This is a genomic window from Pigmentiphaga litoralis (genome assembly GCF_048632615.1).
Lineage (GTDB): Bacteria > Pseudomonadota > Gammaproteobacteria > Burkholderiales > Burkholderiaceae_B > Pigmentiphaga > Pigmentiphaga litoralis_B.
The window spans coordinates 3,734,176-3,791,145 of the sequence record NZ_CP184479.1; the positions used below are offsets into that span (position 1 = coordinate 3,734,176).

The following is a 56,970-nucleotide window of genomic DNA, read 5'->3' on the forward strand; positions in this document are numbered from 1 at the left end:
ACCACTTGGCCATGATCGATCCGCCGCGCGACACGATGCCCGTCATGCGCGACGCCGTCATCGGCACAAAGGGCAGGCGCACCCCGGCGTGAATCGTGAAGTAGTCCACGCCTTGCTCGGCCTGCTCGATCAGCGTGTCGCGAAAAATCTCCCAGGTCAGTGCCTCGGCTTTGCCATCGACTTTCTCCAGCGCCTGGTACAGGGGCACGGTGCCGATCGGCACCGGCGAGTTGCGCAGGATCCATTCGCGGGTTTCATGGATGTGCTTGCCGGTGGACAGGTCCATGACCGTGTCGCCGCCCCAGCGGATCGCCCACGTCATCTTCTCGACCTCTTCGGAGATGGACGAGGTGACCGCCGAGTTGCCGATGTTGGCGTTGATCTTGACCAGGAAGTTGCGGCCGATCGCCATCGGCTCGATCTCGGGGTGGTTGATGTTGGCGGGCAGGATCGCGCGGCCGCGGGCAATCTCGTCCCGCACGAATTCCGGCGTGATCACCGCCGGAATCGATGCGCCGAACGACTGCCCCGGGTGCTGCCTTCCCAGCAGCGCCACCATCCGTTCACCTTGCGGACCCGAGGTGGCCAGTGACGCGAGGTACTGCTCGCGCCGCAGGTTCTCGCGTATGGCGACGAACTCCATTTCGGGTGTGATCATGCCGCGCCGTGCGTAGTGCATCTGCGTGACGTTGGCGCCAGCCCGCGCGCGGCGGGGCGCGCGGGTCAGGTTGAAGCGCAAGTCGGCCAGCGACGCATCCGCCAGCCGAGCCTGGCCGTAATCGCTGGTCGGACCGTCCAGGGTCTCGGTATCGCCACGCTCTTCGATCCATGCCGCGCGCATGGCGGGCAGGCCGGACCGGATGTCGATGCGCGCGTCAGGATCGGTGTAGGGCCCGCTGCAGTCGTAGACCGTCAGCGGCGGATTGGTTTCCCCGCCGAACGACGTGTCCGTGAGCGACTGCGTGATCTCGCGAAAGGGTACGCGCAGGTCGGGCCGCGAGCCTTGTTCGTAGATCTTGCGGGAGCGGGGCAGCGGCTGGATGGCCAGGTGATCGACCTGGGCGGTCGATGCCAGAAATCGCGGCGTGTCGCGTGTGGTGGGTGTGTTCATGGAAGCTCCAGAAAAAGTTTTCGGAGCCGAACCAAGGAAGGAATTTTCCGGGAGGATATGGCCGATCGTGGCGCCGGGATCACCGGTGGAATCGGACATGGAAGGCAGCGTGGGCCGACACTCGAGCCCAGGGCGGGCCCGCCGGAAAACGCTCCCTGCATCGGCATTATCCGTACAGGTGCTAAGGGACTTTCTCACCCCGGCGGATGTGGCCTGTGGCCGCGTCCGCGCGTGGACCCCTGCGTCTCGAGGCGCCAGTATAGGCCGGAAGGCAGGCTCCCGGTCAACCGGCCGTCTGCGATAATGCCGGCTGCTTTGTTCCGCTACGAGGTCGCCCATGTCCCGTCTTTTGGCCTGCGTGCCGCACGCGCCCCGCATTGCTGTGCTTGCGGCCGCCATGCTGTCCCTGTGTGCGGCAGGGTCCGCCCTGGCCGATGGGCCCGCTGACCGCATCAAGCCGGTGGCCGCGGCATCGCGCGCAAAGAAGCCCGCCAAGGACACCGAGGCCACGTCGGCCCCCGCGCCTGCGCCCACCGGCCGCTTCGTGGTGCGGACCACGGCCGGCGTGGGTGACATGCCGGTCTATGCATGGCCCGCGCAGGCCGTTGACGCCCTCAACCATACCGGCATTCCCTCGACGGCCACCCGGGCCGTGATCGTGGTACACGGCATCCGCCGCAACGCCGCCGAAGAACTGGCCGACGTGCAGCGCGCACTGGGCAAGGACCGCGACAACGTGATCCTGATCGCGCCCCGTTTTTCTGAATCGGCCGACCTGTCTTCCGGAGGGGCAAGCGACCGGGTATTGACCTGGCGCAAAGGCAACTGGTCCGATGGCGAAGCCGCCGCCGGGCCCGCCGCGATCAGTTCGTTCGACGTGCTGGATGAGATGTTGATGGCCCTGTCCGACCGGAACCAGTTCCCGGCCTTGCGGCAGATCGTGGTAGCGGGCTTTTCGGCGGGCGGGCAACTGGTGCAACGCTACGCCGCCGTGGGGTCGGTGTTTGCCGCGGTCGAACGCACGGGGGTGACGCTGCGCTGGGTCGTGGGCGACCCCGGGTCGCTGCTGTATTTCGACGATATTCGGCCCACCGCACGCGGCGGCTTCGCCCCCTTCCGCGCGTCGGTGTGCCCCGGCTTTAACCAGTGGAAGTACGGCTTCGAACTGGCGCCAGCCTACGCGGCCAACCGCAACGTGCAATGGCTGGCGTCGGACTATGCGCAGCGCGACGTGGTGTACCTGCTGGGCGGCAACGACACCAACGCACTGCATCCTGCCCTGGACAAGAGCTGCGAAGGCGAAGCGCAGGGCGTGCACCGCTACGCGCGGCTGCGCAACTTTATCGGCTACATGAAGGCCCGCGAGCCGCAACGCCTGGCGCACCGCTGGGGCGTGGCCCCCGGCGCCGGCCACAGCGCCGGTCAGGTCTACAACTCGGCCTGCGGCAAGGCCGCGCTGTTCGATGCGCCCGGTTGCACATTGAATGCCGCGAGTGGCGCGTTGCCGGCAATGATTCCTTAGGCTGTCCGGGCGGAAAGGGAAACTAAAAGGGCTGCACGTGCAGCCCTTTTTCCATGCAGACAGCGTGTTTATTTGGCCGTGTTCGCGTTCGGGAAGAACAGCTGCTGGCCATTGATCTTGTACGCCGCAACCGTCTCTTGCCCTGCCGGCGAAATGACCCAGTCGACAAACTTTTGAGCTTCGGCCACCTTGGTCTGCGGGTGCTTGGCCGGGTTGACGACTATGGTGCCGTATTGATTGAACAGGCGCGTGTCGCCTTCGACCAGCACGGTCAGGTCGCCGCGGTTCTTGAAGCTGAGCCACGTGCCGCGGTCGGCCAGGACGTAGCCGCCGCTGGACGAAGCCATGTTCAGGGCAGGGCCCATGCCGCAGCCGCAGGCCTTGTAGCCGGTGCCTTTGTTGTCGATGCCGGCCTGCTTCCAGTAGCGCTGCTCGGCGGCATCGGTGCCGCTTTTGTCGCCGCGCGACACGAAGTCGGCATTGGCCGCGGCGACGTTCTTCAAAGCGGCGACGATGTCCTTGCCTTTGACCTTGGCGGGGTCGGATGCGGGGCCGACCAGCACAAAGTCGTTGTACATGACCGGGTAGCGTTTGACGCCATAGCCTTCGGCAACGAACTTTTCTTCGGCGGCCTGATCGTGCACGAAGAGCACGTCGGCGTCGCCGCGGCGGCCCATGTCCAGCGCCTGGCCGGTGCCTACCGCAACCACCTTGATGTCGATGCCCGACGCCTGCTTGAAGGCGGGCAGCAGGTGGCTGAACAGACCGGACTGTTCGGTGGACGTGGTGGATGCCATGACGATGGTGGACTGCGCCTGCGCGGCGGTCGTTGCGATCAACAACAGTGCGGGCAGGGCCCACGTGATGGCGCGCGAGACGGATGGGGCGACCTTCATATTCTTTCTCCTTTGACGAACAGATGCGCTTCTTCGGGCAAGGTCCCGTTGAAGAACTGATCCACGGGCAGGTCCGCCAGCAGGCGGCCATGCTCGAGGTAGATGACACGGCTGGCCAGGCGTTTGACCTGGCCAAGGTTGTGGCTGCTGAACACCATGGTCAGCGCGCGGCCATCGGCCGGACAGGAGAACTCCTGCATCAGCGCTTCGACTTCGCGTTTGGCATGGGGGTCGAGGTTGGCGGTGGGTTCGTCCAGCAGGAGCACGTCGGGGCGCATGGCCCAGGTCTGCGCAAGGGCCACGCGTTGCTGTTGTCCGCCCGACAGGGCGCGCGCGGACCGCAATGCAAGGTCTTCCATTTCGACACGCTGCAGCGCGCGCTGCGCCAGCGGCCGTGCATCACGCCAGCGTGTGCCGCGCAGCCACAGGCCAAGGGCGACGTTGTTCAGCACAGTGGTGCGCAGCAGGTAAGGGCGTTGGAAGACGAGGGCCTGGCGGTCGCGCGCGATACGTTCGACCGTGCCGCCGCTGGCGGGCAACAAGCCGTGCAGCAGGCGCAGCAGCGTGCTCTTGCCGCTGCCGTTGGCGCCGACCAGCGCGACGCGTTCGCCGGCGTCGATGCGCAGGCTGATGGCGGTCAGGGCGGCCACCGATCCGTAGCGGACGTTGACGTTATCGAGGCGAAACAGGCTCATGATGTGATCGCGCCCTGTGAGGGGCGGGGGCCTCCGGAGCCAGGAGATCCACGATCGGCGCCACCGCCCGCACCACTCCCAAGGCCGCCGCCGTAGCCCCCTGCGATGCGCCATCGCGCCGTTCCCGCCACCGCCTGAGCACCGACACCAGCGTGTTCAGCAGCAGCACCACCGCAAGCAGGATCAACCCCAGCGCAAGCGCGAGCGGCAGATCACCCTTGCTGGTTTCCAGCGCAATTGCGGTGGTCATCACCCGCGTATACCCTTCGATGTTGCCGCCCACGATCATGACGGCGCCGACTTCGGACACCGCGCGGCCGAACGCCGTGATCACGATGGTGAGCAACGCGAATCGTTCGTCCCAGGCCAGCAGCAGGCTGCGCAGGAAGGTGCCCGCCCCCAGGGCCTGCAACTGTTCGCCATGGCTGCGTTCGGCATCTTCGACACCTTGCCGCGCCAGGGCCATGACCACCGGCAGCACCAGTACTGTCTGCGCCAGCACCATGGCCTTGAATGAGAACAGCCATCCCAGAAAACCCAGCGGGCCGGATCGCGACAGCAGCAGATACAGCAGCAGTCCGACAACAACGGACGGCAGCGCAAGCGAGGTATTGAGAAGGGTGAGAACGATCCCGCGGCCGCGAAAGCGTGCGACGCCCAACCAGGCGCCCAGCGCCAGGCCGATGACACAGGCGATCGCACAGGCGGATCCACTGACAGCCAGCGATCGCAATACGATCGCGATCAGGACGGGATCGAACGCGAGAATCAGGTGGAGCGCTGTGAGCGCACTGTCGGAAATGCTATGCATGCTGGTAAGAAAACTGCAGGCGCAAGGGTAGCCCGCGCCTGCGCGAAAGACGATATGAAGCCGTGTGCATAGGCCGCAGGCGGCGAGGACGGACCGCACAGGTTGCGTGGGGACCGCGGGCATTGCAAAGGCATCGCAGGCGTCACCGGACGTTCGGCCTGACAGCGGCCGGGCCCGGCCTCTGAAAGTCCGCTTTGAGGCATACTGCCGGCGTGCATCAAGTCGAACTTTCCTACTCATTTGGCGTATCCCGCGCGTCGGCCGCCATCCGCAATCCGCTGATGGATCTGCTCCAGGCCATCCGGGCCCACGGGTCCATTTCGGCCGCGGCCAAAGGCATGGGCCTGTCGTACCGGCACGTCTGGGGCGAACTCAAGAAGTGGGAACAGACGCTGGGCCACACCCTGGTGGTGTGGGAGAAGGGTCACCCGGCGCGCCTGAGCGAGTTTGGCGACAAACTGCTGTGGGCCGAACGCCAGGCGCAGGCCCGGCTGGCGCCGCAGATCGATGCCTTGCAGGCCGAACTGGAGCGCACCTTTGCCGTGGCGTTTGACGACGCCGCGCACGTGGTCAGCTTTACCGCCAGCCACGACGACGCGCTGAACCGCCTGCGTGACCATGCCGTGGTCAGCGACAAGCTGCATCTGGACATCCGGTTTACGGGAAGCGTGGACGCCATCGGCGCCCTGAACGAAGGCCGCTGCGAAATGGCGGGCTTTCATACCACCCTGGCGCCTGCCACCGGATCCTTGTCCGAGCGCACCTACAAGCCGCTGCTGCAGCCTGGTCAGCACAAGCTGATCGGCTTTGCGCGGCGCACGCAGGGGCTTATGGTGGCGCGGGGCAATCCGCGTCAGCTCTTGACCCTGCATGACCTGACCCGGCCCGGCGTGCGTTTCGTGAACCGGCCGAAGGGGACGGGTACCCGGCTGCTGCTGGATGAGCTGCTGGCGGATGAAGGCATCGGGCCCGGGGATATCGTGGGCTACGAGCAGACGGAGCCGTCGCACGCGGCAGTGGCCCACGCCGTGGCGTCAGGTGCCGCGGACGCCGCGTTGGGCATCCAGCTGGCCGCGCACGCGCAGGGCCTGGATTTTGTGCCTTTACGCCAGGAAAACTACTTCCTGGTCTGCCTCAAGTCCACCCTGGACCTGCCGGCCACCCAGGCGCTGCTGGGCGTGCTGCGCAGCGAGGCGTGGCAGCAACAACTGGCGCGAATGCCCGGCTACGAGCCGTCCCATACCGGCGAAGTGCTGGCGATGAACCGGGTGCTGTCGTGGTGGGACTTCCCCAATAAAAAAGCGCCCCGACCGCAGGCGCTTTCCGACGAGGCATGAAGGCGCGGCGCAAGCCGGCCTTCCTTTCCGCATCTACTTCTTGGACGGTTCCGCCGAATTGCGGGTCGACGGTTCCTTGACGGTAGCCGGCTGGCTCGACTGCGCGGCCGGGGCGGTGTCGCCACCCGACGTCTTGCTGCCTGCGTCCGTCTCGCGCGTGTTGTGCGGGCTGGCGGCGGGCGTGGCCGGCGAATGCGCACCGGCGGCTTCCAGGGGACGCTGATCCAGGTCGGTATTTACGTATTTGAATTCACCCGGATCCGAGCAGGGCGGCGTGGCCACCACCGGGCCGACCGGCTTGCCGGCGGCCTGGGCGCTGGCCCGGTAGGCTGCTGCCACCTTGTCTTGCGATTGGCACAGCTGATAGCCGTCGACCTTGGCCTGCCAGGCTTGTCGGGCGGCGGTTTCGGCGCTCTTGGCCTTGACCTCGGGCGTGGGGGCCGGCAGCTTGGCCATGACAGGCGTGGCCGCCACGAGCAGCGCAACGAATAGCGATTTTTTCATAGTCGTGGATCTCGTTCAGGCACGGGCCGGACGGGTCGGGGTCTTGGCCACCGACGGGTCAGGCGTGCGTTGCGCAGGAATCTTCCCTGCCTTGATGTCGTCGTACCAGAGTTCGTGGTGTTCGCGGGCCCAGGTCTCGTCCACATAGCCGGTCTTCATGGCGCGGTACGCGCCGTTCATGCCGAAGGTGCCAAGGTAGATGTGGCCCATGATCATGCACATCATCAGGATGGTCGCCACGGCATGGACCAGGTGGGCGATCTGCATGTTCCCGCGGGTGTATTCGCCCACTGGCAGCAGGTGGTCAAGGAACAGGCCCGACAGCGACACGAACACGCCAAGGAACAGCACGCCGCCCCAGAACACCAGCTTTTCACCGGCGTTGAAACGGCCGGCGGGAACGTGCTGGCCCGTGAACAGGCCGCCGCCCTTGCGGATCCAGATCCAGTCGGACTTGTCCGGGAAATTGTCGCGCACGAACGCAAAGAACATCACGATCAGCGATACGACGAAGGCCGGGCCGACGAAGTTGTGGATGGTCTTGAGCACCCACGTGATGGGGCCGAAGATCTGGCCGCCCATGATGGGCAGGGCAAAGAACTTGCCGAAGGCCATCACGATGCCGGAAATCGCCAGAATGCAGAAGGCGATCGCGTTGACCCAGTGACATGCGCGTTCGAAATAGGTGAAACGTTCGATCAGGCGGCCCGTGGGCTTGCCGTGGACCTTGATGGGACCCTTGGCGAAGTAGAACAGCAGGATCGCCACCAGCACGATCAGCATCAGCGCGCCGCCGTACGGAATCAGCCAGTTGTTGCGGGTCTGACGCCATGCTTCGCCCGCGGTCGTGAACATGGACCCCGGATACTGCGTGAACTTCTGGATCAGGATGCCGGCTTCGGGCGCCTGGCTGTGCGGCAGGCTGGAATATCCCGGCTTGCCGGAATTGACTTCGCGCCAGATGGGCGCGTTGTTACCTGGCTGGACGCGGCCGCGCTGCGCATTGTTCTGTTCGGTGTAGCCGGGATCCGCACTGGCATCGGGCTTCACTTCAAAGATGTTGGTGCTCTGGATGCCGCCCAGGCTGCCCGCGCCGGTGGTCGGGGCGCCGGTCGGCGATGCCGTGGTGGGCATATTCGCGGCGGGCGCCGCCGTGGGATTGGCCGTGGAGCCGGGCTGCGCGTCGCGGGCAGTAGGGGCCTGCAGCGGCGCCGAGGTAGGCGCCGGGGTGCTTGCAGGCGCGATCGCGGCCGGAGCCGTGGCAGGGGCCGCGGACGGATCCGCGGTCTGCGCGCCCGCGGGCGACAGCAGCGCCGCGCCCAGGAGCAGTGTTGCGAAGGATGACCGTATCATGCCGCTCTCCGGTCAGTGGGCCGTCTTGTTGTACTCGTTCTGACCTTGCTGGGCCCGAACCTTCAATTCCTGCTCCCAGCTGTTGCGGTCACCCGGCGTCCAGCCCGGCTGCACGAACTTGCTGCCGGTGCCCTTGTAGGCCTGCTGGTAGTTCGCGTTGGAATGCAGTTCCTGTTTGTGTTCGGTGCAGCCGGCCAGCGCAAGCGCGGCCAGCGACACGATCATGGCGTGCTTGATCATGGCTTGGTTCCCGGTGCGGCAGCGGCGGGCGCGGCGGCGCCGGCCTGTTGCTGCGGTTGCGACGGCTGGCCGGCCTGGCGCGAGCCGTAGGCGGTGCCCCAGCCCCAGACTTCGGCGCCCTTGCCACGCGCGACCACGCGGGTACGGAAGATGTCGGCCACGACGTCGCCGTCACCGGCCAGCAGCGCCTTGGTCGAGCACATTTCGGCGCAGGCGGGCAGCTTGCCTTCGGCCAGACGGTTGCGGCCGTACTTTTCGAATTCGGCTTCGCTGCCGTGCGCTTCCGGGCCACCGGCGCAGAAGGTGCACTTGTCCATCTTGCCGCGGACACCGAAGGTGCCTTGCGACGGGAACTGCGGCGCGCCGAACGGACAGGCGTACGAACAGTAGCCGCAGCCGATGCAGACGTCCTTGTCGTGCAGCACGACGCCTTCGTCGGTGCGGTAGAAGCAGTTGACGGGGCAGACGGCCATGCAGGGCGCGTCGCTGCAGTGCATACAGGCCACCGAGATGGACTTTTCACCCGGGATGCCGTCGTTCAGGGTAACGACCCGGCGGCGGTTCACGCCCCAGGGGACTTCGTGTTCGTTCTTGCATGCCGTGACACAGGCGTTGCACTCGATGCAACGCTCCGCGTCACAGACAAATTTCATTCTGGCCATGATGCCGTTCCTTAAGCTTTTTCGATGTTGCAGATCGTGGTCTTGGTTTCCTGCATCATCGTCACGCTGTCATAGCCGTACGTTGTGCCCGTGTTCACTGCCTCGCCGCGCACGATAGGCGCCGCGCCCTTCGGGTAATGGTCCAGCATGTCCTTGCCTTGCCAGTGACCCGAGAAATGGAAAGGCATGAACGCCGTATCCGGACCGACCCGCTCCGTCACCATCGCCTGCACATTCATGCGCGCGCCCGTTGGTGTGGTCACCCACACCCGCGAACCATTGCGGATGTCGCGCGCCGCCGCGGCCTTCGGGTTGATCTCGACGAACATTTCCTGCTGGAGTTCGGCCAGCCAGGGGTTCGAGCGCGTCTCTTCGCCGCCACCTTCGTATTCGACCAGCCGGCCGGACGTCAGGATGATCGGGAATTTCTCGTACAGCTTGTCGTCGATGTTCTTCTGCTGCACCGACTTGTACAGCGTGGGCAGGCGCCAGAAGGTCTTGAAGTCGTCGTGCGACGGGTACTTCGCGACCAGGTCGGGGCGGATGCCGTACAGCGGTTCGCGGTGCTGCGGGATGGGGTCCGGGAAGTTCCAGACCACGGCGCGCGCCTTGGCGTTGCCAAACGGGTGCACGTTATGGTTCTTGACCGCCACGCGGATGATGCCGCCCGACAGGTCGGTCTTCCAGTTCTTGCCTTCGGCCTGCACCTTTTCTTCGGCCGTCAGTTCATCCCACCAGCCCAGCTTTTTCATGAGCAGGTGATCGAATTCCGGATAGCCGGTGGTGATGTCCGAATCCTTCGAATGCGACCCGTCTTCGGCCAGCAGGCTGACGCCGTTGCGTTCGACGCCGAAGTTGGCGCGGAACGTGCCGCCCCCGTCCATGACGGTCTTGGAGTTGTCGTACAGGTTGGGCGTGCCCGGATGCTTGAATTCCGGGGTGCCCAGGCACGGCCAGGGCAGGCCGTAATAGTCGCCGGTCAGGTCGTAACCGGTTTCCTTGTCGATGCCGCCCTTGGACTTCAGGGTTGTGACGTCGAACAGGTGCTGGTTGCGCATGTGCGCCTTCAGGCGTTCCGGGCTCTGGCCCGTATAGCCGATCGACCAGCACGAGCGGTTGATCTCGCGCAGGATGTCTTCGATCACGGGCTCGTCCATGCCCTTGACCTTCTGCATCTTGTACGGCTTGACCAGTTCATTGGCAAAGCCCAGCTTTTGCGCGAGCTGGTACATGATCATGTGGTCGGTACGGCTTTCCCACAGCGGCTCGATGACCTTCTCGCGCCATTGCAGCGAGCGGTTTGATGCCGTGCACGACCCGCTGGTCTCGAACTGGGTCGCGGCCGGCAGCAGGTACACGGCGCGGTTCGGATTCAGGTCTTCGGCCTTGCCCGGCATGGCGGCCATGGCGGCGGTAGCCGACGGGTACGGGTCGATGACGACCAGCATGTCCAGCTTGTCCATCGCGCGCTTCATTTCCAGACCGCGGGTCTGCGAGTTGGGCGCGTGACCCCAGAAGATGACCGAACGCAGGTTCGAATCCTGGTCGATGAGCGCGTTGTCTTCCAGCACGCCGTCGATCCAGCGCGACACGGTCATGCCGGACTTGGTCATCATCGCGGGCGACGAATAGCGGCCCTTGATCCATTCGTAGTCGACATCCCAGACCTTGGCAAAGTGCTTCCACGAGCCTTCGGCCAGGCCGTAGTAGCCGGGCAGCGAGTCGGGATTCGGGCCGACGTCGGTCGCGCCCTGCACGTTGTCGTGGCCGCGGAAAATGTTGGTGCCACCACCGGACTTGCCGATGTTGCCCAGCACCAGCTGCAAGATACAGGACGCGCGGACCATGGCGTTGCCGATGGTGTGCTGGGTCTGGCCCATGCACCATACCAGCGTGCCTGGACGGTTTTCGTACAGGGTGCGTGCCAGGCGGGCGATGGTTTCTTCGTTGACGCCGCAGGCTTCCTCGACCTTCTCGGGCGTCCACTTGGCCAGCACGTCGGCCTTGACCTGGTCCATGCCATACACGCGCGCCTTCAGGTAGGCCTCGTCTTCCCAGCCGTTCTTGAAGATGTGATACAGCACGCCGAACAGGAAGGCGATGTCGGAGCCCGACCGGATGCGGATGTGTTCGTCGGCCTTGGCCGCCGTGCGCGTAAAGCGGGGATCTACCACGATCACCTTGCAGCCCGCTTCCTTGGCATGCAGCAGGTGCAGCATGGACACCGGGTGGGCTTCGGCGGCGTTCGATCCGATATACAGGGCCGATTTGGCCTTCTGCATGTCGTTGAACGAATTGGTCATGGCACCGTAGCCCCACGTGTTGGCCACGCCGGCCACGGTGGTGGAGTGGCAGATACGCGCCTGGTGGTCGCAGTTGTTGCTGCCCCAGAAGCTCATCCACTTGCGCAGCAGATAGGACTGTTCGTTGCTGTGCTTGGACGAGCCGACGACGTATACCGAGTCGGGACCGCTTTCCTTGCGCAGCTGCAGCAGGCGGGCCGAAATTTCTTCAAGCGCCGTATCCCAGCTGATGCGCTCGTACTTGCCGTTGACGAGCTTCATGGGGTAACGCAGGCGGTGTTCGCCGTGGCCGTGTTCACGCAGCGACGCGCCCTTGGCGCAATGCGCACCCATGTTGATAGGCGAATCGAACACGGCTTCCTGCCGGACCCAGACGCCGTTTTCAACGACGGCGTCGACCGAACAGCCGACCGAACAGTGCGAACAGACCGTGCGCTTGACGGTGACCGGCGTATTGCCGATGCCGACCTTGGCGCCATCTGCCGCGGTAGCCTTGCGCACCAGGGTCAGCTGGGCGGCTGCGAGGCCCGCGCCGACACCGACACCCGACCGGCGCAGGAAGGTGCGGCGGTCCATGGTGGGCAGTGCCTGGGAGACGCCCCGGCGCAGGCTTTGTACGAATGAGGATGCGGCGGCGCCGTGATCGGCACCACCGGTTTTCTTGGTCAGCAACATGCCGCGCTCCGGATTAAACGAGGGTGGTCTTGTAGTAGCGCTTCACGTGTTCACTGACGTGATAGCCACCGCCGGCGCTTGGGCGCGGGCGGGGTGGCGGCCGTTGCGGTGGCAACAGGCTTGACCTGCGGCATGACGACGGCGCCCGCCGCCACGGCGCCCGTGGAAGCCGCCGCGATGAAGAAACCCCGGCGGGACAGACGAGATGGGTTTTGTTCGCTCAAGGCGGTCTCCTGGAAATCTGACAGATATGAAGCAATTTGCATACTGTACCCGTGACGCACGCTCAGCGGCAAATCGCCCATGTAGCGATTTCCCCTGGCGTAGCGATGGTGCGACGCGAAAAATGTCGCATGCTTTCGATTATCGAAAGCGTGCTGTGAAACTTACGCGAGGATGTCGAAACCTTGCGATTCGACACTCATGAAGGCGTGCGTGAATGCCGCCAATGCCGCGTAGAAGCTGGCGCGAGGGTGGTTGGACAAGGCCGCGCACAGCGGATCGATCCACGGCTGCAGGTGGTCGCCAAAGAACTGGCGCTGGTGCGTCAGATTGGCCACGGCCACGTCGTCGCCCGCAATCAGGTAACGCATCACCTCGCATTCGTAAGCGATGTGATCTTCGGTGTCGGGCATCTGTTCGTCCCGGCCCAGGCCGAGTTCGGCCAGATCGTGGCGCAGCTTGATAAGTGGCTTTTCGTTCAGGAAGCCGCTCAGGTAGTGCGAGCCATACAGGTAGACCTCGGGCTTGCCGATGCCGCCGAACAGCGTGTCGTATTCGGCATGGATCTGCGCATCGGTCAGCGCGCGCGCCGATGCCACCAGGGCCTGCCAGGAGCTTTCCAGGTAGGCGCCCGCAGTGGGAGCATCGGTGGGCGCTTCGCGCAGTTGCGCGAGCAGGTCGGTGGCGGGCGGGGCATAGTACAGCTGCGCAAGCAGGCCATACACGTCGGCACGGGCGGTTTCTTCGTCCATCTGGGACGACGAAATGGCGTCCAGGGATACGGAAGCGCTGCTCATAGTTCGGTGATCTTCGATTCGTTCTGGGCGGTGTACAGGTCGACGACACGGCAATCGCCGCACATCTTCAGGCGTTCCAGCGCGGCGCCCTGGAACATGGCATGGCCACTGAGCTTGCCCAGCATGGCTTCGATCGCCTTGACCGTGCCGAAAGGCTTGCTGCAGCGAATGCACTGGTAGGGCTGCACTTCATTCAGCACCCGCGACGCCTTGCGTTCCGGCGTCAGCAGCAGCCGCGGCACCAGCGTGATGGCATCTTCGGGGCAGGTGGTCGCGCACAGGCCGCATTGCACGCAGTTCTTTTCAATGAAGCGCAGTTGCGGGCGTTCGGCGTTGTCGCCCAGCGCGCTGGACGGACAGGCGTTCACGCAGCTCAGACACAGCGTGCAGGCGTCCTTGTTCACGTGGAGTGTGCCGAACGGCGAGCCCGCGCCGGGAATGCCGGCCGGCAGCGCAATGGCTTCGGGCAAGGCGTCGGCCGCCGGCGCATGCTGGATCAGGTGGTCGATCGCCATGTCCAACGTGCTGCGCTTTTCTTTCGCCACGGCAAAGCGTGCGGGCTGACGCGGCGTGGCGGCCCGCTGGGGGCCGCCGATGGCAGCGCCACCGATTGCAGGGCGGCGTCGAGCGCGGCAGGGCTGTCGGCGCGGATCAGACGCAGGTGCGTGCCGGTGTAGCCCAGGCCGGTCAGAATGGCTTGCGCAATGTCCATTTGCGCCTGCAGGCCGTCAAGGTACTGCGGCGCTTCTTCGTGTGTCGTCAACACGGCAACCTGCGTTGCGCCAAACGCAATCGCGCTGAGCCACAGGTCGATCCCGGTGCTGGCGGTATGCCACAGGCCGGCCGGGATCACATTGGCCGGAACGCCATGCGCCTGCTTCAATTGCGCGGCGCGGCCCAATTTGTCCACCAGTTCCCGGCCGGCTTCCTGGCTGTGCAGCAACAACACCGCGTCCTTGCCGCCTGCCTTGGCATAAGCCGACAGCAGGGTGCGGAAATTCAGGCCCTGTTCCGACGGGCGGGGCGTGGTGTAGGTCAGCGCGCCCGTGGGGCACGCGGTCGTACAGGCGCCGCAGCCCACACACAGATTGGGGTTCACCTCAATACGCTGGCGGTGTTTGTCACTGCGGATGGCCAGCGCTGAGCAGATGCGGATACAGGCATCGCAGCCGACCACTTCGTTGCGGCTGTGCGCGCACAGCGACTGCTTGTAATCAAAGAATTTGGGCTTGTCGAACTCGCCCACCATGTCGCGCAGCTTCAGGAGCGTGGGCAGGCTGACGCCATCCCAGCGGAAGTAGCCTTGCGGCGGTGCATGTTGCGCAAAGGCTGGCTCGGCACGCAGGTCCAGCACCAGGTCGAAAGCTTCTGCATCGGTCACGACCGGGCGCTGGAAGTCGATCGCGCCAGCCACCGTACAGGCGTTGACACAGGCCTGCTGCGTGGCGCGGTCCAGCGTTGCCCACTTGGCCATGTCGACCTGGTAATCGAGGCCGATCGTACCTTCCGGACAGGCGGTCAGACAGGCGTTGCAGCGGGTGCACAGGTCCAGGTCGATCGGGTTGTCGCGGGCCCAGGTCAGCTCGAACGCGCCCAGCCAGCCGGTCAGGCTGTGGATCGTGCCGCCCAGCACCGGATAGCGGCGTTCCTGCGATGCCCCGGTCACGCCGGCGCCCTGCGTGAAGATCGTCACATTGAGCACGTCGCTGACCATATCGGCCGCGCGTTCCGCCTGGTCCATCGGGCCGATGATCAACAGGCGGCCCGCGCTCTTGTACGTGACGGTGGAAACAGGTTCGGGTTCGGGCAATCGCGCGGCGGCCAGCAACGCGGCGATCTTGGGCATGGCCTGCGACGCATCGCGGCTCCAGCCGCCGGTTTCGCGGATGTTGACGAAACGAATCGGCGACACCGCACCTTCGGTAGCCGCGCCCAGTTCCGCAAACAGGCGCTTTTCCTGCGTACAAGCCACCACCACGTCGTCACCCGACTGGATCGCCTGCTGGTAGGCGCCCGCGTCCCGCCGGCACAGGGTCGAGTGCAGCGTGAGCGGTTCGTTGAGGGCGTTGCCCAACGCAGTCGCGTCGAGGGGCATCGTCCGATTGCAATCGCAGATCAGTGTGGACATGGAAACGCTTTCTGTCGCCGGTTCAGGAGTTGCCGGACTGGGATGAATCAGGAGTGGCGCCGTCGTCGGCGCGTGACACGTCCGGCCGGGGCGCCGAGGCTAGCACGTCGGCAGGCGCTCGCGGAGCGGCTGTTGCAACGTGGAGACGGTTGTCGAGCCGCGCGGCCGGCTCGGTGGGCGCTTCAGGGGGCACTGGGTTCGACACCGGCTCGTCAGCGACGGTTCCCGGCGTCGATGCCAAGGTGTCGGCCAGCGCCGCATGGGCTTGCCGGGCTTCAGGCACGGTTGCCTGCGCCGGGGTGTCCGCCGTGGCCGTTGGTACTGTGGTCGTTGGTGCCGTGTCCGTTGGTGCCGTGACCGCCGCGGGCGTCGTTGCCGCGTCTGCCGCGGCCAGTTGCGCGGCTGCCTGGTCGGCCGCGACGGCCTTGGCTTCGTCGTCGTCGGTGAACAGGTTGAGCACGCGCGCGCTGGCCATCTTGCGCAGCATGGACTTGGGCATGATCTCGGGCGACGAGTAATCGTCGATGTAGATATCCAGTCCGTCCATGATGTTGTAGTGCGGGTCCGAGAACAGTTTTTTCATGGCGGCGTTCTTGACCTCGGGCGCGACGCCCTTGGCCATGAAGACGCTGTAGTCGGAGTCGGCCGTGAGCCTGGCGACGTCGGCCAGGGTTGGCAGGGCAGGGGCGTCGGAAGAGGCCGAGGCAGGCGAGGCATAACTATCGCCTGCGGCCGCATCCATTCCGGTCGCTGCGGGCGGGGCCTGGGTGCCAGCTGCAGCCGCAGCAGTCTGGGTCTCAGCCGCACTCAAAGCCCCAGCCGCGGTCCTAGCCGCAGTTCTGGCCTCAACGGTCTGCGTCCCGACCGTGCGCCCAGCCACCTCGCCGATCGTAGCAGCAGCGGTCTGCGTCGTAGGGCTGGCCGTAGTCGTCTGCGCCCTAGCCGTCGATGCCTCAGGTTCCGCCGCGTCCGCAGCTGCCCTTGCGGCGTCTTGCGCTGCCTTTTCCGCTGCTTCGACCTGCCGTGCCTCGACCTTGCGCCGCGACCAGCGGCCCAGGAACGTTCGTGACGTATCGTCCACGCCTAGCCCTCGCCTCCACCGCCGCCGAACTTTTTGGTGGTGGTGACGGATACCGGATTGCCGAAGCGGTCCTGCAGCGATTCGAAGCTGACCGGACGACGGCGCTTCTTCTTTTCGATCACGTAATTGGCGTCGACGAATTCGCGCAGCCAGTGGCTGATCTGCGGCGGCGCGGGTATCAGTTCGACCGTTTCCTGCGCATCGAGCAGGCGTCCCGCATGGTAATAGCTCAGGGTCACGACTTCAGGCCGCGCAATGGGTTCGTCGGCCAGCGTGGCCGCTTCTTCCATGCGCCACATCACGAACCAGCAAGGCTGGTCGGTGCTGGCGTTCAGGTAATAGCCTTCCGCGTCGTCCCGATACAGGCCTACGGTAAAGCCAGGAAACAGCCAGCGTTCCTGCTGCGCGTCGGCCACCAGCACGCGCGGCTCGGTCCCAAAGCCGGGTTCGTTCATCACCACGTCTTCAAGCACCCAGCGCCACGTCTGCCACCGGCTCATGGGGCCCGTCACCCGTTCGCGGCGCATCACGACCGCGACGGCGATGGCGGGCGCGGCCTCGGGTGCCTGACCCGTGGCAGGCAAGGACGCGGCCGCGCCGCCCGGGGGCAGGGCAGCAGGCGTCGCGGCAGGGGGCGTCACATCGCCCGACGTCACATCATCCATGACAGGCCACTCGCAGGGTGTCGCAGCAACGCATCGCGTCAGGTGTTCGCGCTGACGGTAATGGTCGGGAACTTGGACGAGAAGTCGCGGTTCTTGCCGGCGATCGCCACGGCCACCTTGCGGGCGATGTCCTTGTACATCACGGCCACCTCGCCATCGGGGTCCGCCACGACCGTGGGCTGGCCGTTGTCGGCCTGCAGGCGGATGTTGATGTCGAGCGGCAGGCCGCCCAGGTAGTCCATCTGATATTCGGCCGCCATGTTCTTGCCGCCGTTCTCGCCAAAGATATGTTCGACGTGGCCGCAGTTGCTGCACACATGCACGGCCATGTTTTCGACGATGCCCAGGATAGGCACGGCCACCTTCTCGAACATCTTGATGCCCTTCTTGGCATCCAGCAGCGCGATGTCCTGCGGCGTGGTCACAATGACGGCGCCCGTCATGGGCACGCGCTGGCTCAGCGTGAGCTGGATGTCCCCGTGCCGGGGGGCATGTCGATGATCAGGTAATCCAGGTCGCGCCAGTTTGTCTGGCGCAGCAGCTGTTCCAACGCCTGCACGGCCATCGGACCGCGCCACACCATGGCTTCATCCTGGCCGACCAGAAAGCCGATCGACATGACCTGCACGCCGTAGTTTTCCAGCGGTTCCATGGTCTTGCCATCATCGCTGACCGGACGGGCGTCGATGCCCATCATCAGCGGCTGGCTGGGTCCGTAGATATCGGCGTCGAGCAGGCCGACGCTGGCGCCTTCGGCTGCCAGTGCCAGGGCCAGGTTGACGGCCGTCGTGCTCTTGCCGACGCCGCCCTTGCCCGAGGCCACGGCCACGATATTCTTGACGCCCGGCATGAGCGCCACGCCGCGCTGCACCGCATGCGGCACGACCACGGTGCGCAGGTTCACCGACACGTTTTCGACGCCCGGCACCCCCTTGGCGGCGGCAATCAGCGCGCGGCGCAGGGCCGGGATCTGGCTTTTGGCCGGATAGCCGAGTTCGATGTCGAAAGACACATCGCCCCCCGTCACCTCGAGGTGCTTGACGGACCGGGTGGACACGAAGTCTTTGCCGGTATTGGGATCGATGACGGCCTGCAGGGCCTGAAGTACGGAGTCGTTGGCGACCATGGGGAGGTTCGTGAAGAAAATAAAAACTGCTGGCGAAAAATGCCGGGCTGGAGTAGCCAGATGAGCGTTTCATCATATCAGACCCTCCGGACGGGGGCCGCGGCTGCCATTCGAGGGGCGGCAGGCGTCCGCCCGCGTCAAAGGACAGGACAGGCCGCGCCTTTATACTGACGCCCATGATCGACAAAAATTCCATCACCGGCGTCGTGCTTGCCGGCGGCCGCGCGACCCGCATGGGCGGCGTCGACAAGGGCCTTCAGACCGTGCAGGGCATCCCCATGGCGCTGCTGTCCTTGTTGCGCCTGTCGCCGCAGGTGGGCGAGGTCATGATCAACGCCAACCGCAATCTGGGCGCGTATGAATCGATGGGCGTGCCGGTCTGGCCCGATTCGATGTCAGGCTTCCCCGGTCCGCTGGCCGGATTCGTGACGGCGCTGGAGCGCTGCGAAACCGCCTATCTGGTCACGGTGCCGTGCGATACGCCGCGCTTTCCCGATGACCTGGTGGAACGGTTGGCGGCGGCGCTGGAAGCCGAGGATGCCGAGATCGCGATGGTTGCCACCCGGGAGCCCCGCGGCGATGCGGACAATCGCGCCGGCACGCCGCGCGACGCGTTGGCCGCTTCCGCAACCGCCCCGGCAAAGGCCGTCTCGGGCGCCGACACGGACTCTTCCGACGACGGCATGGTCTGGCGCACCCAGCCCGTGTTCTGCCTGATGCGCGCAGACCTGCTGGCCAGCCTGGTCGCCTTCACGTCCGCGGGCAACCGCAAGATCGACAGCTGGACCGCGCTGCATCGCTGCGTGGAAGTCCGCTTCAACGATGCCGACGCGTTCGTCGGCGCCAATACCATCGCCGAACTGCAGCGGCTTTGACATCATGACGTCCATCACGCCTCCCGTCCGACCCGACGCCGCCCAGCCTGCGTCGCTCGAAGAAATCTCGTCGTGCATCAATGGTTATGACCCCAACGCCTTGTCGGTCGACCAGGCGCGTGCTTTCATCGACCGGCTGGTGCCGCGGCTGAACGCCGTCGACATGCTGCCTTTGCGTTCCGCGCTGGGACGCGTGCTGGCGCGTGACATCGTGTCGGCCATCAATGTGCCGTCGCACGACAACTCGGCGATGGATGGCTACGCCTTCCGCGGGCAGGACCTGGCCGATGGCGCCGAAACCACCTTGCGTGTCGTGTCGCGCGCGATGGCCGGGCAGGAAGCCCAACATGCCATCGCACGGGGCGAGTGCGTGCGCATCATGACGGGCGCGGTCATGCCCGATGGACTCGATACGGTCATTCCGCAGGAATTCACCCGGCTCGATGGCGACCAGGTCATCATTCCCGCCGGCATCGTGCGGGCGGGCGACAATCGCCGCCTGGCCGGCGAAGACCTGGCCAAGGGCGAAGCGGCGCTGGTTGCCGGGCGCGTGTTGCGGCCCGCCGACCTGGGCGTGCTGGCTTCCCTTGGCCAAGCCGAAGTGCCGGTCGTGCGCCGGCTGCGCGTTGCGTTCTTTTCCACCGGCAATGAATTGCGTTCGATTGGCGAGACGTTGGACGAAGGCTGCGTGTACGACAGCAATCGCTACACCCTGTGGGGCATGCTTCAGCGCCTGAATGTCGAGATCCTGGACATGGGCGTGGTGCGCGACGACCCCGATGCGCTGGAAGCGACCTTCACCGCCGCGGCGGCGAATGCCGACGTCGTGATCACGTCGGGTGGCGTCAGCGTGGGCGAAGCCGACTACACCAAGATGGTCATGGCCAAGCTGGGCGACGTGCTGTTCTGGCGGATCGCGATGCGGCCTGGCCGCCCCATGGCGATCGGACGCATTGCCAGCGGCAGCCGCCACGCCATTTTGTTCGGTCTGCCTGGCAATCCGGTGGCCGTGATGGTCACCTTCTATGCCCTGGTGCGCGACGCCTTGCTGGCCATGAGCGGCGCACGCGTCGCGCCCCTGCCACTGCTGCGCGCAACCAGCGTCAACGCCATCCGCAAGAAAGCCGGGCGTACCGAATACCAGCGTGGCAGCGTGACGCCTGCACCGGGCGGCGGCTGGGAAGTGCGCATGGCGGGTTCGCAAGGGTCCGGCATTCTGCGCAGCATGAGCGAAGCCAATGGCCTGGTAGTGCTGCACCACGACCAGGGCAATGTAGCGGCCGGCGAGACGGTCGACGTCCTGCCGTTCGACGGGCTGGCCTGATGACGCGTGTTCTTGGATTGGCCGGGTGGAGCGGCGCGGGCAAGACCACGCTGCTGGCCAAACTCATTCCGGTGCTGAACGCGCGCGGCTATACCGTGTCGACGCTCAAGCACGCGCACCATATGTTCGACATCGACAAGCCCGGCAAGGATTCCTATCTGCACCGCGAGGCGGGCGCCAGGGAAGTGCTGGTGGCGTCGGGGGCGCGGTGGGCGCTGATGCATGAATTGCGGGACGAAGACGAACCGCGCCTGGCCGATCTGCTCGGCCACATGAGCGCGGTCGATTTCATTCTGGTGGAAGGCTTCAAACGCGACAAGCACGTGAAGATCGAGATCCACCGCCAGGGCAATGCCAAGCCCTGGCTGTATCCCGAGGACAGCAGCATTCAGGCGATCATCAGCGATGCCGATGACCTTGCCGCCAACGGCGCCGCGCATCCCGCTGCCGGTGGTGCGGATGGACGCGTGGCCGCCACGCCGCCCACCACGCTGCCGCGGGCGCATCTGGACGACATGGAAGGCATCGCCAACCTGGTCGTCGATCTGGCGTGGCCGCTGGCCGACACGTTGCGAGTGCTCAGACCAGCCGCTTGACCAGCGACGAAGTGTCCCAGCGGCTGCCGCCCATCTGCTGCACGTCCGCATAGAACTGGTCGACCAGCGCCGTCATGGGCACGCGCGAACCGTTCAGGCGCGCTTCGTCCAGCACCAGATTCAGGTCCTTGCGCATCCAGTCCACCGCGAAACCAAAGTCGAACTTGTCGTCGACCATCGTGCCGCCGCGGTTCTCCATCTGCCAGCTTTGCGCGGCGCCCTTGGCGATCACGTCCAGCACCAGCTTCATGTCCAGGTCGGCGTTCTTGCCAAACGCAATCGCTTCCGACAGCCCCTGCACGATTCCGGCAATGCAGATCTGATTGCACATCTTGGCCAGCTGGCCCGCGCCGATCTCGCCGATGCGCGTGAAGGCGCGCGCATACACCGACCCCACCGGCAGGGCGCGATCGAACGCGTCGGCGTCGCCCCCGCACATGACGGTCAGCACGCCGTTGACCGCGCCCGCCTGGCCGCCCGACACCGGGGCGTCCACGAACGCCACCTGCCTGGCCTTGGCGGCTTCATACAGTTCACGCGCCACCTTGGCCGATGCCGTGGTGTGATCGACCAGCAGCGTGCCGGGGCGCAGACCCGCCAGCGCGCCATCGTCACCCAGCATGACGCTGCGCAGGTCATCGTCGTTGCCGACGCATGAGAAAACGATATCGGCCTTGGCGGCGGCTTCACGCGGGGTGGGGGCGTGCGCGCCGCCGAATTCGTCGACCCATGCCTGCGCCTTGGCGGCAGACCGGTTGTACACGGTCACGTGGTGGCCCGCGCGGGCAAGGTGTCCGGCCATGGGAAATCCCATGACGCCCAGACCGATGAACGCCACGTCAACGGGCGTCGTGGCTTCGTAAGTTCTGGATCCGATCGATGACATATGGCTCTCCGTGAATAGACGTGAAGTCTAGCGTAAAGGGGCAGGGCGAAAAAAGGCGTCCCGAGGGACGCCTTTCTGCGTTCGATCCAGGCTGCGTGCTAGTGCGCAGCCTGTACCGATCAGTCTTCCACGAAGGTTTCTTCGCGCTTCTTCCGGATGGCCGGCGAAGCCACGATCAGCACCAGGATACCGGCGATGATCAGCAGCGACAGCGACAGCGGACGGGTAACGAAGGTAGAGAACTCACCACGCGACAGCAGCAGGGCACGGCGGAAGTTTTCTTCCATCATGGGGCCCAGAACCAGGCCCAGCAGCAGCGGCGCGCCTTCGCACTTCAGCTTCGACCACACATAGCCCACGAAACCGAAGAATGCCGTCATCCAGATGTCGAACACGTTGTAGTTCAGCGTGTACACACCGATCGAGCAGATCATCAGAATGGCAGGGTACAGAATGCGGTAAGGCACCTTCAGCAGCTTGACCCACAGACCGATCAGCGGCAGGTTCAGGACCACCAGCATCAGGTTACCGATCCACATCGAGGCGATCAGGCCCCAGAACAGTTCCGGGTTGGCGGTCATGACCTGAGGACCCGGCTGGATGTTGTGGATGGTCATTGCACCGACCATCAACGCCATCACGGCGTTGCCCGGAATACCCAGCGTCAGCAGCGGAATGAACGAGGTTTGCGAAGCGGCGTTGTTTGCCGATTCCGGACCCGCCACACCTTGGATCGCACCCGTACCAAACTTTTCGGGATGCTTCGACAGCTTCTTTTCGATCGTGTAGGACGCGAACGAGGACATCACCGCACCGCCGCCTGGCAGAATGCCCAGGGCGGAACCGATGGCGGTACCACGAAGCACTGCAGGCGCAGCTTGCTTGATGTCGTCCCAGTCAGGGTACAGATGGCTGATCTTGTCGAGGAAAACCTCACGCTCTTCCTTCTGCTGAACGTTGTTCATGATTTCAGAGAAACCGAACACGCCCATGGCGACCGCGGCGAAGTCGATACCGTCGGTCAGTTCCGGCACGCCGAACGAGAAGCGGGCAACACCCGAGTTCACGTCGGTACCGACCATGCCCAGCAGCAGACCCAGCAAGATCATGCAGATTGCCTTGAGCAACGAACCGGACGCCAGCACCACGGCGCCGACCAGACCCAGGACCATCAGCGAGAAGTATTCGGCAGGGCCGAACTGGAATGCCACTTCAGCCAGCGGAGGTGCGAAGGCGGCCAACAGGATCGTTGCCACGCAGCCTGCGAAGAACGAACCGAGTGCCGCGATCGACAGCGCCTGACCGGCACGTCCTCGACGGGCCATCTGGTATCCGTCCAGACACGTCACCACAGCCGACGTTTCACCTGGCAAATTCACCAGAATGGCGGTCGTGGAACCACCGTACTGCGCGCCGTAGTAAATACCGGCAAGCATGATCAGACCAGCGATGGGGGGCAATGCATAGGTAATGGGCAGCAACATTGCGATGGTGGGCACGGGGCCCAGACCAGGCAACACGCCTACCAGCGTGCCGATCAACGCGCCCAGGAACGCGTAGATGATGTTCTGAAACGACAGCGCGGTAGAAAACCCCAGCGCAAGGTGGTCAAACAATTCCATGCGGGGCTCCTTAATTCAGGCCGAGGAAGGTGGGCCAAAGCGGGAAAATCAGCCCCAGACCCTTGACGAACACCGCCCAGGCAAAAATTGCCAGGCAGATCGCGTTGATGACTGCGACTTTCCAGTTGAACTCATGGCTTGCGAAGCTGCTGAGGACGACCAGGATGAAAATGGACAGGTAGATGCCCAAGGGACGGAGCAGGATGCCGAACAGCACCACCGAGCCCAATACCAGGAACATGACACGAAAATCCCAGCCCTCGACTTTTGTCTCTTCAGCCTTGGAGGACAGTCCCGAAATGCCGATCAGCACACCCAGCACTGCAAGAATGACCCCGAGCCAGAAGGGAAAATAGCCAGGGCCCATTTTGGCGGCGGTGCCCATGGAATACTCGACGGCGTTGCCGGCGAAGAATATTCCGATGGCGATAAACATCACCCCGGACCAGAAGTTTTGTTGTGACCGAATACGCATTGGAAGTGGGCTCCTATCTGACTTCACTAGCAAGCCGCGAATGTTAGCTGAAGAGATTCGTGCCGCAACGATGATTTTCGCGCCGGTTGCTCGGGGTTTTCCCGACAATCGGTGGAAATGTGGGAACTTGATCCCACCTGCTTGAACGCGCTTTCAGGAGCCTGTCAGTGTTGACAGTTTTTCTGTCTTTTGAACCCTGCAAGACTTGGCTTACCAGTGTGGCTACTCCTTATCCGCCACACGATCACGAAGTTCAAGGAAGGCAACATGGCGGCGCACAACTATCCCGGCGAACAAGAATGGACCAATCGGCTTACGCCGCGTGAACGAGAAGTGATGGCTTTGCTGCTCGAAGGCCGCGCCAACAAGGTGATAGCCGACAGGCTGGGTATCTCCACCCGAACGGTTGAGGTCCATCGGGCCCGCGTGATGGCGAAGTTGGGCGTACGCAACGCCGTCGAACTGTCCGCGCGCGTGCATTCCCGATATATCGACTGGCTGATGTCGCAAATGAAAATGGGCATGCCGCTGGGGCAGCCCATCCTGACCGAACCGGCGGCGTCCGCCCCGGGCGCGGGAAGCGCCGTGCCCGCAATGGCGGGCGCCGCGTCGGTGGCAGGTGGCGTTCCGATGTCCGTCGCCCATCCTGGTCAGATCGCTGGCGCGATGCCCGTCGTGCCCCCGGGGCGCGGCCGGGTGGCGGCACGCCCGCAGGCGGGTCCGGCGCACCCACCGGATCGACCATCCACCGGCTCAGTTGAGCCTGGCGCCCGACACCTTCACGATCTCGGCGTATTTGGCCAGGTCGGCTTTGACCAGAGCCGCGAAGGCGTCGGGCGTCGTGGGTTCGGCGTCCGACCCCATTGCCTCCAGCCGCTGGCGCACGTCGGGGCTGCGCAAGGCAGCCATTGTCGTTTCGCTCAAACGCTGCACCACGGCTGCCGGCGTGCGGCCGGTGGTAAAGACGCCAAACCAGGTGCCCAGATCGAAATCCTTGACGCCGGCCTGCATCAGGGTGGGCACACCGGGCAGCAGCGGCGACGGCGCAGCGGTGGTCACCGCCAGCGCCTTCAACTTGCCCGACGCGATCAGGGGGCGGCCGAGGCCAGGTTGTCGAACATGAAATCGGTCTGCGCACCCAGTAGCGCAAGTTGCGCGGGTACCGCCCCCGGATACGGGATATGCGCGGCGAACACCTGCGCGCGGGCCTTGAGCAGTTCACCCGCCAGATGGCCCGCGCTGCCATTGCCGCCCGACCCCATGTTCAGCTTGCCCGGGTTCTTGCGGGCATAGGCCAGCAGGTCGGCCACGTTGCGAATGCTGAGCTTGTCGGCCGTGGCCGGATTCATCACCAGCACATTCGGCACCGACGCGACCAGCGTGATCGGCGCGAAGTCCTTGATCGCGTCATAGGGAATGTTGGGGAACAGCGCGGGGTTGATGGCGTGCGTCGCGACGGCGCCCATGACCAGGGTGTGGCCGTCGGGCGCGGCCTTGGCCGCCAGATCGGCCCCGATGTTGCCGCCGGCGCCCGGCTTGTTTTCGACCACCACGGTCTGGCCCAGGCTGACGCGCAACTTTTCGGCCAGGGCGCGCGCCATCACGTCGAGCGGCCCGCCGGGCGGGTACGGCACGATGAAGCGCAGCGGGTGAGTCGGCCAGGGGGCGCCGGAAGGCGCGGTGGGTGTCTGGGCAAAGGCGGGCGCGAACGCGCCGCAGGCGGTGGCGACGGCGGCGCCTAGCAGGGCGCGCCGTGTCCATGAGTGTCTCGACATATCGACCCTGATGTGCGGTTTTTCATGTATGTTTGTTGCTGCGAAATTGTACGCTGGCGCAGCGGGCCCAGCGGCACGAACCCTGGAGTGTCCATGTCTACTCGTTTGCTTCCGTTCGCCCTGGCCGCCGGCCTGACCGTGGTGTCATTCGGCGCCCTCGCCCAAGAAGTCGTGGTCAAGCTCGGACACGTCGCGCCCACGACGGGTCCGATCGCTCACCTCGGCAAGGATATGGAAAACAGCGCGCGCATGGCGGTGGAAGACCTGAACGCCGCGGGTGTCACGCTGGGTGGCAAGAAGGTGAAGTTCGAGTTGCTGGCGGAAGACGATGCGTCGGACCCCAAGCAGGGCACGGCCGCCGCGCAAAAGCTGGTCGACGCCAAGGTCAACGGCGTGATCGGTCACCTGAACACCGGCACGTCGATTCCGGCCTCCAAGATCTATTACGACGCGGGCATCGTGCAGATCTCGCCGGCGTCCACCGGCACGGCCTACACCAAGCAAGGGTTTGACACCACGTTCCGTGTGGTCGCCAACGACGGCCAGCTGGGCGGCACGCTGGGCCGCTACGCGGTCAAGGAATTGAAGGCCAAGAACTTTGCGGTGGTCGATGACCGGACCGCCTATGGCCAGGGCGTGGCCGAAGAATTCGCCAAGTCGGCGGCGGCCGCGGGCGGCAAGGTCGTGAGCCGTCAATACACGACCGACAAGGCCACCGACTTCCAGGCCATCCTGACGTCCATGAAGGCCAACAAACCCGACGTGGTGTTCTTTGGCGGCATGGACGCGGTGGCCGGGCCAATGCTGCGCCAGATGAAGGCGCTGGGGATCGAGGCGCACCTGATGGGCGGCGACGGCATCTGCACGACGTCGCTGTCGCGTCTTGCGGGTGACGCGATCGGCAACGGCAAGGTGGTGTGCGCCGAAGCGGGTGGCGTGGCCGGTGAACAAAAGACGACGATGGACGCCTTCCGCGCCAAGTACAAGAAGCGCTTCAACAGCGACGTCCAGCTGTATGCGCCTTACGTGTACGACGCCATGATGGTGATGGTCGAAGCCATGAAGAAGGCCAATTCGTCCGACCCGGCCAAGTACGGCCCCGAGCTGTACAAGATCAGCTACAAGGGCGTGACCGGCCCGATCACGTTCGACAAGAACGGCGACATCAAGAACGGCGCACTGACGCTGTATACCTACAAGGGCGCCGACCGGTCCGAACTGGCTGTGGTGCGCTGACCGGTCTGCCGTTGGCCGGGTCGTCCGTCAGACGCGGCGGCGACTTGGTCAGCTGATGGCAGGACAAAAGGGCGGGAATCACCTTGGTGATCCCGCCCTTTTTGTGTGTCGCGGCGATTACGTGGCTTCCAGGCGGCGTCCCGCCTGCCGCCTTACGCCGGCGTCTTCAGCTTATCCGCGAAAGTCTTGCGCAGTTTGGCCACCTTGGGGGCGATGACGACCGCGCAATACCCCTGGCCAGGATTACGAAGGAAGTAATCCCGGTGATAGTCCTCGGCGGGCCAGACCTTGGCGGGTGGCAGCAGCTTGGTGACGATGGGCGCGCCGAACGTATTGGCCGCTGACAATTCGTCCATGTAGGCCTGCGCCACGTCGCGTTGTTCCGGCGTCTGCCAGAAGATGGCCGACCGGTATTGCGGACCTGCGTCATTGCCCTGGCGGTCCAGGGTGGTCGGGTCATGGGAGGCAAAGAATACCGTCAGCAGTTCTTTGAACGTGATGATCGACGGATCGAACGTGACCTCGGCGACTTCGACATGCCCGGTGTTGCCATCGCAAACCTGGTGGTAGGTGGGACGGTCCACATGACCGCCGGCATATCCGGACTCCACCTTGTTCACGCCCTGTAGCTGCTGGAATACGGCTTCGACACACCAAAAACATCCGCCGCCAAATATGGCCTTTTCGTTCTGAGTCGTCATGATTCCTCTCTTTGAGCGACGCTGGACTGATTGCCGCGGACCTGCGCAAGACTCGATCCCAGCAAGGGATGCGAGTGGTGCGGGGTGTTGTTGAGCTTGCTGGCGAGGTTATATCACCCGACGCGGTGTAGTCCATGGCGGATAAGACGGATGAATCTTTCCTGATGGGCGCAGGTTGGAGCTGGAGGGGGCGCGCCGGGAGAAGAGACCTCGCGAACAAGCACGCCACTCGGCAAGGGGTGCCACTTACGTACCGGCCAGGCGTCCCTTACTTATTGAGTGTCAGGATCCACGCTGCCAGTTGGCGAGCTTCCTCTTCCGACACGTGGGTCTGTGCGGGCATCGGGACCTTGCCCCACTTGTTCGCGCTGCCCCGGCGAATCGACGTTTCCAGTCTGCCTTGCGCGTCGGGCTGGCCGGCGTACTTTGCCGCAACGCTTTTCCACGCCGGGCCGACACGCTTGCTGTCGACCTGGTGGCAGGCGAGGCATACCCGGGCCTTGGCCAGCTCCGGACCGGTCATCTGGGCCGCGCCCGCAGTGGGCGCCGCCGCCAGCGCACCAAGAAGCAGGGAAAGACGCAGCACGAAAGACGGGCGAAACATGAGCGATCCGGAAAAAGTATCGCCCGAAGTCTCGCGCACGGGCCGGGCAGAGTCAAATCACGCGCAGCGGTTATCATCCTGCTCATTCTTTACGCGGCGCCCGCCGTCCCTACAAGGCTAGGCTACATGCTGGTTCATCCTGAATTTTCTCCGATCGCCTTTGCCATCGGTCCCGTTGCGGTTCGCTGGTACGGCCTGATGTATCTGCTGGCCTTCCTGTTTGCTTGGGGGCTGGGGCGCTGGCGCATTTCGCACGGCAAGACGTCGCTGACGCATCGCGATCTGGACGACCTGCTGTTCTACAGCGTGTTGGGCGTCGTGATTGGCGGGCGGCTGGGCTATGTCTTCTTCTACAAGGCCAGCTACTACCTGGCCCACCCGCTGGAAATTTTCGAGGTCTGGCAGGGCGGCATGTCCTTCCATGGCGGCCTGTTGGGCGTGCTGTTCGTGATGGCCGTCTTTGCGCGCAGCCGCGGCAAGCGCTTCCTGGAAATCGGCGACTTCGTGGCGCCGCTGGTACCCCTGGGGCTGGCCGCGGGCCGCATGGGCAACTTCATCAACGGCGAACTGTGGGGCCGTGCAACCACTGTGTCGTGGGGCATGATCTTCCCGCAGGCGGGCGACAACATTCCGCGTCACCCTTCGCAGCTGTACGAATTCGGCGCCGAAGGGCTGCTGCTGTTCCTGCTGGTGTGGGGCTTTGCAAGCAAGTCGCGGCCGATTGGTCAGATCAGCGCCGTGTTCCTGATGGGGTACGGTGTGGCGCGCTTCCTGGTCGAATACACCCGCGAGCCGGACAACTTCCTGGGGTTGCTGGCGGCAGGGTTCACCATGGGGCAGTGGCTGTCGATCCCGATGGTGGTGATCGGCGCAATCATGTTCTACATGTCGCGGCGGAATCCGCACGCGGCGGTGTGAGCCATCCAGCCTGAGCTATCCGGATCTGACCGATCCAGCCTGACCCATCCAGCCTGACCCAACCCGCCTGACCCAACCCGCCTGAACGCGCTGCCAGGCCAGCATAAAAAAGGCACCGGAATTTCCGGCGCCTTTTTTACGTCGACGAAGTCGTCCCGGACCGCCGCATACCGGCGGATGCGGCGATCAGCGTTGCTGCGTGCCCAGCAGTTCCACCGTGCCGCGCACGGATACCGTGACTGTGGCCTTGCCGGCTTCCAGTGGCAGGGCTTCGGCCATCTTGGCGTCGGCGGACGCTGCACGCATCATCATGGGACGTGGCGAATACACCGTGCCGCTGCCGCTCAGGTCCAGCGTCTTGACGGCGTAATTGCCGAAGCCGAACGCGTTTGCGGCGCTGGTGGCGCGCACGCCGAAGGCCTTGGCGGCTTCCTGCAGCAGGCGCTGCTCTTCGGCTTCACGAGCCTCGCGCGACAAGGAGAAATTGATGTTGGACACCGCCATCGCCTGGCTCAGTTCGCCGGCCAGGGTCGATGCAGCCACGAAATCCCTGGATTCGAGGACCAGTTCGGCGCGGCCACGCCAGCCGGTGATCTTGCCGTTGCGGTCGGTGTTGGCCCAGACGCGGTAATTGCCGCTGCGCGATTCGACCTTGGTGTTGCGCTTGGCCGTCGCCAGGGTCGAGGCCAGCACTTTGTTCAACTGGTCGGCCAACTGGGCCTGGTCGGCGCCTTCAATTTCCTTGGCCAGGGTGATCTCGACCTTGTCCTGGGCCACGTCACTCGACGCCGCGGCTTCCAGCGACAACTGCGGCAGTTCCGGGCGGGCAGGGGCGGACGCCAGCCCTGTTTGCGACGGCGTCTGCGCGGCCGCCATACCTGGCGCAAGAAGGGCGGCGGTCAGCGCGGTAGTGGACACTGCGGCGGACACTGCCGCGGACAGGACGGTGCGAGTCAGAAAACGGGCCATAACGATCTTCCTTTGAATATCAGGGGACTGCCGGCCAGGCGTGCGGGTTCCTGACTCGCCGTGGTAAGGCGCTGTCAGACCGCGAACGCGGCGTATGCCTTGTAGGCCATATAGAGGGCAAGCGCCATCAGGACCCAGGCAAACACCCGCTTGAGCGTCGCGACCGGCAGCTTGTGCGCCGCGTTGGCGCCCAGCGGGGCGGTCAGGACACTCGAAACGATGAGCACGAGCAGCGCAGGCCAATATACATAGCCGAACATGCCCGGGTAGGTGATCTGCTGCTGCATGCCTGACCAGATGTAACCCACCGTGTTGGCCATCGCGATCGGAAATCCCAACGCCGCCGAGGTTGCCACGGCGTTATGCAGGGGCACGTTGCACCAGGTCATGAAAGGTACCGACACAAAGCCGCCGCCCGCGCCGACCAGGCCGGACAGGAAACCGATGCCGGTGCCAGCCGCCGCCGTACCCACCACACCGGGCATCTGCCGGCTGGGCTTGGGCTTCTTGTTCAACAGCATCTGCACGGCCGAATAGCCCACGAACAGCGTGAACAGCAATGCCAGCCAGCCGGTCTTGAGCACCGCGAACACCGCGCCGCCGGCCAGCAGGCCGCCGATGACGAGTCCCGGTGCGAACTGCGCGACGATGTTCCAGCGGATGGCGCCTTTTTCTGATGCGCGGTGACACTGGATACTGACGTGAACAGGATGGAAGCCATCGATGTGGCAATTGCCGCATGGATGATCAGGTCGGCCGGCATCTTCTGCCAGGTGAACAGCAGGGTCAGGAAGGGCACCATGATCATGCCACCGCCAATGCCAAGCAGGCCGGCGGCAAAACCTGTGGCAGCGCCCAGCGCAAGCAGCGCGGCAATAAAGGAAAGGTCCATGCGGGATACTCGAATGTGGAAGGCGCACGCATAGTGCCACGGACTGAGCGTGTTGCTCCGCACAAAAACAAACGACCCGGAGCGCTGAACGCTCCGGGTCGTGGAATAGATCCCCGCATGTGCCGCTAGGCCGGCATCCTGAACCGTTAAGTTCAAGGTCGGTCGCAGTCAGCCACTCATTGGGTTCGTTTGACAGAGAAACGATCACGCCTGAGAGGCGATTCCCGCAACCTCATGCCATAGCATGGGTCCAAGGAATATATGGCCAAACACGAACACTGCAGGGAAGACAAATCGGTACTGCGTTAGGGCTGACTAGGCTTTCGAACACCATAGGCTTTAAATTACACCATTTTGCCGGGATTCAATACCCCGAGCGGCGACTTTTGTACAACTCGTTGCTTACCGGCCGCTTGGCTGGCCATGCGCTTGCCAAGCCGACCCAAAGGCGTCAGAACAGTTTGTCTTGCGGGCCCAGTTCGGCGTCCAGAATCTGATTCATGCCTTCGATCTTACGCTTGTAGTCGCCCACGGCAAGTTGCGACAGCGGACCATCGGGCGCCTTGGCATTCAGCAGGTCTCCGGCGATCTGCAAAGCCGCCATGACGGCGATACGTTCCGTGCTGCCGATCTTGCCGGCGGCCTTGATACGCTGCATGGCGCGGTCGACCATGCTGGCCGCTTCAAGCAGGGCTTCCTGTTCTTCCGGAGCGCATGCAAGGGGATACTCGCGTCCCAGAATGGTGACGTCAAGGCGTTCCATGAGCACTCCGCACGCCATGGCCGGCGTCGTCAGAAAGAGAAGGGTCGGTATCGGCATCGGTCCGGGCATCCGCCCAGTCGCCGTCGGCATCGTCGACCTGGACGTCGTCCAGGTCAATGTCGGTGTCAGAGCCGCCAGCAGCATCGGCGTCGGCGGCATCGGCGGCTTCGGGCGGCTTGCCAGGCAAGCGGGCAAGCACGTCATCGACGCGGATCTGCGCCATTTCCACGGTGTCGCGCAATTGCTGGATGCGCACGTCGCGCTTGCCGAGCTCATCACGCAGCGCCTGATTTTCGGCACGGACGTGTTGAGTCAGCTGCACCAGCTGGGCAATACGGGTCGAGAGTTGGTCGAGGTCTTCGAGCATGGGCGTAATCGTAAACCATCCGGAGACCGATGTCGTACCCGAACCGGTCTCCTACGATGTATCAAATCCTTGCAGTCACTTTGACGGCGCAGTGGCGGCACGCGGTGTCAGCGCGCGGTGTAGGTGCTTGCTAAGTCAGAGCTCGAGATTGTCGATGAGACGCGTGGCGCCGAGCTTGGCAGCCGACAGCACGACCAGTGGTTCGCCACCGTGCATGTCGTCGGCCGTGGGCGCCTTCAGGTCGCGCTGGCGGCGCACGGCCACGTAATCGACCTTCCAGCCACGGGCATTCAGATGGTCCGTCGCGTAGCGGCCCAGGGCGTCGGCATCCCGCTCGCCTTCGTGCAGGCGGGTCTTGACCGACTGCAGCGCGGCGTACAGTTGCGGCGCTTCGGCACGGTCTTCCGGCGTCAGATACATATTGCGGGACGACAGCGCGAGGCCGTCAGCGGCCCGCACCGTTTCCTGCGGGATGATCTCGATCGGCAGCTGGAACTGGCGGCACATGGCGCGCACCACCATCAGCTGCTGATAGTCCTTCTTTCCGAACACCGCCACCTTGGGTTGCACACAGGACAGCAGCTTGAGCACGACGGTGCACACGCCCTGGAAGAAACCCGGGCGAAACTCCCCTTCAAGGATGTCGCCCAGTTCCGAGGGCGGCTGTACACGATAGCTTTGTGGTTCCGGGTACATCTCGCGCTCGTCCGGAGCGAACAGGGCGTAGACATTGCGGTCGGCTTCCAGCTTGGCAATGTCGGACGCCAGGGTACGGGGATAGCGGTCGAAGTCTTCGTTGGGCCCGAACTGCAGGCGGTTCACGAAGATGCTGGCCACGACCGGGTCGCCATGGTGCCGCGCGGTCTTCATCAGCGCCAAATGGCCTTCATGCAGGTTGCCCATCGTTGGCACGAACGAGACTCGCAACTGGCCGCGCAATTGATCGCGCAGCTCTTCAATGGTGTGGACAACCTTCATGGCGTAGCTTGTGAAAAGGGAGGAATCGAAAAGTGGGCCGGGGGCGCATGCCCGCGAGGCACGTCGTATCGGGCGCATGCTACAGGAGCGGCGCGGGCGCGCCAAATGCTCAATTGGACGAGTCAGGCGTCCTGGCCGATGGCGGTAAATCCCAGGCGCACGTAGATGGGTGCATACGGTTCGGCCTGGGTGATTTCCAGCAGGGATTCCCGCGCCAGTTCCAGCATGGCGATGAAGTGCACGACGATGATCGGCACGCCCGCACCTTCCTGCACCTTCTGCATGAACAGGTCGGTGAATTCCATGTAGCGCACGCCCTGCAAACGCCGCAGGATCTGGCTCATGTGGTCGCGCACCGACAGTTCTTCGCGCGAAATGTGATGGTGGGCATTGAGCTTGGCGCGGCGCACGATCTCGGCCCAGGCATCGCGCAGGTCGATGGCGGTCACGTCGGGCAGCCGCCGTTCGGTGGTCTGGTCCAGCAGCACGCCGGTGCGCACGAAGTCGCGGCCCAGCTGGGGCAGCGCGTCGATCTTGCGTGCGGCCAACTTCATCTGCTCATATTCCAGCAGTCGGCGAACCAGCTCGGCGCGGGGATCTTCGACGTCCTCATCCGAATCGGACTTGCGAACCGGCAGCAGCATGCGCGACTTGATCTCGATCAACAGGGCTGCCATCAGCAGGTATTCGGCGGCCAGTTCCAGGTTGTGGACCCGGATCTGCTCCACATACGACAGGTACTGCTTGGTGACCTCGGCCATCGGAATGTCGAGGACGTTGAAGTTCTGCTTGCGGATCAGATACAGCAGCAGGTCCAGCGGGCCTTCGAAGGTCTCGAGAAAGACTTCCAGCGCATCGGGCGGGATGTACAGATCGTTCGGCAGCGCGAACAGGGGCTCGCCGTACAGGCGAGCGATCGCCACGCCGTCGATGGTATCGGGCGTGCTATCCACGTCGGGCGCGCTCAATGCGGCCAACGCCTTGCCGCTGGGCAACTCTCCGGCCACGACGCCGGACGATCAGTCGGCGGAAAAGTAGACGTACGGCTTTTGCGAAACGGTGGACGCATCGAATTCCTGCGTCAGTTCCGGATCAATGGTCTTGTCCCACAGGCGGGCCCGGCCCTGCTGCTGCTCGGCATCCAGCTGGGGACGCTCTTCCTTCAGCTTCTGCAGAAAGTGGGTGATTTCGGATTCGTAACTCTTGGCCATGACTACCCTTTGAACGATGGCAACGGAATGCGGGGCGAGTGTACTGCACCGGGGCGCTATCGCCCCGACTCACTCAACGATGAAATAAATTTCTGTTCAACCCGTTTCAAGCGGAATGAAAATGCCTGAATGAAAGATTTGACGTCGGTATTGGCAGAAATTTTGCCTGCCTGTACTGATAACATTTTTCGTAGATCAAGATTCAGGAGAACCCGATGTCCAAGCTGTCTTTCACCGAACACCCGCGCAACGTCGGTGAAACCTATGTCGAGCACCTGGGCGTTTCCTGGAGCTTTGCTCGCAGCATGTTTCGCGCCGGTTTCGCTGCCCTGATCCACGGGCTGTTTCCGTTTCTGTTCGTGACCACCGGGTCGTCCATCGTCAAGCGCCTGAACGACCGGATGGTCGTGAACCGGATCCGGCAGCAGTCGAAAACGACTACCTGACCCGCATGCCGGGCGCGGCGCCGTCCACCGGCTCCAGCACGTAGATTCCCGGCTTGGCCTTCTCGTCGCGATCGCTCGCGGCGAGCACCATCCCTTCCGACACGCCGAACTTCATCTTGCGCGGCGCCAGGTTGGCGACCAGCACCGTCAGCTTGCCGATCAGATCGGCAGGTTCATACGCCGACTTGATTCCCGAAAACACATTGCGCATCCGGCCTTCGCCAGCGTCCAGCGTCAGGCGCAGCAGCTTGTCGGATCCTTCCACGTGCTCGCAATTCACGATCTTGGCAATGCGCAGGTCGATCTTGGCGAAGTCGTCGATGGTGATGGTATCGGCGATCGGCTCGCCGCCCGGCACCAGCGCAGGGGCGGCGGGGGCCGGGGGCGGCTCGAACAACGCATCCAGCATCTTGGGGTCGACCCGCTGAGCCAGGTGCTGATACCGCGCGACATGGTCGGGCAGAACGGCGGCGTCCGACCACACGAAGTCGCGATCCAGGCCGAACAGCTCGCGCGCAACGCGCGTGGCGATCACCGGCAGCACCGGCGTCAACATGACCGACAGGGCCTTGAAGCCCGCTACGGCGCGTGAACACACGTCCTGCAAGGCCGCCTTCTGTTCCGGGTTGGCGGCGGCCTGCTTGGCCATCACCCACGGCTGGGCCGCGTCAAACGCCTGGTTGATGCGGTCGGCGCAGGCCATGATCTCGCGCAGCGCCTTGCCGTATTCGCGCGCTTCGAAGGCGGCGCGGACGATGTCGGTCGTTCCGGCCAATTCGTCGGTCAATGCCGAAGTGTCGCCCTGGTAGGCCAGCGCGCCGTCGAAGTGTTTGGTGATGAAGTTCGATGCGCGGCTGGCGATGTTGACGTACTTGCCGACCAGGTCGCTGTTGACCCGCGCGATAAAGTCATCGGGATTGAAGTCCAGGTCTTCGACATGGGCGTTGAGTTTGGCGGCAATGTAGTACCGCAGCCATTCGGCGTTCATGCCGATGTCCAGATACCGGAGCGGCGAGATGCCGGTGCCGCGGCTCTTGGACATCTTTTCGCCACTGACCGTGATGAACCCATGCACGTTCAGGCCATCGGGCGTCTTGCGGCCAGCGAACTTGAGCATGGCGGGCCAGAACAAGGCGTGGAAGTACACGATGTCCTTGCCGATGAAATGATATTGCTCCGTGCTGCTGGCCGGATCGAGCAGGGCGTCGAAGTCCAGCCCGGTCTTGGCGCAATACGCCTTGAGCGAGGCCAGGTAGCCCACCGGGGCGTCCAGCCACACATAAAAGTACTTGCCCGGGGCATCGGGGATGTCAATGCCGAAGTAGGGCGCATCACGCGAAATGTCCCAGTCATTGAGCTTGCCTTCTTCGCCCAGCCATTCCCGCGTCTTGGCGTAGACCTCGGGCTGCAGGCGCGGCAGCCCCGACGGGTTGGTGCCGACGGTCCACTGCTGCAGGAACTCGACGCAGCGCGGATCGGACAGCTTGAAAAAGAAGTGTTCCGAGCTTTTCAACACCGGCGTGGCGCCGGTAAGCGTCGAGTACGGGTCGATCAGGTCGGTGGGCGCATACACGGCGCCGCAGACTTCGCACGAATCGCCGTACTGGTCTTTCGACTTGCACTTGGGGCAGGTGCCCTTGATGTAGCGGTCGGCCAGGAACATGCCCTTGACCGGGTCATAGAACTGTTCGATGGTGCGCGTTTCGATCAGGCCGGCGTCGCGCAGGCGGCGATAGATGCCCTGCGACAGTTCGGTGTTTTCGGACGAATGCGTCGAATGCCAGTGGTCGAAGGCTATGTGAAACCCGCTCAGGTATTGCGGGCGTTCAGCGGCAATACGGGCAACCAGCGCTTCGGGCGTGATCTGCTCGGATTCGGCCTTGAGCATGATCGGGGCGCCGTGCGCGTCGTCGGCACAGACGAAATGCACCGTATGACCCTGCATGCGCATGCTGCGGACCCAGATGTCGGCCTGGATGTACTCCATGATGTGGCCGATATGGAAGGACCCGTTGGCGTAGGGAAGGGCGGTGGTGACGAATATCGTGCGCGACATTGGCAAGGAAGGACTCTGGTCTGGGGATCCCATGATTTTAGCCCCTGCGCGGGTTTCGCGCCGGGATGCGGCGTCTGCCCGCGCTGGGGCCTAGCTGCGTGCGGCTTTGCCGGCGTCGCGCAGCATGCCGTAGAGCACGCTGGCTGCCGGCGACAGTGCGTGGCCATGGCGGGAGATCAGTCCTAGCGTGCGGCTGACGCGCGGTTTCATGAGCGGAATGCCGACCAGGGTGGGGTGGGTGGTCAGCGGCAGCGCCAGTTGTGGCACCGCGGCCACGCCCAGCCCGGCTTCGACCATGCCGAGCAGAGTCAGCACGTGGCTGACTTCAAACGCGCCCTGCGCCCGCTTGCCGCCCTTGGCCAGCGCGGCGTCGATCAGCAGGCGGTTGCCGCTGTCCTTGTGCACGGTCATGAAGCGTTCGCCCGCCAGGTCTTCCCACGTCACCGATTTGCGGGTGGCCAGGGCGTGATCGTTGCGTACCGCCAACACGAAGTCTTCCTTGAAGATGGACCGAAATTCGACTTCGGTTTCTTGTGTACCGATAAAGTTGATGCCGAAATCGGCCCGGCCGGACGTGACAGCGTTGAGCACGAAGTTGGCGCCTTCGTCGATCACCCGCACCCGGATGCGCGGGTAGCGCGCGGCGAATTCCCGAAGCACCGACGGCAGGAAGTAATAGGCGGCCGAGGGCACGCAGGCCACGCTGACCAGCCCGCTCAGCTGCGCGGCCAGGTCGACCACGCCCAGCATGGCGCTTTCCAGCTCGGCCAGCGCGGCGCGGGCATGTTCCAGGAACACCCGCCCGACGTTGGTCAGCGCCACGTGCCGGGTGGTGCGGTCGAGCAGACGCGCCCCGAGGATCGTTTCGAGCTTTTCGATGCGCCGGCTGAGCGCCGGCTGCGACAGGTGCAGGTCTTCGGCCGCGGCGCGAAAGCTGGAACGTTCAGCCACAGCAACGAATGCCTGCAATTCCTGCAAGTCGAAATTGATGCGCGCCATGCATTAATTGATCTAAGAGTTGCAATTCACAAATTATCCCACAGCGCGCACTATGCGCTCCATGCAAAAAACCATTCCCTGCGTCTTCATGCGAGGCGGCACTTCCCGCGGTCCTTACTTCCTCAAGGACTGGCTTCCCCAGGATATCGAAACGCGCGACAAGGTCCTGCTGTCCGCGATGGGCTCGCCCCACGAACTCCAGCTGGACGGCCTGGGCGGCGCCAATTCCCTGACGAGCAAGGTTGCGATCGTCTCGAAGTCGGACCACCCGGACTGCGACGTCGACTATCTGTTCGCGCAGGTATCGATCGACCGCGCCCTGGTCGACACGCGTCCCAACTGCGGCAACATGCTGTCGGGTGTGGGCCCGTTCGCCATCGAGCAGGGCCTGGTCCCGGCACAGGACGGCGAAACGCTGGTGCGCATCTACAACGTGAACACCAAGTCGACCATCAACGCCGTCGTGCAGACGCCCGGCGGCAAGGTCGAGTATGAAGGCGACGCCAAGATCGACGGCGTCAATGGCACCGGTGCGGCGATTCGCCTGAACTTCCTGGATGCATGGGGCACGGTCACCGGCAAGGTGTTCCCGACCGGCAACCTGACGGACGAGATCGACGGCGTGCAGGTCACCTGCATCGACGCCGCCATGCCCATGATGATCGTTCGCGCCAGCGACATGGGCTGGAAAGGCGACGAAAAACCGGTGGACCTGGACGCCAACCTGGAATTCATGGCCCGCTTGGAAAAGATGCGCCGCGAAGCCGGACTGAAGATGGGTCTGGGCGACGTGTCGGACAGCGTCATTCCCAAGCCGGTGCTGGTCAGCAAGGGCGCGCACGACGGACAGCTCGTATCTCGTTACTTCACGCCCCTCAAGTGCCACCGGTCGCATGCCGTTACCGGAGCCATCGGTGTCGCCACCGCGTATGTCACGCCAGGCACGGTACCCTATGGTTTGTCGGTGGAACGGCAGCCGGGGATCCACCGGATCGAAATTGCCCACCCCTCGGGCCGCATCGAAGTCGATGTGGAACTGGCTCAAGGGGAAACCTCGGTCGAAGTCACCGGCGCGGGACTGATCCGCACGGCGCGCAAGATCATGGAAGGCCAGCTCTATATTCCCAGCCATATCCTGCCCGGCGCAGCCTTGCCCGGTAGTACGCTGTAATCCGGCTGAGATTCGACCAGGCCGGTCCAAGAACCGGCGCAAGAATCTGGCATGCGTTCACTGCGATGTCCGCATGCCATCAACCCATAAGCAAAGTCATGGAGACTTCAATGCAACTTTTCGGACACCGCCTGTCGGCGATCGTCATCGGCCTGACCGCCTGCGGTTTTGCCGCTTCCGCCGCCCAGGCCGCCTACCCTGACCACCCGATCACCATTGTCGTTCCGACCGCCGCCGGCGGCGGCAACGACGCGTTCGCGCGTATCGTCGGCCAGAAGATGAGCGAAGGCCTTGGCCAGACCGTGATCGTGATCAACAAGGCTGGCGCGCAAGGCGCGATCGGCACCGAATTCGTGGCTCGCGCCCCGGCTGACGGCTACACGATCCTGCTGGGCTACATTGCCACGCACGGTATCAATCCGGCGCTGCAAAAGCTGCGTTACGACCCGGTTGCGGACTTCAAGGGCATCGGCCGCCTTGCCAACTCGCCCACGCTGCTGATCGTGTCGTCGGCTTCCAAGATCAATTCGGTCAAGGAACTGATCGAGCGCGGCAAGTCGCCCGACAGCAAGATCAACTATGCATCGGCTGGCCAGGGTACGGCCCCGCACGTCACGGCCGAGTTGTTCAAGCTGTCGACCGGCACGAACATGCTGCACGTTCCGTACAAGGGTTCGGCCCCCGCCGTGACCGACACGCTGGCTGGCACGACCCAGGTCATGTTCCCAAGCCTGTTCGGCGCCTACCCGCACCTGTCGACCGGCAAGATCAAGGCCCTGGCAGTGGCCGGTGACAAGCGCACCCCGCTGCTGAAGGATGTCCCGACCCTGGAAGAACTGGGTGTGAAGGGCGTGAGCGTACCGCAGTGGTACGCCCTGTTCGCCCCGGCCAAGACCGATCAGGCCATCATTGACCGCCTGAACAAGGAACTGAACATTGCGCTGAAGGATCCGGCGGTTCAGGAAAAGCTGGCCGAGCAAGGCGCGGACGTGAGCCCGAGCACGCCGGCCGAGCTGGATGCCTTCGTGAAGAGCGAAGTCGTGCGCTGGAAGGGTGTCGTGAAGCAGGCCAACATTCCGGTGGAATAAGGCCGGCCGCGGGTCGGGATGTGATGCTCCATGCATCCCGGCAGCACCGTTGTCGTGACGTCAGCCTGGTGCTGACCACGTAAAAAAGCCCCCGTGTCCTTGACCGGGGGCTTTGTCGTTTCTGGCGTTGGCCGTTCGGCGCGGTTGCCTTCAGGGTCCCGCGCGGTCAGTCTCTATTGCGCAGGCTTACGCGACGTCGCGGGCTTCAACGTCAGTCACCTTGCTGCGGTCCATGCGGACGGCGGGGCGGGGACGACGGGCGTTGCCGGCGTCATTGGCCGCGCCGCCACGGGCCGCTTGCTGTGCGGTCGACTGGCCGCCGGTGCGGAAGGTGAAACCTTGCGAGCGTTTGAAGCCACCGCGCGACAGGGTAGTAAACAGGTCCGCGGCCATGAACGGCTTGCCACGCACCTTGGCGATAAGGAACATCACCCCGACCGCGATCGCCGCGGAGGCAACGAATACGAGGGCCATGAACAGCCCCGCGAGCGCAATGGCGGCCACAAGGGTGATACGGATGAGCTTGCCGAGAGTATCAGTCATAGAAGAAAGAGCCTGGGAAATCGGGAAAGTTCAAAGGAGTGCGGGTAAACCAGCAGGCCGCGTGCCCGCGGATCAACCGGTTTCGTCTTCGGGATCGACGGGGTCCGGCAGTCGTGTTGCCAACACCTTGTCGATCCGCTTGCCGTCCATGTCCACCACTTCGAACGACCATTCGGCCAGCGTGACGACATCACCCGTAACCGGAATGCGGCCCAGCATCAGCATGATCATGCCCGACAGTGTGTGATAGGACTCAGACTCGCCCTCCGGCAGGTCACTGATGTTCAAGCGGTCTTCCAGTTCGCCCACATCCAGCAGGCCATCCAGCAGCCATGATCCGTCAGCACGCTGGATCGCCGACGATTCTTCGGGTTCGGTGGTGTTTGTGTGGAATTCGCCAACGATGGCTTCCAAAACGTCACGAAGGGTAACGAGCCCCTGCACGTCGCCATACTCGTCAACGACCAGCGCGGTCTGCGTATGGGAGCTACGGAAATTTTCGACGAGTTCGGTGCCGGTCAGGGTTTCCGGCACATACAACGCCGGAGTCAGCTTGCCTGTCAGGTTGAAGGGCTGGCCGGCCAGCACCTGGGCCAGCAGGTCCTTGGCGCGTGCGAAGCCGATCACGTCGGTCAGGTCGCCGCGGCACACTGGAAAGCGCGAATGGTGCGATGCTTCGATCTTGGCCTTGGACACGTCGATGGAGTCATCCACGTTCAGGTAGATGATGTCGGAGCGAGGCACCATCAGCGATGACAGCTTGCGTTCGTCCAGGCGGAACACGTTGCGCACCATCTGGCGTTCGGCCTGCTCGAAAATGCCGGCGGTGGCGCCCTGGGTCATCAGTACCTGGATTTCTTCTTCGGTGACGTGGTGCTCTTGCGTGTCCTTGGCGCCCATCAGTTTGAGGGCGGTGTCGGTGGCCAGCGACAGCAGCTTGACGAACGGCGTGGCGACCCACGACAACAGCCGCATGGGGCCGGCGATCATTCCAGCGACCGCTTCCGGGTGCATCTGGCCGAATCGCTTCGGCACCAGTTCACCAATCACAATGGAAAGCAGGGTGATGATCACCACCACGATGCCCAGCGCAATACCCGCCGCGTAGTCGGCCATGGCCGGAATGTGCAGGCGGATCAGGTCGGCCAGGGGCTGCGCCAGCGCGTTTTCGCCGACGATACCGGTCAGGATGCCGATCGATGTGATGCCGATCTGGACCGTGGAAAGAAAACGGGTGGGGTGCTCGGCAAGTTCGAGCGCGGCCTTGGCGCGCTTGTCGCCCTCGTCGGCCATCTGGTGCAGGCGGGAGCGACGTGCCGTCACCACCGCGATTTCGCTCATGGCAAAGATGCCGTTGGCAACGAACAATATAAGAAGTAAGGCGATTTCCATGGACTCAGGCGCCGAATGGCTTGGCCGGTTGCCATCGCGCGGAGCGACGGCCTGCGGGTCAAATTCGATAGCCCTGATGTTGATAAGGCCTTCAAGCATAGCCGACGTCCACGATATTCCAAATCGTCAATATGTCTTTATTGCGCCGTAAGTCCTGGCGTCCGGAGGCGTGCGGGCCTCGCCCTGGCGTGAAGCGCCTCACGCAGTCCTCACTGAAACGCTTGCGTACATCCTTGTTGCAGGCGTGACTAAGCCGCTGTGTTGTTCCGCTATGCTTGCGGCAGGGTCATCTGCGGGAAGTCTTATGTACGTGTGTGTAGCAGTGGTCCAGGCGGCAAATGCCACTGCGATCCAACTCTTTTCCAGCAGGGGAAGGAAGCCCCGCGCGCGTCGCCTGCAGGCGTCCCGATTCGTCAGCGGGTGGCTGATTGCCGCATGCCTGCCCGCCGCAGCATGGGCGGCCAAGCCCGAAATCACGATCGACCCGGGCGGAGTGCCGCCGTCCGTGCTCGAGGCCGTGACCCTGGCCGTCGACAGCATTGCGGCGTTGGCCGACGATGTGGACGGCGGTGAGTCCACTCGCCTGCGCCGCCGTGCGCGCGAAGCCACCATTACCGCCTTGGCCACCGAAGGTTATTTTTCGCCGGAGGTGGTGCTGGACGCCGGCACCGACGTGGGCGGCGCCACCTGGGACATCACCCTTGTACCTGGTGAGCGGACGCAGATCGAAGCGGTCGACATCGCGTTCGCCGGCGCCATTACCGGCCCTGCGTTCGAAGAACGCACGGCCGCCCTGCGCCAGGCCTGGAGCCTGAAACAGGGCGACCCCTTCCGGAACGAGATCTGGGAAACGTCCAAGCGCGACCTGCTGGACAACGTAACGTCCAAGGACTTCCCCGCCGCGCGTTTTGTCGAAACCGCGGCCGACGTGAACGCCGACCGGGCCATGGCGCATCTGCATGTCAAGCTCGATAGCGGACCGGCGGTTAAGCTGGGCGAAGTGACGGTGATCGGCCTGAAGCGGGTGCCGGCCGGCACGGTCGAACGCTATGTGCGGATCAAGCCGGGCGAGCCGTATGACCGGAATCGCCTGGTCGATTATCAGCAGAGCCTGCAGGCGACGCCATTCTTTCGTGGGGCCAAGGTGGACGTCGATCTGGGATCGTTATCGCCAAAGCCGCCCGACGAACCTGCGCTGCTGCCCGAAGGCGCGGCGCCGCAAACTACCGAAACCGCTCCCGAATACGCGGGTCCGCCCGAGGTGACGCTGCCGGTGCGTGCCGAAGTGGTCGAGTCGCGGCCGCGCAGTGCAAGCATGGCCCTGGGCGTCGATGACGAAGCCGGCCCGCGTGCCGAGGTGGTGTACCGCCAGAACGTGATCGCGAACAAGGCCGTGGAACTGGAAAGCGGCGTGCGGGTGGACCGCCTGCGACAGCTCGCCTACGCCGACATCCATCTGGCGCCCGACGAAAACGGCAATTACGACAGCTTTGGGGTGCTGGCCCTGAATTCGGATATCAACGGCCTGGGCGTGCGCCGTTATGCGCTGGGCGCCATCCGCAAAAAGACCTTTCGGCCCGAAGACCTGAACAGCCGGGTCGAATACGAAACCCGCCTGGGCGGCCGGCTGGCGAATGAACACACCACGATCGATGGTGTGGAATCCTATAGCGCAAACACGCTGACCAGCACGTTCGAAATCCTGCGCCGTGACGTCAACGACAAATACGATCCGCGCGAAGGCAATCTGGTGGCGCTGGGCACCGGCCTGGGCACCGAGCTGGGCGGCAACAATGTGTTCGGCCGCCTGACCTTGCGGGGGCAGTATTGGTGGTCCCTCAGCAAGGCGGATGTGCTTACCGTGCGCGGTGAAGTGGGCAAGCTGTGGTCACGCGACGTGACCCGGGTGCCCGATGACTTCGCATTCCGTACCGGCGGCGCGCGCACGATTCGCGGCTACCGGTATCTGGGGCTGGGCCGCAAGGTAGGCGACGCGATCCTGGGCGATTCGACGATGGCGGTGGCCAGCGTGGAAGGCATCCACTATTTCGATGAACGCTTTGGCGGCGCCCTGTTCTTTGACGTGGGCAACGTGGCCCCCAAATTCAGCGAAATGAAACTGGCCAGCGCGATCGGCGTGGGCGCCCGGGTCAAGACGCCGGCGGGCCCCTTGAACCTGGACCTTGCCTACGCCTTGCGCGACAACAACGTGCGTCTGCACTTTTCCCTGGGGATCGCGTTTTGAGCGACGCACGGATACCGCCTTCGTCTTCTTCACCGGCTGCGGCGCCGACGCCCGCTCCGGCGCCTCGCAAACGCCGCCGCTGGCCCTGGGTCGTACTGGGGGTGGTCGTCGTAGGCGTCGTTGCCGTGGGCAGCGGGGCCGCCTGGGTCACGACCAGCACGTCGGGCGCCGACTGGGCGTTGCGCACGGGGTTGAAGGCGTCGGGTGCGACCGGGGGCTTCGAAGGCCTGAGCGGCACCCTGAAAGATGGCCTGACCTTGCAGCAGTTGCGCGTCCAGCACCCGAGCGCCGACGTCGAGGTCGATGCGCTGCGGGTCGAGCTTGACTGGAGCGCGTTGTGGACCGGCCGCGTGCACGTGCCAGTGCTGTCGGCCGACCGGGTCAGCCTGAATTTGAAGCCATCCGACACGCCCAGCGAACCATTGACCAGCCTGCGCCTGCCGGTGCAGGTCCAGGCCGACCGGGTGCGGATCGGGATGTTGCAGATCGCGCAGGAAGGCACGGCGTTGCCTGTGTCGTTCGCGGATATCGACCTGCAGGCGACCCTGGGTGAGAACGAACACCAATTGCGCATCACGCAACTGCGCGCGCTGGCGCCCGAAGCGCAGGCCAGCCTGCGCGGCCAGGCGCGAATCGGGGTCGACAAGCCGTTTACGACCGATATCGGCGTCGATATCGATGGCCGTCAGGGCGATCGCGCGTTCACGCTGCGCACCGACGCCAACGGCACGCTGGCAGCCTTGCCCTTTACCTTGAAAGGCGAGGGCGAAGGCGTCGCGCTGGATGCGACCGGCAGTCTGGCGCTGCTGGATGGTTTCCCGTTGCGTGGCCTACGGTTGGCGCTGGAAGGCCTTGACCCGGCGGCCTGGGTGCCCGGCGCGCCCAAGGCCAAGCTGGATGTCTCGGCTGACCTGACCGTGGGAACGGAAGGAGGAAAGGGCCCCTTGCTGCTGCGAGGACCGTTCTCGCTGACCAACGGCATTCCAGGGCCGATAGACGAAAACGCCTTGCCGCTGACACGGCTGGCGGGGCAATTGACGGTACCTGTCGAAACCTTGGCCAGCGTGCAGATCGGTGCGCTGCAGATCGCGCTGCCAGGCAAGGGGCGCATAGCGGGCGCGTTGTCGTGGAAGCGCGGCGAACAGCCCGGCGATGCGATCGGCCAGGTGCAGGGCACCCTGACGGCCACCGAGATCGATGCGTCCCGCCTGCATGGCGCGGCGCTGCCGACCCGCCTGTCGGGTCCGATCACGTTCGAGGCGGACGCGCAGCGCCAGCAGATCAAGGCCAACCTGAAAGAAGCGGGCCGCGCGGTGCCGATGTCGATTGCGCTGACTGCAGCCATTGAAGACCAGCTTGTGAAGATATCGCAGGCCGATGTCCAGGCCGGGGAGGCCAAGGCGCGCGCGACCGGTGAACTGGCGCTGCAAGGCGATCGCAAATTCAAGGCGAACGTGCGGCTGGACCGCTTCGATCCGTCCTTTTTCCTGCCAGGATCGGCATTGCCGCCCGCGCTGGTATCGGCCACGGTGGACGCGGCCGGTGCGCTGTCGCCCGAAATCACGGGCACGGCCGCGCTGCGTTTCGATGAGGGCAGCCGCTGGAACAATGCGCCGCTGGGTGGCCGCGTCGATGCCGCGTTTGCGGGTGAGCGGCTGTCGCGGCTGGATGCCGCCGTCACGGCCGGCAGCAACCGGCTCAATGCCCAGGGTGCGTTCGGCCGTCGTGGCGATCGCCTGACCTTCGATCTGGACGCGCCGCAACTGAATCTGCTGTGGCCATCGTTGCGCGGCACGCTGAGCGCCCAGGGCGGCGTGGCCGACACGCTGGCGTCGCCTGCCCTGGACGTGCGGTTGAAAGCCGACGGCCTGCAACTGCCAGGCGGCATTCGGGTGGACTCCGTGCGCGGCACGGCGGACGTCGGCAACATCCCGGCAACGGCCGCCGCGCGCGGGCAGACCGCCGGCATGGACCTGTCTCGCGCGCCCGTCAAACTGGATGTGACCGTGGAAGGAGCGCGGATGGCCGACCGGCCCGACGCCGCGCTGCGCAAAGGCACACTGGTGCTGAACGGGACGCTGGCGAATCACACCGGGCGGCTCGACGCCGATTTCCTGCAAAACGGCACGGCGCCGCCGGCCACGGTCAAAGGGGCTTTTCAGGGCAGCTGGAGCAATGGCGGCAACGCCCGGCAGCCGGTGGGCTGGCGCGGCACGATTACCGAATTCGCGTCGGTGCGCGACCCGTTCGGCCTGACGCTGTCGCGGCCGATCACGGTCAGCTATCTGCCGACGGCAGTGGCCCCGGCATGGCAATGGGAAGCCGGCGCCGCCGACTTTGCCGTCAAGCTGCCCGGCGGGCAGATGGGCAAGATTCTTCATGCCGGGTCACGTGGCGGCCAGGGCCGATGGGAGTCGGCCGGCCGTATCGAAGGCCTGGCGTTTGCGCCCGACCTGTTGATGGACGCCGTGTCGGGCAAGCCCGTGCCGCCCGAGCGCATCGTGATCGTGGATGCCGACTGGAACGTCCGGTTTGCCGACGCCTTGCAGGGCACGGCGCAGATTCGGCGGCGCAGCGGCGACCTGTGGTTGCCAGGGACGCCGCCCGTGGCGCTGGGACTGAATGCGCTTGAACTGAATCTTCAGGCCACGCCGACCGGGCAGCCGGGACGCAGCCGGGTGACTGTAAAGGCGAACGTAGCGGGTGAGCGGCTGGGCACGGTACGCGTTGATGGCGAGGCCGGTGTGCGCGCCGTGAACGGCGCCATCGGGCTCGATGCCGACCGGCCTGCGTTTGCCGACGCCGATCTCGACGTCAAGGACCTGAGCTGGCTGGGATTGCTGATCGGAGACACCCTGGAGCTGGGCGGCGCCGTCAAAGGCAAGGTGCGGATCGCACAAGAGGGCAACACCTGGGGCGCGCGTGGCGCCATCACCGGGGACGGGATCCGAGTAATTCAGGTCGACAACGGTATCCGGCTGCTGAACGGCACCCTGCAGGCGCGCCTGGAAGGCAACCGCATCGTGCTCGAAGCCCTGCGCTTTCCAGGCGTGATCCGCGTGCGGCCTCGCGACTCGCGGGTGACGCAGTGGATCGACAGCGAAGGGCAGAAGTCCGAGCTGGTGATCAGCGCCGACTGGAATCTGGCGCAGGCATCGGGCCATGCCACCATCCAGGCCGATCGCTTCCCGGCCATCCAGCGCGCCGACCGTTTCGTGGCGGGCTCGGGCCGGGTGGACGTGGACCTGGCGCCGACCAAGCTGCGCGTCGCGGGCCTGTTCGAAGTGGATGCAGGCTGGATCAACCTGGGCACGCAGTCGCCGCCCACTTTGTCGGATGACGTGCTGGTCGTGCGCAGCGGTGATGAAAAGCGCGAGGTGCCGCGAGGCATCACGTTTGACGTCGGCCTGAAGCTGGGCGAGCGCTTCTTCCTTCAAGGCTATGGGCTGGATACGGGCCTGATCGGCCAGATCCGGGCGATTGGCGAGGGCAGTTCGATACGTGCGAGCGGCGTCGTGCGCACGCGCGGCGGCGTGTTCTCCACCTACGGGCAGACGCTGACCGTACGCCGTGGGGCGATCACCTTCCAGGGGCCGATCGATGACCCCTTGCTGGACATCGTGGCTTTGCGGGTCGGTCCGGCAGTGGAAGCAGGGGTTCAGGTGGCCGGGACCGCGCGCCGTCCGCGCATCACGCTGTTCTCGCAGCCTGAAGTGAGTGATGTCGAAAAGCTGTCGTGGCTATTGCTGGGCCGCGGGCCGGATGCCGGCGGTGGTGGCGCGGATGCAGGCTTGCTGCTGAGCGCGGCAACGTCGTTGCTCGGCCCGAAAGGCGGCGAGCCACTGACGCGGCGCCTGGGCATCGATGAACTGGGCGTGCGGTCGGGGAACGTGGGATCGACGCGAGGCTTGCTGCCCGAGCGTACGGTGGCCGGGAACAGTACGTCGGCGACCAACACCCAGCTGGCGAGCCAGTTCTTCATTATCGGCAAGCGCATTACCGACACGATCTACGCAAGTTTCGAGCAGGCGTTGTCGGGGCGCGATGGGGTGGTCAAGCTCAGCTACAAGTTGACGGACCAGCTATCGGTGGTGGGCAAAGGCGGGACGATCAACGGGGTGGATCTGTTGTACATGTTCATGTTCAACGATTGATCGGTGATGAGTTGCGTTGCTGATTGCGCTGGGCGTGGCGTGTCATGCCGCTCGGGTGCAGAGTTCGCTGGGTTCCGGCCTACGCCGGAACTCCGGGGTTTGCACCCGGATCGGGGCGGACGCGCAAACTCGCGGCATCGACTGTCCCCCGGACAGTCGATAAGCGCGCCGCTCAAACAGGCGCGCCCTTGCTTCCCCGATCCGGGCGCAAACCCCGGCGCGCCCAATGCCCCCGACCGGCATGACACACCCCACCCCGGAGCTGAGGGGGGCCGACGCTGCGCTGGGCCGCGTGGCGCCGAGTGCCGGCTTCTTGCGTCCGCTCCCTCCGGGCTCCCAGCCAGCAATTCTTCCGATCTAAAACAAACCCTCAATTCCCCGTATTCAGCAACCCCAAGGACTGAATCAGCGCCTTATTCGTCTCCAGATCCCCAGCCAGTTTCGACGCAAACTCCGTCGCATTCAAATAGCTGACCTGCTGGAACAACTGACTCGCGGCGGTCTTGAACTCGGGTTTGGCGGACGCCGTCTGGCAAGCGCGTTCAAGCGTGGTGCGGACCGCGGCCGGCGTACTGTGGTGCACGTACAAGCCGTTGCGCGCGATCACCGCGTGCGGGATGTTCGACTCGGTAATCGCCGGCACATCCGGCAGACCAGGCAGGCGGCTGGCGCCGTAGACGGCCAGCAGGCGCAGGTCCTTGCCGGCAACGGACGAGACGCCCAGGGCGCCAAAATCGACGTGGCCGCCCAGGATCTGCGGGATCACCTGGGCATCGCCCCGGAACGCGATTTCATTGAAACTGACCTTGCTGGCCTTGGCCAGATTGGCCGTGGCCAGATGCGGGACCGAGCCCGGGCCGGCGTGACCATACGACAGGGCGCCAGGTTTGGCGGCGGCGCGGGTCAGCAGGTCCTTCAGACCGGTGATGGGCGAATCCTTGCGGACGGCGATCACGAACGGGTTCTCGAAGATCTGGCAGATCGGCACGATCTGGTCGACCTGATACGGCAGCTTGCCCATCAGAAAGGGCGCCTGCGTCAGCGGTGACGACGGCGAGAACAGCACGGTGTAGCCATCCGGCCGGCCGTTCGCGATGGCGGCCACGCCGATCGTCCCGCCCGCGCCGTCACGGTTGTTGACGACGATCTGCTGGCCCAGGATCTCGGCCATTTCCTTGGTAAAGGCACGCGCCATGATGTCGACGCTGCCCCCGGCCGAGTACGGCACGATGACCTCGACCGATCGGGTGGGATAGGGCGTCTGGGCCGCGGCGGAGGTGAGGCCAGATGCGGCAAAGGCGGCAAGGGCGGCGATGGTCGCGGTAAAGGCGCGGCGGGCGGGTGTCTGGGCGGGCATGAGTGTCTCCGGGTCTGGCTTTTCTGCTTATGGATGGTCGTGCGCGAATTTTTCGGCCAGCGCGGGCTCGAACTGGCCGTCGATCAGCACGAACAGCACCTTGCATGGTGCGTCGCTGCGGTTGGTCCAGGCGTGATGCGTACCCCGCTGGACAAGCATGTCGCCTGCCTTGAGGGTGACTTCGGAGTCATCCAGCAGCATGGTGATTTCGCCCGTCAGCACGACCGCGTAGTCAATGGTCTCCGTGCGGTGCATGAAGGGGTGCCGGGTATTGGGCGCGTGCTGGGCAGTCAGCGCTTGCTGTCCGCCAAACAATGCAAACGCGGCCTTCGCTGCGTCCGGGTCCAGGTTGCGCAGTTCCAGCGCGGCGGGTGGGAATTCAATGACGCGGATGACGCTGCCCAGAGGGGGTGGCTGCAGGGCAACCGGGCTCAGCGTGGGGTCGGGGCCATTGTCGATGGGCGCAGGCGCGGTGGGGGTGATCCACAACTGCGTCAGGTAATAGCCGGGGCGGGCAGGATTGTGGCGGACATTGGGGGCCGGACCGTCTTCGATGACGATCGCGCGCCCATCGGCGTCGTGGCCGGTCACGACGCGGCGGATGGTGCCTTGCATGAAGTCTCCTGGGGCAGATGCCCGTGGTGGGAAGGCGTGTCTGGGCAACGCTTATCCGCATCATAAGGACGTGTGCAAATCCAAGTCAAACGCTTGATTCAATCAGTCGACTTAAATATTTCATGGCCGGCGTCGGCCTTCCTCCGGTTACGATGCGCCATGGCCACATCGCCCGCTCCTGCCCCCATCATGTCCCAACCAGCCCCTCACGATGCCTTGATACCGGCGTCAGCGGCCGGGTCTGAGCCAACGGTTTCGCCGGCGGACGAACTGCCCACCCGCGACCGCATCATCGACGTGGCGGAACGCCTGTTTGCCGAGCAGGGCTACAACGGCGTGTCCTTGCGCGCGATTACGGCGGCGGCCGGGGCCAACATGGCGGCAGTGCATTACTACTTCCGGACCAAGGAAGGCCTGCTGCGCGCGATCTTTGAAGGTCGGGTCGGCGAAATGAACGCCGAGCGTCAGGCCTTGCTGGATGCCTGTTTTCCACAAGATGGGCGGGTACCCCGGCCCGACGTGCGCGAGGTACTGGCCGCCTTTCTTGGCCCGGGGCTGCGCATGGGCGACACCGAGAAAGGCGCGATCTTCAATCGGCTGTCGGCAATCTGCTCGGTGGAACCTGACCGGACGGTCAAGAACATCGTGTTTGGCGTGCATGACGCGGTGGCGCGGCACTTCGTGCTGGCGCTCGAAGCCGCATGCCCCCATCTGACCCGTGACGAATTGTTCCTGCGCCTGCAGTGCGTGTTTGGCAGCATGATGTACCTGCGCGCCGACAACGGCCGGGTGGCGCGACTGATGCCGGACGCCAGCGGCAAGGGCCCCACGCTTGGACCGTCGTCACAGACCCTGGCCGGCATGCTGGATTTTCTGGCGGCCGGACTGAATGCGCCTGGAACCCGTTCTGCACCGGACAGGTCGGACTAAAGCATCCTGGTGCGGCGCGGAGCTGTCGCATTAGACGGCTACAATCGCAGCCTTTACATCATTCGTCATCCGCCGAGGCCTCTGTTCATGAGCATCAAAAGCGACCGCTGGATCCGTCGTGCCGCCACCGAAGACGGCATGATCGAGCCATTCGAACCGGGACAGGTGCGGAACGTGAATGGCGAGCGCATCGTCAGCTACGGCACCAGCAGTTACGGCTACGACGTGCGCTGCGCTCGCGAATTCAAGATCTTTACCAACATCAATTCGACCATCGTCGACCCGAAGGCCTTCGACTCGAAGTCGTTCGTCGACTTCGAAGGCGATGTCTGCATCATCCCGCCGAATTCGTTCGCGCTTGCCCGCACTGTTGAATACTTTCGCATACCGCGCAGCGTGCTGACGATCTGCCTGGGCAAGAGCACCTATGCGCGCTGCGGCATCATCGTCAACGTGACCCCGCTCGAACCCGAATGGGAAGGCCACGTCACGCTTGAATTCTCGAACACGACGCCGTTGCCCGCCAAGATCTACGCCGGTGAAGGATGTGCGCAGATGCTGTTCTTCGAAAGCGACGAAGTCTGCGAAACGTCCTACAAGGACCGCGGCGGCAAGTACCAAGGCCAGCGCGGCGTGACACTGCCAAGCACCTGACCCCTGGCAGGGCGCATCATTCGTCCCCTCGCCGCGCGATCCGCGCGGGGTGACGGTTCAATCTTATTTGTGGCTGCAGGAGCGTCCATGAAATTCCGCTTTCCCATCGTCATCATCGACGAAGATTTCCGTTCTGAAAATGCGTCCGGCTTCGGCGTGCGCGCCCTGGCTGCCGCGATCGAAGCGGAAAGCATGGAAGTCCTGGGCGTAACCAACTACGGCGACCTGTCGTCGTTCGCGCAGCAGCAAAGCCGCGCCAGCGCCTTCATCCTCTCGATCGACGACGAAGAGTTCGGCGCGGGCATGCCCGACGACGTCGCGCACGCCGTCAAGAAGCTGCGCGCGTTCATCGGCGAACTGCGTTTCCGCAACGCCGAGATCCCGATCTATCTATATGGCGAAACGCGCACTTCGCGCCACATCCCCAACGACATCCTGCGTGAACTGCATGGCTTCATCCACATGTTCGAGGACACGCCGGAATTCGTGGCGCGCCACATCATTCGCGAAGCCAAGAGCTACCTGGATTCGCTGGCGCCGCCGTTCTTCCGCGAACTGGTCAAGTACGCGCAAGACGGTTCGTACTCCTGGCACTGCCCCGGGCACTCGGGCGGCGTGGCGTTCCTGAAAAGCCCGGTGGGGCAGATGTTCCACCAGTTCTTTGGCGAAAACATGCTGCGCGCCGACGTCTGCAACGCGGTGGACGAACTGGGCCAGCTGCTGGACCACACCGGCCCCATCGCCGCGTCGGAACGCAATGCGGCGCGCATTTTCAATGCCGACCACTGTTTCTTCGTGACCAATGGCACGTCCACGTCCAACAAGATCGTGTGGCATGCCAACGTGGCGCCGGGCGACGTGGTGGTGGTGGATCGCAACTGTCACAAGTCCATCCTGCACGCGATCATCATGATCGGCGCCGTGCCGGTGTTCTTGCGCCCGACGCGCAATCACCTGGGCATCATCGGGCCGATTCCGCTGGACGAATTCCGCGAGGAAAGCATCCAGAAGAAGATCGCCGCCAATCCGTTCGCAAAGGGCAATGGCGCGCGCAAGCCGCGCATCCTGACCATCACGCAAAGCACGTACGACGGCGTGGTCTACAACGTCGAGATGATCAAGGAACTGCTGGGCAGCACGATCGACACGCTGCACTTCGACGAAGCCTGGGTGCCGCACGCGGCTTTCCACGACTTCTACAAGAACATGCACGCGATCGGCAAGGACCGCCCCCGCAGCGCCGAAGCCGTCGTGTATGCGACGCACTCGACGCACAAGCTGCTGGCGGGCCTGTCGCAGGCGTCGCAGATCATCGTGCAGGAATCCGAGACCCGCAAGCTGGACCGCCACATCTTCAACGAAGCGTATCTGATGCATACGTCCACCTCGCCGCAGTACGCGATCATTGCGTCCTGCGACGTGGCGGCAGCCATGATGGAGCCGCCGGGCGGCACCGCGCTCGTCGAAGAAAGCATTCTGGAAGCGCTGGACTTTCGCCGCGCCATGCGCAAGATCGAAGCCGAATTCGGTGACGAAGACTGGTGGTTCAAGGTCTGGGGTCCGGACAAGCTGGTGGCCGACGGCATTGGCGAGCGAGAAGACTGGATTCTTGAAGCCAACGACGAATGGCACGGCTTCGGCAATCTGGCGCCGGGCTTCAACATGCTGGACCCGATCAAGGCCACGATCATCACCCCGGGGCTGGACGTGTCGGGCAAGTTCGGCGAAACCGGCATTCCGGCGTCGATCGTCACGCGCTTCCTGGCCGAACACGGCGTGATCGTCGAAAAGACCGGGCTGTACTCATTCTTCATCCTGTTCACCATCGGCATTACCAAGGGGCGCTGGAATACGCTGCTGACTGCCTTGCAGCAGTTCAAGGACGACTACGATCGCAACGTGCCGATGTGGCGCATCCTGCCCGAGTTCTGCCAGGACTACCCCGAGTACGAAAAGGTCGGCCTGCGCGATCTGTGCCTGAAGATCCACTCTCTGTACCGCGAGTACGACGTGGCGCGCCTGACGACCGAGATGTACCTGAGCGACATGGAATCGGCCATGAAGCCGTCGGAAGCCTTTGCCAAGATGGCCCACCGCGAGATCGAACGCGTGGACGTGGACCAGCTGGAAGGACGCGTGACCAGCGTGCTGCTGACGCCGTACCCGCCAGGCATTCCGTTGCTGATTCCGGGCGAGCGCTTCAACAGCACGATCGTCCATTACCTGCAGTTCGCACGAAAGTTCAACGCGCAGTTCCCGGGGTTTGGCACCGACATCCACGGCCTGGTGGCCGAGGTCAACGCCGAAGGCCAGATCCGTCACTACGTGGACTGCGTCAAGGACGCCTGATGGCGGCCGGACCTGGCACGGCGGCGGTGGACGTCGCCGTGATCGGCGCGGGCGCGGCTGGCATGATGTGCGCGGCGACGGCCGGGCGGCGCGGCCGCCGGGTCGTGCTGATCGACCACGCCACCAGGCTGGCCGAAAAGATCCGCATCTCGGGGGTGGGCGTTGCAACTTCACCAACCGCGACGCGGGGCCGGCCAACTTCCTGTCGGCCAATCCGAACTTCTGCCGGTCGGCGCTGGCCCGCTACACGTCGCAGGACTTCATCGATCTTGTCTCGCGGCACCGCATCGCATGGCATGAAAAGCACCGCGGCCAGCTGTTCTGCGACGAGTCCAGCGAGGACATCATCCGTATGCTGCGTGCCGAAACGGATGCGGCGGGCGTGTCGTGGCGCATGCCGTGCAGCGTGACGGCGATCACGCACGATGCAAGCGCGGCGCCTGCCAGCCACGGCCTGCCGGACTCGCAAGCCGCGGGCTCGACCCACGTTAGCGACACCTCGGGATCGGGCAGGGGCAGGGGTTTCCTTGTCGAGACGTCCCACGGGCCGATCCGCGCCGATCGCGTCGTCATCGCCACCGGCGGCCTGCCGATTCCCCAGATCGGCGCCACGGACTTCGGACTGAAGATCGCCCGCCAGTTTGGCCTCAAAATCATTGAACCGCGCCCGGCCCTGGTGCCGTTGACCTTCGATGCGGCCGCCTGGAAGCCCTTCGTGCCCCTGGCCGGGGTGGCGCTCGAAGTCGATATCCGGACCGGCGAAGGCAAGCGCGCGCCACGCTTTCGCGAGGACCTGCTGTTCACGCACCGTGGCCTGTCGGGCCCGGCCGTGTTGCAGATCTCCAGCTTCTGGGAACCCAACACACCGATCACGATCGACCTGTCGCCGGGGCTGGACCTGGCCGCCGCGCTGCTCGACGCCAAGCCGGGCAATCGCCAACAGGTAGGAACCGTGCTGAGCGGGCTCCTGCCGCGGCGGCTGGCCGAGCAATGGCTGGTGGCGCATGCCGGCCTGTGGCCGGGACTGGCGACCCAGCGCCTGGCCGACGTACCCGACAGGACGCTGCGGGCGCTGGCTGGCAGCCTGTCTTCGTGGTCGATCGTGCCTAGCGGAACCGAAGGCTACAAGAAGGCGGAAGTGATGCGTGGGGGTGTCGACACCCGAGGACTGGATCAACAGACGATGGAGGCCAAGACCGTGCCGGGGCTGCATTTCATTGGAGAAACGGTCGATGTGACCGGTTGGCTGGGGGGCTACAACTTCCAGTGGGCGTGGGCATCGGGCGTGGCTGCCGGGCAGGCGGTGTAATGGAAGCCGTCGACCCCATTCCGTTACCGCTGTCCGCGCCATTTGGCGGCGCCAAGCTTGCCCTGCGTTTCGAAGACAGCCTGCTGGTGTACCGGCGGGACGACATTCCCGACCTGCCCTGGCCCAATTGCTGGGACCTGCCCGGCGGTGGCCGCGAGGTCAAGGAATCCCCGTGGGAATGCGCTGCGCGCGAGCTGTTCGAAGAGTTCGCGCTGGTGCTGCCGCCGGCGCAGATCACCGTTGCGCGGGCCTATCCTGCCGTGGCGGCGGGCGGCTTGCCGACCTGGCTGTTTGCCGGCTGGCTGACCGCCGCCGACGTGGCCTTGATCCGGTTCGGGGACGAAGGCCAACACTGGCAGCTGATGCCGATTGCCGAGTTTGTCGAATGCGAGCACGCGATTCCCCACTTGCGATTGCGTGTGGCGCGCTTCGTCCAGGAAGACGCCTGGGGGGTCAGCCCATCCGACGCCGCTCCACACTGAGGCTGTAGCTGAAGCGGTCGCTCCGGTAGGTCGTCGACTCGAACTGCAAGGGAGACTCGTCGGGCGCCAATAGCACTCGTTCCACCTGCAGCAGTGCCGCGCCAAGATCCACCGCCAATGGCTTCACGTGCGACTCGTCGGCCGTCAGCGCACTGATCGACAGGTCGGCCCGGGTAATCGTCAGTCCCACGTCATTTTCGAAAATGGCGATCAGGTCGCGATTGGCCAGATCGGCCTTGCGGATCCGCTCGCCCAGGGCGACCGACATATACGAATGGTTCAAGGACAGCGGCGCCCGGTTGAGGTAGCGCACGGTGCGCAGCTCGCTGACCGGACTGCGCACGGGCACCCGCAGGTGCGCCGCGACGCGCTCGCTGGCCTTGACGGTTTTGAACGACAGCATCCGGGTGTGGATAACCCGGCCTTCTCCGGACAGGGACTCCGACAAACCCCGCAGCTGGGTCAGATCCTGAGCCACGACGGGCTGCGAAACGAAGCTGCCCTTGCCGTGCACGCGCACGATCAGCCCTTCGCGGTGCAGTTCGTTCAGCGCCTGCCGCACGGTAATGCGGCTGACGCCATAGTGTGCCGTCAGTTCGCTTTCGGAAGGCAGCTTGGCCTGCGGGCCAAGCTTGCCATCCAGGATCTGCTGTTTGAGACGATCCCGCAGCTGCGCGTACAGGGGCGACGCCGTGGCGACCAGTGGCGAGCGGGCAGCACGCACAGCCCTGGCGGTCCGTTTTATTGGCACAGCTTTTGCTTCACTTGTCATAACTTGTTATGACAAGTCTAATGCGCATCGTCATGGTGCGATTCCCTTGAAATCCACTCGGGCGTGAATCATGCAAAAGCCAATGGTA

48 protein-coding genes, 1 other RNA gene, 6 pseudogenes and 1 riboswitch (2 of these 56 cut by a window edge) are annotated in these 56,970 nt (G+C 64.5%); of the genes and pseudogenes, 19 read left to right on the forward strand and 36 right to left on the reverse strand.

Annotated features, from left to right (window positions below):
* Positions 1–1,111, reverse strand: partial view of a phosphomethylpyrimidine synthase ThiC gene (gene thiC, locus ACNANG_RS17085; RefSeq protein WP_420223990.1) — the 5' portion only. Its footprint begins 818 nt before the window's first position; the window shows 1,111 of its 1,929 coding nt (coding positions 1–1,111); the start codon lies at positions 1,109–1,111; its stop codon lies off the left edge, out of view.
* Between the two features lie 135 nt (positions 1,112–1,246).
* Positions 1,247–1,362, reverse strand: a riboswitch (TPP riboswitch).
* Between the two features lie 86 nt (positions 1,363–1,448).
* Between thiC and ACNANG_RS17090 the strand changes: the two genes are divergently transcribed.
* Positions 1,449–2,633, forward strand: a complete 1,185-nt coding sequence (locus ACNANG_RS17090) for an alpha/beta hydrolase (protein WP_420223991.1) — start codon at positions 1,449–1,451, stop codon at positions 2,631–2,633.
* A gap of 68 nt (positions 2,634–2,701) precedes the next feature.
* On the opposite strand, the gene ACNANG_RS17095 is transcribed toward ACNANG_RS17090, so the two are convergent.
* From ACNANG_RS17095 to ACNANG_RS17105, 3 genes are read right to left on the reverse strand one after another with little or no spacing between them, the layout of a single operon-like run.
* Entirely contained in the window at positions 2,702–3,529 is an 828-nt protein-coding gene (locus tag ACNANG_RS17095; protein ID WP_420223992.1) for an extracellular solute-binding protein, read from the reverse strand.
* Positions 3,526–4,227, reverse strand: a complete 702-nt coding sequence (locus ACNANG_RS17100; RefSeq protein ID WP_420227573.1) for an ATP-binding cassette domain-containing protein — start codon at positions 4,225–4,227, stop codon at positions 3,526–3,528. Before ACNANG_RS17100 ends, ACNANG_RS17095 begins: the two co-directional genes overlap by 4 nt.
* A complete protein-coding gene (locus tag ACNANG_RS17105; protein ID WP_420223993.1) occupies positions 4,202–5,035 on the reverse strand; it encodes an ABC transporter permease in 834 nt (277 codons plus the stop codon). Before ACNANG_RS17105 ends, ACNANG_RS17100 begins: the two co-directional genes overlap by 26 nt.
* Positions 5,036–5,247: 212 nt before the next feature.
* Here ACNANG_RS17105 and ACNANG_RS17110 point away from each other — a divergent pair, with 212 nt between their 5' ends.
* The gene (locus ACNANG_RS17110; protein WP_420223994.1) at positions 5,248–6,372 is read left to right on the forward strand and encodes a substrate-binding domain-containing protein; all 1,125 of its coding nucleotides are present in this window, start codon (positions 5,248–5,250) and stop codon (positions 6,370–6,372) included.
* 33 nt (positions 6,373–6,405) lie between these two features.
* On the opposite strand, the gene ACNANG_RS17115 is transcribed toward ACNANG_RS17110, so the two are convergent.
* From ACNANG_RS17115 to apbC, 11 genes and pseudogenes are all read right to left on the reverse strand, one after another.
* Entirely contained in the window at positions 6,406–6,876 is a 471-nt protein-coding gene (locus ACNANG_RS17115) for a hypothetical protein (RefSeq protein ID WP_420223995.1), read from the reverse strand.
* A gap of 15 nt (positions 6,877–6,891) precedes the next feature.
* Positions 6,892–8,229, reverse strand: a complete 1,338-nt coding sequence (locus ACNANG_RS17120) for a formate dehydrogenase subunit gamma (RefSeq protein WP_420223996.1) — start codon at positions 8,227–8,229, stop codon at positions 6,892–6,894.
* A 12-nt stretch (positions 8,230–8,241) separates the two neighbouring features.
* Positions 8,242–8,469 carry a hypothetical protein gene (locus tag ACNANG_RS17125; RefSeq protein ID WP_420223997.1) on the reverse strand — a complete coding sequence of 76 codons (228 nt, stop codon included), beginning with the start codon at positions 8,467–8,469 and terminating at the stop codon, positions 8,242–8,244.
* Complete coding sequence (gene fdh3B, locus ACNANG_RS17130; RefSeq protein WP_420223998.1) at positions 8,466–9,131, reverse strand: formate dehydrogenase FDH3 subunit beta; 666 nt, start codon at positions 9,129–9,131, stop codon at positions 8,466–8,468. The genes ACNANG_RS17125 and fdh3B overlap by 4 nt, the downstream gene beginning before the upstream one ends.
* An 11-nt stretch (positions 9,132–9,142) precedes the next feature.
* Positions 9,143–12,109 (reverse strand): formate dehydrogenase subunit alpha, encoded by a 2,967-nt coding sequence (locus ACNANG_RS17135; protein ID WP_420223999.1) that lies wholly within the window; start codon positions 12,107–12,109, stop codon positions 9,143–9,145.
* A 50-nt stretch (positions 12,110–12,159) separates the two neighbouring features.
* Entirely contained in the window at positions 12,160–12,333 is a 174-nt protein-coding gene (locus ACNANG_RS17140; protein WP_420224000.1) for a formate dehydrogenase, read from the reverse strand.
* Between the two features lie 162 nt (positions 12,334–12,495).
* Entirely contained in the window at positions 12,496–13,128 is a 633-nt protein-coding gene (locus ACNANG_RS17145) for a TorD/DmsD family molecular chaperone (RefSeq protein ID WP_420224001.1), read from the reverse strand.
* Positions 13,125–15,256, reverse strand: a pseudogene (locus ACNANG_RS17150) (4Fe-4S binding protein). Before ACNANG_RS17150 ends, ACNANG_RS17145 begins: the two are co-directional and overlap by 4 nt.
* A gap of 22 nt (positions 15,257–15,278) precedes the next feature.
* Positions 15,279–16,337 carry a DUF3306 domain-containing protein gene (locus ACNANG_RS17155; protein WP_420224002.1) on the reverse strand — a complete coding sequence of 353 codons (1,059 nt, stop codon included), beginning with the start codon at positions 16,335–16,337 and terminating at the stop codon, positions 15,279–15,281.
* A 2-nt stretch (positions 16,338–16,339) separates the two neighbouring features.
* A complete protein-coding gene (locus tag ACNANG_RS17160) occupies positions 16,340–16,864 on the reverse strand; it encodes a DUF3305 domain-containing protein (protein WP_420227574.1) in 525 nt (174 codons plus the stop codon).
* Positions 16,865–17,040: 176 nt separating this feature from the next.
* Positions 17,041–18,128, reverse strand: a pseudogene (apbC, locus tag ACNANG_RS17165) (iron-sulfur cluster carrier protein ApbC).
* Between the two features lie 176 nt (positions 18,129–18,304).
* On the opposite strand from apbC, the gene mobA reads away from it, so the two are divergent.
* Genes mobA through mobB form a run of 3 tightly spaced genes read left to right on the forward strand, consistent with a single transcriptional unit; the run spans position 18,305 to position 20,923 of the window.
* Positions 18,305–19,003, forward strand: a complete 699-nt coding sequence (mobA, locus tag ACNANG_RS17170; RefSeq protein ID WP_420224003.1) for a molybdenum cofactor guanylyltransferase MobA — start codon at positions 18,305–18,307, stop codon at positions 19,001–19,003.
* A gap of 4 nt (positions 19,004–19,007) precedes the next feature.
* Positions 19,008–20,327 (forward strand): gephyrin-like molybdotransferase Glp, encoded by a 1,320-nt coding sequence (gene glp, locus ACNANG_RS17175; protein WP_420224004.1) that lies wholly within the window; start codon positions 19,008–19,010, stop codon positions 20,325–20,327.
* The gene (gene mobB, locus ACNANG_RS17180; protein ID WP_420224005.1) at positions 20,327–20,923 is read left to right on the forward strand and encodes a molybdopterin-guanine dinucleotide biosynthesis protein B; all 597 of its coding nucleotides are present in this window, start codon (positions 20,327–20,329) and stop codon (positions 20,921–20,923) included. The genes glp and mobB overlap by 1 nt, the downstream gene beginning before the upstream one ends.
* On the opposite strand, the gene ACNANG_RS17185 is transcribed toward mobB, so the two are convergent.
* From ACNANG_RS17185 to ACNANG_RS17195, 3 genes are all read right to left on the reverse strand, one after another.
* Positions 20,907–21,809 (reverse strand): NAD(P)-dependent oxidoreductase, encoded by a 903-nt coding sequence (locus ACNANG_RS17185; protein WP_420224006.1) that lies wholly within the window; start codon positions 21,807–21,809, stop codon positions 20,907–20,909. The two genes, mobB and ACNANG_RS17185, sit on opposite strands and share 17 nt — an antisense overlap.
* A 119-nt stretch (positions 21,810–21,928) precedes the next feature.
* The gene (locus tag ACNANG_RS17190) at positions 21,929–23,431 is read right to left on the reverse strand and encodes a tripartite tricarboxylate transporter permease (protein ID WP_420224007.1); all 1,503 of its coding nucleotides are present in this window, start codon (positions 23,429–23,431) and stop codon (positions 21,929–21,931) included.
* 10 nt (positions 23,432–23,441) lie between these two features.
* Entirely contained in the window at positions 23,442–23,906 is a 465-nt protein-coding gene (locus tag ACNANG_RS17195; RefSeq protein ID WP_420224008.1) for a tripartite tricarboxylate transporter TctB family protein, read from the reverse strand.
* Between the two features lie 312 nt (positions 23,907–24,218).
* Between ACNANG_RS17195 and ACNANG_RS17200 the strand changes: the two are divergent.
* A pseudogene (locus tag ACNANG_RS17200) lies at positions 24,219–24,374 on the forward strand (response regulator transcription factor); the annotation flags it as partial.
* A gap of 285 nt (positions 24,375–24,659) precedes the next feature.
* Here ACNANG_RS17200 and ACNANG_RS17205 read toward each other — a convergent pair.
* Positions 24,660–25,681 (reverse strand): annotated as a pseudogene (locus ACNANG_RS17205) (Bug family tripartite tricarboxylate transporter substrate binding protein).
* An 87-nt stretch (positions 25,682–25,768) separates the two neighbouring features.
* On the opposite strand from ACNANG_RS17205, the gene ACNANG_RS17210 reads away from it, so the two are divergent.
* Positions 25,769–26,917: an ABC transporter substrate-binding protein gene (locus tag ACNANG_RS17210; protein WP_420224009.1), complete on the forward strand. Its 1,149-nt coding sequence runs from the start codon at positions 25,769–25,771 to the stop codon at positions 26,915–26,917.
* A gap of 152 nt (positions 26,918–27,069) precedes the next feature.
* Here ACNANG_RS17210 and msrA read toward each other — a convergent pair whose 3' ends face one another.
* Positions 27,070–27,618 carry a peptide-methionine (S)-S-oxide reductase MsrA gene (gene msrA / locus ACNANG_RS17215; protein WP_420224010.1) on the reverse strand — a complete coding sequence of 183 codons (549 nt, stop codon included), beginning with the start codon at positions 27,616–27,618 and terminating at the stop codon, positions 27,070–27,072.
* 268 nt (positions 27,619–27,886) lie between these two features.
* Positions 27,887–28,222 carry a c-type cytochrome gene (locus ACNANG_RS17220; RefSeq protein ID WP_420224011.1) on the reverse strand — a complete coding sequence of 112 codons (336 nt, stop codon included), beginning with the start codon at positions 28,220–28,222 and terminating at the stop codon, positions 27,887–27,889.
* A gap of 126 nt (positions 28,223–28,348) precedes the next feature.
* Here ACNANG_RS17220 and lgt point away from each other — a divergent pair, with 126 nt between their 5' ends.
* Positions 28,349–29,140 carry a prolipoprotein diacylglyceryl transferase gene (lgt, locus tag ACNANG_RS17225; RefSeq protein ID WP_420224012.1) on the forward strand — a complete coding sequence of 264 codons (792 nt, stop codon included), beginning with the start codon at positions 28,349–28,351 and terminating at the stop codon, positions 29,138–29,140.
* 186 nt (positions 29,141–29,326) lie between these two features.
* Here lgt and ACNANG_RS17230 read toward each other — a convergent pair whose 3' ends face one another.
* The 8 genes and pseudogenes from ACNANG_RS17230 to ACNANG_RS17265 all read right to left on the reverse strand — a co-directional run bounded on the left by ACNANG_RS17230 (position 29,327) and on the right by ACNANG_RS17265 (position 34,320).
* On the reverse strand, positions 29,327–30,109 hold the full coding sequence (locus tag ACNANG_RS17230; protein ID WP_420224013.1) for an SIMPL domain-containing protein: 783 nt from the start codon (positions 30,107–30,109) through the stop codon (positions 29,327–29,329).
* A gap of 74 nt (positions 30,110–30,183) precedes the next feature.
* A pseudogene (locus ACNANG_RS17235) lies at positions 30,184–31,001 on the reverse strand (sulfite exporter TauE/SafE family protein).
* Positions 31,002–31,107: 106 nt separating this feature from the next.
* A non-coding RNA gene (ssrS, locus tag ACNANG_RS17240) (6S RNA) lies at positions 31,108–31,291 on the reverse strand.
* A gap of 161 nt (positions 31,292–31,452) precedes the next feature.
* Positions 31,453–31,764 (reverse strand): cell division protein ZapA, encoded by a 312-nt coding sequence (locus ACNANG_RS17245; protein ID WP_420224014.1) that lies wholly within the window; start codon positions 31,762–31,764, stop codon positions 31,453–31,455.
* The gene (locus ACNANG_RS17250) at positions 31,751–32,131 is read right to left on the reverse strand and encodes a cell division protein ZapB (protein ID WP_420224015.1); all 381 of its coding nucleotides are present in this window, start codon (positions 32,129–32,131) and stop codon (positions 31,751–31,753) included. The genes ACNANG_RS17245 and ACNANG_RS17250 overlap by 14 nt, the downstream gene beginning before the upstream one ends.
* A 135-nt stretch (positions 32,132–32,266) precedes the next feature.
* Entirely contained in the window at positions 32,267–33,109 is an 843-nt protein-coding gene (panC, locus tag ACNANG_RS17255) for a pantoate--beta-alanine ligase (RefSeq protein ID WP_420224016.1), read from the reverse strand.
* A gap of 122 nt (positions 33,110–33,231) precedes the next feature.
* Complete coding sequence (locus ACNANG_RS17260; RefSeq protein ID WP_420224017.1) at positions 33,232–34,116, reverse strand: segregation and condensation protein A; 885 nt, start codon at positions 34,114–34,116, stop codon at positions 33,232–33,234.
* A 12-nt stretch (positions 34,117–34,128) separates the two neighbouring features.
* Positions 34,129–34,320, reverse strand: coding sequence for a DUF3460 family protein (locus ACNANG_RS17265; protein ID WP_179584915.1), 192 nt, complete (start codon positions 34,318–34,320; stop codon positions 34,129–34,131).
* A 215-nt stretch (positions 34,321–34,535) separates the two neighbouring features.
* Here ACNANG_RS17265 and ACNANG_RS17270 point away from each other — a divergent pair, with 215 nt between their 5' ends.
* Positions 34,536–34,766, forward strand: a complete 231-nt coding sequence (locus ACNANG_RS17270; protein WP_189612551.1) for a DUF6356 family protein — start codon at positions 34,536–34,538, stop codon at positions 34,764–34,766.
* Here ACNANG_RS17270 and metG read toward each other — a convergent pair.
* Both metG and ACNANG_RS17280 read right to left on the reverse strand, forming a co-directional pair.
* Positions 34,759–36,822, reverse strand: coding sequence for a methionine--tRNA ligase (gene metG, locus ACNANG_RS17275; RefSeq protein WP_420227575.1), 2,064 nt, complete (start codon positions 36,820–36,822; stop codon positions 34,759–34,761). The genes ACNANG_RS17270 and metG overlap by 8 nt on opposite strands.
* Positions 36,823–36,912: 90 nt before the next feature.
* Entirely contained in the window at positions 36,913–37,821 is a 909-nt protein-coding gene (locus ACNANG_RS17280) for a LysR substrate-binding domain-containing protein (RefSeq protein WP_420224018.1), read from the reverse strand.
* 61 nt (positions 37,822–37,882) lie between these two features.
* Here ACNANG_RS17280 and ACNANG_RS17285 point away from each other — a divergent pair, with 61 nt between their 5' ends.
* Both ACNANG_RS17285 and ACNANG_RS17290 read left to right on the forward strand, forming a co-directional pair.
* On the forward strand, positions 37,883–38,992 hold the full coding sequence (locus ACNANG_RS17285) for a 4-oxalomesaconate tautomerase (RefSeq protein WP_420224019.1): 1,110 nt from the start codon (positions 37,883–37,885) through the stop codon (positions 38,990–38,992).
* 110 nt (positions 38,993–39,102) lie between these two features.
* Positions 39,103–40,080, forward strand: a complete 978-nt coding sequence (locus tag ACNANG_RS17290) for a Bug family tripartite tricarboxylate transporter substrate binding protein (protein ID WP_420224020.1) — start codon at positions 39,103–39,105, stop codon at positions 40,078–40,080.
* Between the two features lie 186 nt (positions 40,081–40,266).
* On the opposite strand, the gene ACNANG_RS17295 is transcribed toward ACNANG_RS17290, so the two are convergent.
* Positions 40,267–40,623 (reverse strand): hypothetical protein, encoded by a 357-nt coding sequence (locus ACNANG_RS17295; protein WP_420224021.1) that lies wholly within the window; start codon positions 40,621–40,623, stop codon positions 40,267–40,269.
* Between the two features lie 72 nt (positions 40,624–40,695).
* Entirely contained in the window at positions 40,696–42,015 is a 1,320-nt protein-coding gene (locus tag ACNANG_RS17300) for a hemolysin family protein (protein WP_420224022.1), read from the reverse strand.
* Between the two features lie 304 nt (positions 42,016–42,319).
* On the opposite strand from ACNANG_RS17300, the gene ACNANG_RS17305 reads away from it, so the two are divergent.
* Positions 42,320–44,260 (forward strand): autotransporter assembly complex protein TamA, encoded by a 1,941-nt coding sequence (locus tag ACNANG_RS17305; RefSeq protein WP_420224023.1) that lies wholly within the window; start codon positions 42,320–42,322, stop codon positions 44,258–44,260.
* A complete protein-coding gene (locus ACNANG_RS17310) occupies positions 44,257–48,414 on the forward strand; it encodes a translocation/assembly module TamB domain-containing protein (protein WP_420224024.1) in 4,158 nt (1,385 codons plus the stop codon). Before ACNANG_RS17305 ends, ACNANG_RS17310 begins: the two co-directional genes overlap by 4 nt.
* Before the next feature lie 370 nt (positions 48,415–48,784).
* Here ACNANG_RS17310 and ACNANG_RS17315 read toward each other — a convergent pair whose 3' ends face one another.
* Both ACNANG_RS17315 and ACNANG_RS17320 read right to left on the reverse strand, forming a co-directional pair.
* On the reverse strand, positions 48,785–49,771 hold the full coding sequence (locus tag ACNANG_RS17315; protein WP_420224025.1) for a Bug family tripartite tricarboxylate transporter substrate binding protein: 987 nt from the start codon (positions 49,769–49,771) through the stop codon (positions 48,785–48,787).
* 27 nt (positions 49,772–49,798) lie between these two features.
* Positions 49,799–50,386, reverse strand: a complete 588-nt coding sequence (locus tag ACNANG_RS17320) for a cupin domain-containing protein (protein ID WP_420224026.1) — start codon at positions 50,384–50,386, stop codon at positions 49,799–49,801.
* Positions 50,387–50,575: 189 nt separating this feature from the next.
* On the opposite strand from ACNANG_RS17320, the gene ACNANG_RS17325 reads away from it, so the two are divergent.
* From ACNANG_RS17325 to ACNANG_RS17345, 5 genes and pseudogenes are all read left to right on the forward strand, one after another.
* The gene (locus ACNANG_RS17325) at positions 50,576–51,316 is read left to right on the forward strand and encodes a TetR/AcrR family transcriptional regulator (RefSeq protein WP_420224027.1); all 741 of its coding nucleotides are present in this window, start codon (positions 50,576–50,578) and stop codon (positions 51,314–51,316) included.
* 87 nt (positions 51,317–51,403) lie between these two features.
* Positions 51,404–51,970, forward strand: a complete 567-nt coding sequence (dcd, locus tag ACNANG_RS17330) for a dCTP deaminase (RefSeq protein WP_179584953.1) — start codon at positions 51,404–51,406, stop codon at positions 51,968–51,970.
* A gap of 87 nt (positions 51,971–52,057) precedes the next feature.
* Positions 52,058–54,319, forward strand: a complete 2,262-nt coding sequence (locus ACNANG_RS17335) for an Orn/Lys/Arg decarboxylase N-terminal domain-containing protein (protein ID WP_420224028.1) — start codon at positions 52,058–52,060, stop codon at positions 54,317–54,319.
* Positions 54,320–54,384: 65 nt separating this feature from the next.
* A pseudogene (locus tag ACNANG_RS17340) lies at positions 54,385–55,628 on the forward strand (NAD(P)/FAD-dependent oxidoreductase).
* The gene (locus ACNANG_RS17345; RefSeq protein WP_420224029.1) at positions 55,628–56,110 is read left to right on the forward strand and encodes an NUDIX hydrolase; all 483 of its coding nucleotides are present in this window, start codon (positions 55,628–55,630) and stop codon (positions 56,108–56,110) included. Before ACNANG_RS17340 ends, ACNANG_RS17345 begins: the two are co-directional and overlap by 1 nt.
* Here ACNANG_RS17345 and ACNANG_RS17350 read toward each other — a convergent pair.
* The gene (locus ACNANG_RS17350) at positions 56,082–56,834 is read right to left on the reverse strand and encodes a GntR family transcriptional regulator (RefSeq protein WP_420224030.1); all 753 of its coding nucleotides are present in this window, start codon (positions 56,832–56,834) and stop codon (positions 56,082–56,084) included. The two genes, ACNANG_RS17345 and ACNANG_RS17350, sit on opposite strands and share 29 nt — an antisense overlap.
* A 130-nt stretch (positions 56,835–56,964) precedes the next feature.
* On the opposite strand from ACNANG_RS17350, the gene ACNANG_RS17355 reads away from it, so the two are divergent.
* Positions 56,965–56,970, forward strand: the 5' portion of a protein-coding gene (locus ACNANG_RS17355) for a Bug family tripartite tricarboxylate transporter substrate binding protein (RefSeq protein WP_420224031.1). It continues 972 nt past the right edge of the window; 6 of the gene's 978 nt are visible here — the first part of the coding sequence; it begins with the start codon at positions 56,965–56,967; its stop codon lies beyond the right edge, outside the window.

Bases quoted from the DNA above. Each gene is read 5' to 3' on its own strand.
- ACNANG_RS17090 (WP_420223991.1), top strand. From the start codon at position 1,449: ATGTCCCGTCTTTTGGCCTGCGTGCCGCACGCGCCCCGCATTGCTGTG.
- ACNANG_RS17095 (WP_420223992.1), bottom strand. From the start codon at position 3,529: ATGAAGGTCGCCCCATCCGTCTCGCGCGCCATCACGTGGGCCCTGCCC.
- ACNANG_RS17105 (WP_420223993.1), bottom strand. From the start codon at position 5,035: ATGCATAGCATTTCCGACAGTGCGCTCACAGCGCTCCACCTGATTCTC.
- ACNANG_RS17115 (WP_420223995.1), bottom strand. From the start codon at position 6,876: ATGAAAAAATCGCTATTCGTTGCGCTGCTCGTGGCGGCCACGCCTGTC.
- ACNANG_RS17120 (WP_420223996.1), bottom strand. From the start codon at position 8,229: ATGATACGGTCATCCTTCGCAACACTGCTCCTGGGCGCGGCGCTGCTG.
- ACNANG_RS17125 (WP_420223997.1), bottom strand. From the start codon at position 8,469: ATGATCAAGCACGCCATGATCGTGTCGCTGGCCGCGCTTGCGCTGGCC.
- fdh3B (WP_420223998.1), bottom strand. From the start codon at position 9,131: ATGGCCAGAATGAAATTTGTCTGTGACGCGGAGCGTTGCATCGAGTGC.
- ACNANG_RS17135 (WP_420223999.1), bottom strand. From the start codon at position 12,109: ATGTTGCTGACCAAGAAAACCGGTGGTGCCGATCACGGCGCCGCCGCA.
- ACNANG_RS17145 (WP_420224001.1), bottom strand. From the start codon at position 13,128: ATGAGCAGCGCTTCCGTATCCCTGGACGCCATTTCGTCGTCCCAGATG.
- ACNANG_RS17160 (WP_420227574.1), bottom strand. From the start codon at position 16,864: ATGCGCCGCGAACGGGTGACGGGCCCCATGAGCCGGTGGCAGACGTGG.
- mobA (WP_420224003.1), top strand. From the start codon at position 18,305: ATGATCGACAAAAATTCCATCACCGGCGTCGTGCTTGCCGGCGGCCGC.
- glp (WP_420224004.1), top strand. From the start codon at position 19,008: ATGACGTCCATCACGCCTCCCGTCCGACCCGACGCCGCCCAGCCTGCG.
- mobB (WP_420224005.1), top strand. From the start codon at position 20,327: ATGACGCGTGTTCTTGGATTGGCCGGGTGGAGCGGCGCGGGCAAGACC.
- ACNANG_RS17185 (WP_420224006.1), bottom strand. From the start codon at position 21,809: ATGTCATCGATCGGATCCAGAACTTACGAAGCCACGACGCCCGTTGAC.
- ACNANG_RS17190 (WP_420224007.1), bottom strand. From the start codon at position 23,431: ATGGAATTGTTTGACCACCTTGCGCTGGGGTTTTCTACCGCGCTGTCG.
- ACNANG_RS17195 (WP_420224008.1), bottom strand. From the start codon at position 23,906: ATGCGTATTCGGTCACAACAAAACTTCTGGTCCGGGGTGATGTTTATC.
- msrA (WP_420224010.1), bottom strand. From the start codon at position 27,618: ATGACGACTCAGAACGAAAAGGCCATATTTGGCGGCGGATGTTTTTGG.
- ACNANG_RS17220 (WP_420224011.1), bottom strand. From the start codon at position 28,222: ATGTTTCGCCCGTCTTTCGTGCTGCGTCTTTCCCTGCTTCTTGGTGCG.
- lgt (WP_420224012.1), top strand. From the start codon at position 28,349: ATGCTGGTTCATCCTGAATTTTCTCCGATCGCCTTTGCCATCGGTCCC.
- ACNANG_RS17230 (WP_420224013.1), bottom strand. From the start codon at position 30,109: ATGGCCCGTTTTCTGACTCGCACCGTCCTGTCCGCGGCAGTGTCCGCC.
- ACNANG_RS17245 (WP_420224014.1), bottom strand. From the start codon at position 31,764: ATGGAACGCCTTGACGTCACCATTCTGGGACGCGAGTATCCCCTTGCA.
- ACNANG_RS17250 (WP_420224015.1), bottom strand. From the start codon at position 32,131: ATGCTCGAAGACCTCGACCAACTCTCGACCCGTATTGCCCAGCTGGTG.
- panC (WP_420224016.1), bottom strand. From the start codon at position 33,109: ATGAAGGTTGTCCACACCATTGAAGAGCTGCGCGATCAATTGCGCGGC.
- ACNANG_RS17265 (WP_179584915.1), bottom strand. From the start codon at position 34,320: ATGGCCAAGAGTTACGAATCCGAAATCACCCACTTTCTGCAGAAGCTG.
- ACNANG_RS17270 (WP_189612551.1), top strand. From the start codon at position 34,536: ATGTCCAAGCTGTCTTTCACCGAACACCCGCGCAACGTCGGTGAAACC.
- metG (WP_420227575.1), bottom strand. From the start codon at position 36,822: ATGTCGCGCACGATATTCGTCACCACCGCCCTTCCCTACGCCAACGGG.
- ACNANG_RS17280 (WP_420224018.1), bottom strand. From the start codon at position 37,821: ATGGCGCGCATCAATTTCGACTTGCAGGAATTGCAGGCATTCGTTGCT.
- ACNANG_RS17285 (WP_420224019.1), top strand. From the start codon at position 37,883: ATGCAAAAAACCATTCCCTGCGTCTTCATGCGAGGCGGCACTTCCCGC.
- ACNANG_RS17290 (WP_420224020.1), top strand. From the start codon at position 39,103: ATGCAACTTTTCGGACACCGCCTGTCGGCGATCGTCATCGGCCTGACC.
- ACNANG_RS17295 (WP_420224021.1), bottom strand. From the start codon at position 40,623: ATGACTGATACTCTCGGCAAGCTCATCCGTATCACCCTTGTGGCCGCC.
- ACNANG_RS17300 (WP_420224022.1), bottom strand. From the start codon at position 42,015: ATGGAAATCGCCTTACTTCTTATATTGTTCGTTGCCAACGGCATCTTT.
- ACNANG_RS17305 (WP_420224023.1), top strand. From the start codon at position 42,320: ATGTACGTGTGTGTAGCAGTGGTCCAGGCGGCAAATGCCACTGCGATC.
- ACNANG_RS17315 (WP_420224025.1), bottom strand. From the start codon at position 49,771: ATGCCCGCCCAGACACCCGCCCGCCGCGCCTTTACCGCGACCATCGCC.
- ACNANG_RS17320 (WP_420224026.1), bottom strand. From the start codon at position 50,386: ATGCAAGGCACCATCCGCCGCGTCGTGACCGGCCACGACGCCGATGGG.
- ACNANG_RS17325 (WP_420224027.1), top strand. From the start codon at position 50,576: ATGTCCCAACCAGCCCCTCACGATGCCTTGATACCGGCGTCAGCGGCC.
- dcd (WP_179584953.1), top strand. From the start codon at position 51,404: ATGAGCATCAAAAGCGACCGCTGGATCCGTCGTGCCGCCACCGAAGAC.
- ACNANG_RS17335 (WP_420224028.1), top strand. From the start codon at position 52,058: ATGAAATTCCGCTTTCCCATCGTCATCATCGACGAAGATTTCCGTTCT.
- ACNANG_RS17345 (WP_420224029.1), top strand. From the start codon at position 55,628: ATGGAAGCCGTCGACCCCATTCCGTTACCGCTGTCCGCGCCATTTGGC.